This window comes from Marinobacterium jannaschii DSM 6295 (assembly GCF_000620085.1).
GTDB classification, from domain to species: Bacteria; Pseudomonadota; Gammaproteobacteria; order Pseudomonadales; family Balneatricaceae; genus Pontibacterium; species Pontibacterium jannaschii.
In genome coordinates this window covers 173015-230685 of sequence record NZ_KK211064.1, presented here as the reverse complement: position 1 = coordinate 230685, position 57671 = coordinate 173015, and the positions used below count along the sequence as shown (strand labels likewise).

The following is a 57671-nucleotide window of genomic DNA, read 5'->3' as shown; positions in this document are numbered from 1 at the left end:
AGTGCTGCCAGCTTCTGCATCACCGCCTTGCGCTCACCCGGTGCCTTATCGGCCCAGATACCGCTATCGAAGCTGCGGCGGGCTGCCGCCACGGCACGGTCGACATCCGCTTCGGTACAGGCCGCAGTAGCCGCCAGCAGCTCTCCGCTGGCCGGGTTGATGGTGTCATAGGTGCCTTTGTCGCTGGCATCGACAAATTCGCCGTCGATAAAGGCCTGGGCCTTCAGACTGATCTGCTGCTGTTTGTTCAGCCAGTATTCTTTGTTCTGTACAGTCATTGTTTGCTCCATTCAGGTTCGCACGCTCAGACGGCGTTGTTGGTCACAAGGCTCTTTGGCATGCGACGGGGGGCGGTCATGTTTTCGACACTCAGTACGTCATCCAGCTCGGCCGGGGACAGCAGGCCTTCGGACAGTACGATATCGCGCACACTCTGATTCTGATTGACCGCCTGCTTGGCGATACGACTGGCATTCTCATAGCCGATATAGGGATTCAGTGCGGTAATGATGCCGATGCTGTTGTTCACCATATCGAGGCAACGTTCACGGTTGGCGCTGATGCCGCGGATACATTTCTCACCCAGGGTGTTGATGGCGCGGATCTGCAGGCGCAGGGACTGCAGGACATTGAAGGCAATGACCGGCTCCATCACATTAAGCTGCAGCTGACCTGCTTCGGCGGCCATGGTGACGGTGATATCGTTGCCGATCACCTGGAACGCCACCTGGTTGACCATCTCCGGAATCACCGGATTGACCTTACCCGGCATGATCGAGCTACCTGGCTGCATCGGCGGCAGGTTGATCTCCTGGAACCCGGCACGCGGGCCGCTGGATAGCAGTCGCAGGTCATTACACATCTTAGACAGTTTGACGGCGTTGCGTTTCAGCACGCTGGAGAAGGTGACGAAGGCGCCCATATCGGAGGTGGCTTCGATCAGGTTATTGGCCCGCTTCATCTCCTTGCCGGAGATCTGGCACAGCTCTTCGATTACCAGGCTGGAGTACTCCGGATCACTGTTGATGCCGGTGCCGATCGCCGTGGCGCCCATATTGATCTCGCGGAAAAACTCCACCACATCCTTGGCTTCTTCGATATCTTCCTTAACCGTCGAGTACCAGGCATCGAACTCCTGGCCCAGGGTGATCGGCACCGCATCCTGCAGCTGGGTGCGGCCCATCTTCACCACGTCGGAGAACTCCACCGCTTTCTGCTTCAGCTCGTAGCAGAGGCCGGACAGCGCCGATACGTACTCCTGGTGACTGAGCAGTATCCCCAGCCGGATCGCCGTCGGATAGGCATCGTTGGTAGACTGGGACAGGTTGACGTGGTTATTGGGGTGCAGCTGCTGGTAGTCGCCCCGGGCATAGCCAAGGATCTCCAGGCCGCGGTTGGCGATCACCTCATTGGCGTTCATATTGGTCGAGGTACCGGCACCGCCCTGGATTACATCCACCACAAAGTGATCGTGCCACTGACCGGCGATAATCTCGTCACAGGCCTGACTGATCGCCGCAGTCCGGGTGTCATCCAGCAGGCCCAGCTTGTTGTTGGCGCGGGCGGCGGCTTTCTTCACCATCGCTAATGCGTTCACCAACTGCGGGAAGTGCTTCAGCTTGATACCGGTGATGGCGAAGTTCTCCTGCGCCCGCAGGGTCTGGACACCGTAGTAGGCGGACTGAGGTACATCGCGCTCGCCCAGCAGGTCTTTCTCACGTCGGGTGCTCGGTGCCACAACCGCCAGCTTCAGCTGCGCACGGCGCTGGCCCTGCCAGCTGAGCAAACGTGCCGCCAGCGCAGCCTGGGCACAGTTGCCAGCGAGCCACTGCTGCAGCGGTGCGGCCTCGACAAACAGGATGCTGGCATCGGAGAGTGCCTTCAGTGCATGAAGCGGTTGCTGCTGGCCCTGCAGACCATCCAGCTCATTCAGCAATACCGGCGCGGCAAGGCGTGCCTGCCGCTGTGGCAGACGCTGTTCCACTTCACCACTGAGCAGAATTGCCAGGGCTGAGTGGTCTTCACGGGCTGCCACCTGGCTGCCCTTCTTCAGCTCGCGCAGGGTACAGAGCTTCAGCAATGCGGCAAAAGCGTCGCTCTCCAGTGCCTCGCACGCTAAAACGGACTTGATCAGTTTCTTGTTATTGGCATTCATTTTTGTCTCCGATACCGCGGGGTATCGTCAGGCTGGTCATTATTAAAAATTCGAAGAAGCTGTTCGAAAAATTGCTAAGACCAGCCTAAAAAGGGCGCCTGCATTTGTAAAATATTAAAATTTTTAGATCTGAATCAGTTTTTTTGATACTAACAACCAAAGCGACCCGAGCTGAGCCAGAGCGGCAGGAGCAGAATTGTCAGGCTGGATAGCCTGTGTGGGGGCATGGGGACAGCCCGGAAAGCTGCCCCGTCAATCAGAAGGGGTTAACGCAGGGCTTCAAAAAAGCGGCTGTCGGTAAAGACGGTTTCAGACAGGGAGCTGCAATGCGCTTCCAGCTGCTTGATAAAGGCATCGGCTGCCGGTGTCAGGCGGTACTGGGCCAGTCGTGCCACCCCCATCCGCAGCGGTCGTAGCTTCTCCGTCAGCGGGATCGCCTTAAATTCAGTGCCATCCAGGGCCAGGTTATTGGCCAACGGGGTATTAAACAGCGAATAGCCGAAGCCGTTGGCGACCAGTCCGCGCACCATCCCCAGGGATTGCGCCTGATAGGCAAAGTCCGGCTCCAGATCGAGACTGAGGAACAGCGAGAAGAAATACTCCCGGCTCATCGGCCAGTCCAGCAGCACCATCGGGTGCTCGGCCAGGTCGCGTAACGACACTTCATCCTGATCCGCCAGCGGATGATCCTTAGCCACCACCGCATAGGGCGGAAACTCCAGCAGCGGTTCAAACTCGATATCGTTCGGCAGCTGCAGGTCGTAGGTCAGCGCCAGCTCATACCGGCCATCATGCAGGTCCTGAATAATGTCCTTCTGGTGCTTTTCGTCACACTGCACATTCACCGACGGGTAGACGTCAGTAAAGCGCTTCATCAGCAGCGGCATCAGGATCGGGGTAAAGGTAGGAAAGCCGACAATGCGCAGGGAACCCGCGACCTCATGTCCCAGGGTGCTGGCGTAATGCGCCAGGCCATCTGCCTCACCCAGAAGTTGCTTAGCCTTGCGGATAAACTGCTGCCCGGAGGGCGTCAGTGACAGGCCCTGGGCATGGTGACGCACAAACAGCTGCAGCCCGGTGACATCCTCCAGATGCAGGATCGCCGATGAGATTGAGGGTTGGGATACATGCAGGCTTTCTGCCGCCTTGGTCACGCTGCTCATCTCGCCAGCCACAACGAAATAGCGCAATTGCTTCAGTGTAAAACGCATAGAACCGGTACCTTTATTATCGTGGAGCCGCCGCTGGTTAGCAGTATGGCGCCAAAATGGCGCAGCATCCCCTTATGCATCAAAAATACAGAAACAAGATTAAAAGTAAATTTGAAAAACCTATTTAGAGCAGAGGGCATAGCAAGCCAGCGCGGCAGTTCTGCGCCGTGGGTTCAGCAGAGGCTCAGAGAAAATTGCCCTTAAACCAGCCCCAGATACCCAGTGAGAAACCGGGGAAGAGGTCAATCCCCATGGCGGACTTGATCAGGTAAAGCACCAGCAGCCCAAGGGCGGTGGAGAAGCTCAGGAACAACGCCAGGATACTGGCATGGGCCAGCGCGGCGGCGCGTTTCTCGGCACGGCTCAGTTCGCGGCGGTTGCGGCCCAGCAGGAAGACGTAGTAATAGCGCCAGCGCCAGATATTGAGGGTGCCACGCAGGTCGACTGGGTGCTTGCCCCACTTGCGGGCGCCGAAGGCAACCTTCAGTGCCGCCAGCTGCTCTTCGCTAAAACTGTCGCGCAACTCTTCCGGCAGGCGTTCTATCAGCCCCTTTTCAAACCAGTCCCGTTGCTGCGCCTCGTTTTGCTGCTGCATCCTTTCAAGCTGTTCCAGCTGATCCATCACCTGCTCCCTCTGCTGCCACTGTCCATAAGGCCCTGATAACTGAGCGGCTATTATGTCGCCAGAGACAGGCGACAGGAAAGGGCTTATTGCGCTAAGCCCTGTTGCGACCAGGCACGAATCTCGGCGATCTCGGCCGTATCGATCCCCAAGGATTCGAGGAAGTCCTGATGCGCTTCCGGCATATCGCGCTCGAACTCGATATGCCAGCGTTGCATCGCCGCTTCATCCAGTCCCGAGGCGCGCAGTATCTTGACCCATTGCGCCTTATCCATCACCCGCGATTGGCTCAACTGGGAGGCATTGCCCAGCAATTCGACCACCAACTGCTGTTGCTGGCGCAGCTGGCTGATCTCATGGTTCAGATGCTGCAGGCGCTGCTCCAGAATCGCCGTTGGCTGGTCATGGCTGCCATCCAGCAGGCTGGCGATCTCCTGCAACGACAGGCCGGCATCCTTGTAGAGTTCAATCTGCTGCATGCGCTGGCGATCTGCCTCGGTATAGAGACGGTAATTGCTGTTGCTGCGTGCCGAGGGCCGCAGCAGGCCGATACGATCGTAATAGATCAGGCTGCTGCGGGAGATGGCAAACTGCTTTACCAGCTGTCCGATGGTGTACATCGTGGTTTCCTTAACGGCGTTGATCAGTCGATGGGCTTCAGGTCCGGCGCCACAAAACACTGTCGCGCCCTGTCACTGTGCAGGCATTCCGGGCTGTAGTGACAGTGTACAACGGCCAGCGCATCAGCGAGCAGATCCGGGTTGGCCTCGATAAAGTCGTTCCAACTAGCACTCGGCTGAATCGCCATCCGCTGCGCCATAATCCGCAGCAGCGCTTCGGTCAGGGTCTGATGGAACTTGTCGGCCGCACCGAGGTGACAGGCATAGGCATTGATGCCGCGGCAGACCCGGCTAACCGCCCCTTCCAGACCGGAGAGGCGCAGACAGATCCAGCCCAGGCGCAGATGGCCACGATGATTGAACTGCTCCGGCGGCAGGCTAAGCGCTTCAAACTGTTGCAGGAAAGCACTGTCGCTCAGTGCAGATGCGTTCTGGATAGGCATAACGGCTCCTCAAATGGGTGAAAAGCCGCAGTCTGAAGTGTGAAGCTATAGTCAGGTCAACCGCCCAGCTCGCCCCACTTAAGGTTCAGGGCAAGGCGGCGTTATGCGTATCCCCGGCATCTGGCGGATCTGTTGCTGTAGCCACTCGCGGAACAACAGCACCTCTTTCTTCACGCTGCGTTCCTTGGGATAGACCATATACCAGCTGCCACGCTCCGGAACGCGGATATCGAACGGCTGCACCAGCCGTCCCTCCGCCAGGTCGCGTTCGACAAAGGCGCGCCGCGCAATCGCCAGCCCCTCGCCATCATAGACACTCTGCTGGGCCTGCAGGTAATTATCCACCACCGGTCCCCGCTTACATTCTTCAGGCGCTACCCCGGCCGCTTGCAGCCAGTCCGGCCAGTCATCCGCGGCCAGCTCGACGTCGATCAGGCTTTGCCGGGACAGGTCCTGAGGTGAGTCCAGACGCCCGGACTTCAGCAGTTGCGGGCTGCAGACCGGAAAGATATCCATATCGCAGAGGTAGTCATACTCCCAGTGCGACCAGACCGGCTGGCCCATAATGATGCCGACATCGGCGTCGTCCTTTTCAAAATCCACATCGACAAAGGAGATCGAGATGCGGGTGCGGACATGGGGGTACTGTTTCTGGAAATCGTTCAGCCGGGGAATCAGCCAGGTGGTGCCAAAGGTGACATAGGTCTGGATAGTCAGGGTACGGGAATCATGGGAGGCTTTGATCTGCTCAACCGCCCCGGCAATATTGTCGAAGCTGTCGCTGACCACCGGATAGAGGCTGAAGCCATCCTTGGTCAGGCTGATGCAACGGCCCTTGCGGTGGAACAGCAGCACACCCAGCTCCTCCTCCAGCAGCTTGATCTGGTGGCTGACCGCCGAGTGGGTGACGCAGAGTTCATCGGCGGCCTTGCGAAAGCTCTGGTTACGCGCCACCGATTCAAACACCCGCAGGGATTTGAGTGAAGGGAGTTTCTTAGTCATAACAGTTGAACGATGACCTCTGACCGAATCACGGGGGAAGCTGATCCCAGTATATGGTTTTTGCCCCGCTTCCGCCGTTCGTGGCTATAAACGAAAAAAGGCGCGGCTTTCGCCGCACCAAGACTCACTTACCTTCAGGGCAGGACATGAGATGAAAAATCCGTTGCTGCTTAAGCAGGCTCCGGACGCTCCTCACCGGGATCAGGCTGGCTATCAGGATCCGGCAACAACACCGCTTTCAGCAGCGCCAGCGCCATCAGCACCATAATCAGCGAGAACGGCAGGGCACCGATGATCATGGCGGTCTTGATCGCGCCCAGGCCACCGGCAATCAGCAGCGCCGCAATCACGATAGTCAGGGCGGAACCCCAGACGATGATATGGCTGCGGCCGGTATGGGCCACGTCGCCACCGGCATTGATGGTGTTGATCACCAGTACCGCCGAAGTCACCAGGTAGGTCAGCAGCAGCACCACGATCATCAGCGACATCAGCCGGGCCGCTTCAGGTGACAGCATGATATTGATCACTTCATACAGCTGCGACGAGATGTTGGCCCCGAGGATCTGGCCCTCGGCCTGGCCGCTCAGTTCCAGGTCCAGCGCCGTGCCACCGACGAAGGTGAACCAGACGAAGCACATCAGCGACGGCACCATCACCGCACCGAGGATAAACTCACGGATGCTGCGGCCTTTGGAAATACGGGCGAAGAACATGCCGACGAATGGCGCAAAGGCGATCCACCAGGCCCAGTAGAAGATGGTCCAGCCAGCCTGCCAGTCACCCAGCGGGCTGCCCTTCTCTTCGACGTTGAATACCATCGGCACGATGTTGATCACATAGTCGGTGACGCCTTTGGCCAACAGCTCGAACGACAGCAGGGTGGAACCGAATGCCAGGAAGAACAGCAGCAACAGGCAGGACAGCCCCATATTCAGGTTACTCAGCCACTTGATCCCCTTACCGACACCGCTGAGCGCGGACAGGGTCGACAGGGCCATTACCACCAGCAGGGCCAGCAGCATCGCAGCATCGGAGGGTGTGCCTTCATTCATCATCCAGTCGGCACCGGTGATGTTGTAGACCCCGGAGGCAAACTGGCTGATACCGAATCCGATGGTCACCGCCATACCGAGGATGGTCGCCAGCACTGCGGTGATATCGACGGCATGGCCCAGCACGCCGCTGAGGCGGTTGCCGAACAGCGGCGTCAGGCCGGAGCGGATGGTCAGCGGCAGGCCGCGGTTAAAGCCGAAATAGGCCAGCGACAGGCCCACCAGGGCATAGGTACACCAGGCATTCACGCCCCAGTGCAGGAAGGTGTAGCGATACACCGAATCCAGGGTTTCGGCCTGTTTCGGCTCCACCAGCCCCTGGATGATGTCCGGGTTGTTGGCAAAGTGGTAGATCGGCTCACCAGTGGCATAGGTAAGCATGCCGATACCGATACCGGCACCGAACATCATCGAGAACCAGGAGAAGCGGGAGAATTCCGGTTTGGTATCGGCCCCGCCGAGGCGGATATTGCCGACGCTGGGCACAAAGGCCAGCAGGATACAGACCACAAAGAACAGCGCCATGGCATAGATATACCAGGCACCGAAGCTACCCAGGGCGATCCCCTGGATCGAGGAGAGTACCGCCGCCGCTTCCTGCGGCCAGATAATTGCCCACAGCACCAGCAGGCTGATCAGCAACTTGGAGCCGATGGTCACCACCTGGTTAAAACCTTTATAGAAGCCACTATCGGCCCGATTGATGGTCAGGCTGTCGGTTAGTTTCTTAATACTCATCGGGATACCTTTCTTATTCCGGCAGGGCGCAGCCAGGCTGCCTGTGGACAACCCCAAACGCTGCCGTCGTTGTTATTTTTGTTGTCGCTAAGAAATCCGCTGTGAATAACCAGCTAAAAAAGCACTGTGGATACAATCAGTTACCCACAGCGCCCGGGGAGAAAGCCTTACTCGGCCGCCTTACCCAAAACCAGAGCATCCACAGCGATGCAACCGTCGGCATTGACGATCAGCGGATTGACGTCGAGACCCGCCAGCACATCGGCGAGGGCATCGGCCATCAAAGAGAAGCGCGACAGGGTGTCGGCCAGCAGGCCAACATCAGCGCCCGGCTGGCCGCGCACGCCATCGAGTAACGGCCGGATCTTCAGCTGGTCGATCATCCGACCCGCTTCGTCCTTGTCGAACGGCGCCAGCGAGAAGCAGCGATCCTTCAGCACTTCGATATAGATACCGCCGCTGCCGATCATCACCAGTGGGCCAAACTGTGGATCGTTGACGATCCCCAGCGCCAGCTCGGTACCGCCAGCCACCATCGGCTCCACCGTTACCAGGGGCCCGAGGCGCTGTTCCAGATCGAGGTAGGCCTGTTCCAGCTCTGCCGCATCGGCCAGGCCGAGGCACACGCCGCCGACATCGGATTTGTGGTGGATACCCGGCATGGCAGTTTTCAGCACCAGTGGATAGCCACAGCTCTGCGCTGCCGCCAGTGTTGCCTCCAGGCTGTCGGTTTCATGGGCGGCTGCGGCCGGGATACCGAAGTCGCTGAGCATCTGCAGGCCTTCGCTTTCGGATAGCGCTTCGCCGTTACCGAGGCGCTGGCGCCAGCGCTGCACCGGCGCGGAATCGCTATCCAGTGGCGTGACCTCCGCGACTGGAGCCTGGCGCTGGTCGCGCCAGTCGAGGATGTTGCGCACCGCCTTGACGGCATTATCGACACCGTTGATCAGCGGGATGCCGTGATCGAGCAGGTCTTCAGCGATGGCGCTGTTGATGGCGCTACCAAAGGTGTTGATCACCAGGAACGGCTTGTTGCAGTACTGGCGGGTCTCCTTGGCGACCTCGATCAGCTCCGGCATATAGATAAAGTCATCGCGGGCCTCGAACTCGAACAGGCCGAGCGCCACCTGCGGATCGTCCATCAGGATACGGATGCAATCGCGGAACACGTTGGCGTAGTCCGGCGTAAAGGAGCCGGCGGCATCCAGCGGGTTAACCGGGTCCAGCCCCAGCGGCAGCCGCGCCGCCAGTTTCGCCGTGGTGGTCTGATTGATCTCGGCAAAGCCCAGGCCATGCTTGTCGGCAACATCGACAAACAGCTCCCGCAGGCCGCCGGAATCGGAGACATAGCCCAGACTGCCGGTGTCGATGGTCAGGCCTTCCGACAGCAGCAGCGCGGTGCTGAGCAGGTCATCCAGATTCTCGGTACAGATCACGCCATACTTCTTGAACAGCGCCTCGTAGGCGGTGTTGTCACCGGCGATGGCGCCGGAGTGGGTCGCCGCCAGCTTGGCGCTGGCCTCGGTACGGCCAACCTTGGTCACCACCACCGGAATGCCCTTGCGGCGCGCCTTCTCCAGCACCTCGACAAAGCCATCCGGATCACGGATTGCTTCCATAAAGATCGCCAGCACCCGGGTGGAGGCCTGTTCCAGTGCAAAGTCCATATACTGGTCCAGGCTTGTGGATATCTCCTGTCCTGCAGAAACCACCAGGTTGAAGCGAAAACGCGGATCGTTGGCTGTGGGTAACACGAAGATCGAGCCGGAGTGGGCGATCAGCGAGATATGGCCGGGACGGCGGCTGCCAGGGGACTGGAAGCTGACCATGGTATTGGCTTCGAAGTTGTAATAGCCCATGCAGTTGCCACCCACCACCGGCAGCTGAGCTGCTTCGGCTTTCTGCTTCAGGCGCTCCAGCAGGCAGGGATCGTTATCCTGCTCCAGCTTGCAGATATCGTAGATAGTGACGCCACCGACACCGCAGGCGATCGCTTCGTCAAACAGCCTTTCCATATGCACGCCGGACACGCTGAGCACCGCCATATCGATCGGCGACGGAATATCGCTCAGCGAGGCAAAGCAGGGAATCCCCTCGATCTGGTCATATTTCGGGTTCACCAGGAAGATCTGACCCTTGTAGTCCCCCTCCAGCAACACCTTCAGCATATCGTTGCCGACGGTATCCGGACGGGGCGACACCCCGACCAGGGCGATGGAGGTCGGCTTCAGCAGCCGGTCGAGAGTGTGGGCGTTATCGGGAGTATGGATCGTTGTCATTTCGGTCATCGCTCAACAACCTTTGTAAACAGGTGAACGTTTCTCGGTAAAGGCCCGGGAGCCTTCGAGGTAATCATCGGAACGCAGCATCTTTTCCAACAGCGGCAGGCCACTGTCGCCTTTCCAGGCCTGACGGGTATGGCTAAAAGAGGCTTCGACACTGAGGGACTCGCAGGCGGTCATCACCTCCTTCATCGCCTGCAGCGCCAGCGGAGCACCTTCGGCGATCTGTTGCGCCAGCTCCCGGGCCCGGGGCAATAACTGGTCGGCGGCCACCACCTCTTTCACCAGCCCATAGTGCTGGGCTTCAGTGGCGCTGAGCGGACGGCCGGTCAGCATCAGGTCGGCGGCGACGTTGTAGGGCAGGCGCTTCGGCAGGCGCTGGATACCACCGCCGTCGGGCAGGAAACCCAGCTGGATCTCCGGCAGGCGGAATTCGGCATGCTCGGCGGCCAGAATCAGGTCGGCGGCCAGCAACATCTCGAAGCCACCGCCGATCGCCTTGCCATTGACCGCAGCGATCACCGGCTTCTTCAGGCCCCAGAACTCCGGCAGGCCACCCAGGCCACCCGGACCCAGTTCGTATTCACCGCTTTCGACCAGCGCTTCACCGGTCTCGGCATACTCCTTCAGGTCCCAGCCTGCGGAAAACAACCGCTCGCCGGCGCCATACACAATGCCGACCCGCAGCGCCGGGTCCTGTTGCAGGACACGGAACGCCTCATACAGTTCGCAACTGGTTTTATAATCGATTGCATTCACCGGAGGACGGTTCAGCATTATTTCAACAACAGCACCCTGCTGTTTTATCTCGACATGATTCGCCATAAGGACCTTGACTCCTTAAGGACTCTTCCGCGCAGTTTTAAAGCCGGAAGTAGCGCTTTGTTTTATTTATTGATACCGCTGAATCAGATAGGACAATCTGTGCGTTTTACAGTGTCAAAACTGCTATGGGCTGTAAATTGAAAAGAACAGATCCACTGGTCTGAAAAACTAACCAGTGGAATCACGACAACTTAAACCATTGAATTAAAAGTAATTTACTAAAACAGCCTCCTGCTACCCCATCCCTGAATGGCAAAAAAAAGGCTCTGTTAAAGCGAAATAAGCTTGATTAAATAGAACAGCTTTAGGAATGGACAGGCAAGGCAACTACGGATTTTTCTAAATTAAATCGGGCATATCTTTGCAATAAGTATTGCCTGACGTTTATAGAACAAGTGAATAGAAACATTCAGGGACGAAAAGTCAAAAGAACAAAAGACGGGCGTAAAACTTTTTATAGTTTTTGGGTTTCTGTAGAGAGTATTGAGACAGCCGGTCGATAGCCGCTGACGAACAGTCTGGCTGGGGAGCGATCGGCCGGTTACAGCACCCGGCGATGCAGAGGACGTGTTGTTGTGGCGATAAAAAGCCGTGCAGGGCACGGCTTTTCAGGCTGTATCACAGCTCAGAGTGTTCCTCCGAGTGATCAGCAGTTAAACGAAGTACCCGAGGTTCCCAGTCATCGTCATAAGGCTGGGTGGGTCTGATGGTATCCGCTACCGTGATGCTGCTGGCAAAGAGCATTGCAGCGACTGTCCCTAAGAGCATTTTGATAAAGAGTTTCATCATCTACTCCTCTGAAGTCAGTGAAAGGAGAGACCCTGTGCGCCACCGGGGCGGATGATCCCTCGCCAGATAAGTCCCTGAAACCCCGCCGCTGTAAAGCTCAGTCACAGAAAGCCAGAGAGGGAAAAGAACTTAAGCGTTCAAAAACCAGTATAGTTGGCGGGAGATCGGCTCAGGAAACTATCACAAAACGGTAACATTCAGCGCCTGGCCGCCTGCGCCGGGCACAACGAAAAAGGCCGGGCAAATGCCCGGCCGGGAAGTCAGTATCCCGCCACCAGAAGGGGTTGGCGGGGGATACTCTTTTTCAACTTAGAACTTGATACGCATACCGGTCAGAAAGCCCAGGTCGACGTTGTCTTCGTCGGTATCGGCGATCTCAGCAAAGACGCTGACGTTCTTCTGAGTCGGGAACTTGTAAGTGACGTTGGCGTACCACTCAGTGGCTTCATCACCGGTTTCCGGCTCAACAGTCTGCAGACCCAGGGCAACCTTAGTGGTCTTAGCCGCTTTAACCACTGCAACCACGTTGTAGTAATCGGCAACATCGTCCGTAGAGCTGTAGTCAGCCGCCAGGGTTACGGAACCCAGCTTGTAGGCAGCGCTGACACCGAAGGTATCAACAGAGTCAGCACCGACAGCCGCTTCTTTGGACTGGTAAGCCGCCGCCAGTTCCAGACCGGCAACGGAGGTCGCTGCGAACAGGTCGAAAGACTGACCGCTTTCGCTGGACTCGCCTTCCGCTTCGATATCGTGGGAAGCGATAAAGGTGAAGTTTTCCATCTCAACGTCGACACGGATCACGTCGTCGCCGTCGGTACCGCGCTCTTCAAAGCCGTCAGTGTCCAGTTTCAGCTCGTAAGCGGCTTCAACACCAAACTCGTCAGTGGCGTAGTTCTGCTTACCAATCGCAACGGCAGTGTTACCGAACTGCAGGCCCACATAAGCTTCTTCCAGATCGGAACCGTTCTGCTTGTTCTCAGCAGCATCCTTAAAGCCGAAATCCAGCTGACCGAAGGCAGTCATATCGTTGCCCAGGTCGTACGCAATGGAGTTTTTCAGTTCCAGATCATCGAACTCAACGTCCAGGTTCTGATCGTTACCGACGTCCTGACGCAGCTGGATCTGCCAGTCGCCTTTCAGCTTGTAAGTCAGACCTTTACCTTCATAGATAGTAACAGCGCTTGCAGAACCTGCAGTAGTCGCTGCGATAACAGCAGCAGCCAAGACCAGCTTTTTCATTTCCCTTTCCCCAAAGTTAGGATTTTTGATATCCGATTTTTTGCCAAAACAGTCCCGTCCCCTACCCGACTGGCAGAGGCGAAATTCAACATATTCAAGATCGATGAATAAACCGTCCGAATGCCGGCTTATTAAAAAATTATTATTGGCTTATCCAGGACTTAAAACGCTCACGGGTTTTAAAATCGGCCTGGTTATACCAGTACTTAAGCATTTGTTCTGTCATCACCCTATCCGGGCCTGTATTGGCAGACGGCAAAGATGACTGACGTTCAGGATTGAAACTTTCAGAAAAAGAGTTCGTCGCTAATTTAACGGCCGGCCGGTTAAAACTATATGCTGCCGGAGAGTCAGTTTTATTAAATTTTTCCAGCTCACGCTCATAATCCCGCCCCAGCTGAAAGCCTTGCTTTTTAATAACAGCTTTCTTATAACTGACCGCCTGCCCTGACGGGTCGCTAAGCTGCCAGTTGCCACTGCGGTTGAATGCCTTAAGGTCGCGGGAACGCTTAATGTCCGGAACATTCAGCTGCAGAGTCTGGCCCCCAGCCGCATCAAACAGCAGCACGAAGGTGTCACTCTTCTCGAGGTCGCCGTCACCTGTGGAAAGCTCGACACTGTAACGCGCCAGCAGCTGGTTGGTGCCGGTACTCAATACCAGTGCACTCTGGTTATCCCTGAAATCACTGCTATCGGTTTCATGGCCATTCTTCGCCAGCACCGATATACCGTCCTGTAACCGGAGAACGCTTTCGGCGAATGCAACATTGCTACAGATACAAGTCAGACCGATAAAAAAGACACTTAGCCGTTGCACAACCATCGTTAAAAACCACACTGATAAAAGTTAATTACCAACAAACAATATATACCCCGGATAAAACCCAGAATGCTGGCTGTATATCAGGCTGTATCGCTTATATTGACTGGCATAGCAGGAGTTGTCCTCTATTCTCAGAGGACAACTCCTGCGTGAACGGCGTGCATAATAGGCAGGATATATTTCAGAACAGTTTCTCTAATATTAATTCTTAATATTTCACTTAGTTTTTCTTTAATTCCTGGCTCAGATCTTAATAGCTTCGGCAATTAACCATACAAATAAGGAGTGATTTGTATAAATTAGTGACAGTTGTCACGCTTGGACTGGCCCGATGCAGCGATAAAAGCCACAATGAGATCACTTTAAATCTGTTGATGAGCAAAGCGATGTTGAATCAGGCCGAAATCATTATCCGTCGTGCCGGGGAACTGGCGACCTATCACTTCCACAACCGTGGCGAGCTGAGCATCGATCGCAAAGGCGCCCAGGATCTGGTCAGCGAGGCCGACCGGGCAGTAGAGCGCCAGCTGCGTGATGCGCTGAAGGCCGCCTTTCCTGAAGACGGTATTCTGGGTGAAGAGTATGGAGAGGAGTCCGATAGCGGAAACGGCGCACTCTGGGTGATCGACCCGATCGACGGCACCACGAACTTCCTGCGCGGCATTCCCGACTTCGCCATCACCCTGTGTCGGGTGGTCAATGGTGAACCTGAGATCGGCCTGATCTACCATCCACTGCGCAATGAGCTACTCAGTGCTGAACGGGGTAAAGGGGCCTATATCAATGGCCAGCGCCACCATATCAGTGATCAGCCGGTCAGCCCGGAACAAGCCCTGCTGGTGATCGGTTTCAGCCAGCGGGACGATGTGCCACAAAAGGCGATCAGGATGCTACAGCGCTGGGCTGAAGCCGGTTGCGTCAGTCGCCAGACCGGTGCTGCTGCCACCGCCCTGAGCATGGTGATCCAGGGCCAGGCGGAGGGTTACTATGAACCCTTCCTCTATAGCTGGGATGGCCTGGCCGGGCAGTTGATCGCGATTGAGGCGGGACTGCAAAGCTCCGCTCTGCTTTGTGGCGATATGCTCTATAACGGCGGCCCGACATGGGTGGCCCGGCCCGAGTTGTTTGACCTGGTAACCCCCTAATCCCGCTGAAAAGCGGGTTGCAACAGCTGCTGCAGCCACTGCTGGAAGGTGCGGATCTGGTACAGGTCCGCCTTCTCTTTCAGGCAGACAAAGTGATGCGCCATACCGACCTCCATCTCCAGTTCCGGAAACAGGGTCACCAGCCGTCCCGCCTGCAGATCGGGTGTCGCCAGCACCCGGCGTCCCAGCAGGACTCCGGCACCATCCATCGCCGCCTGCAGGGCATGGTCTGCCTGGTTAAAACGCAGGCCCTTCTGCGCTTCCGCTTCAGGCAAGCCTAACTTTTCTGCCACTGTATCCCAGCCCGGTACTTCCGGGGCGAAGAAGATGGAATCATCGTGAATCAGCGGCAGGCTGAACAGGTCACGTGCATCCTCCAGCGGCTTTTGCTGGGCCAGCCAGCCGGGGCTACACATCGGTACCAGGGTTTCGTCGGCCAGCTTCTCGCTATAGAGGCCACTATGGTCGAGATTGCCAAAGCGGATGGCGGCATCGACGCCATCATTGCGGAAATCAGCCAGGTCGATGCTGGCCATCACACTGACATTAATATCGCTATGCTGGCGGGTAAACTGCTGTAACCCCGGCGCCAGCCATTTCACCGTAAAGGCAGGGCCTGCAGCGACGATAAAGCGCTGCGGCTGACGGCTTTCCACCAGCTTACCGATACCCCTTGAGATCTGCTCGAAGCCGTTACTGAGATACGGCAGGCAGCGCTGGGCGTCTGCTGTCAGGATCACCTTGCGGTTCTCTCGCTCAAACAGCTGTACCCCAAGTTGTTGCTCCAACTGGCGGATCTGATAGCTGATCGCCGCCGGAGTGACAAACAGCTCCTGCGCAGCCTTTTTGAAACTGCGATGACGCGCAGCCGCTTCAAAGGCGCGAATCGCATTCAGCGGCGGAAGCTTATGTGGCATTACCAAAACCTCGCGTCAGTTAAATATTCCTTGTCTGAAACCGAAGTATAACTCGTTTGTCGGCGCCCGCCTGCGGATCAACAATAGCCCCCTATACAGCGCCAGCGGAAGGCAGCAGTAACTGAGGCTAAGACAATGACTGAACACAACAATTTTGAACTGAGTTACGAAGAGAAACTGCGACTGGTGGCCCGGGGCCGCCAGATCCGAGCGGACACCTTTTGCCGGGGGCTGAAGCGGTTACTGACGCTGCTGGCTGGTAAGTTGCCTGGGCGTTCGCAACGCGCAACAGCTGAAGAAAAGCCGGTGGGCAGTCTTAGCGGAACTGCTCCATCTGATTGCGGGTAAATTGCTGCAGGTACTGCATCAGCTCGGCAGAACAAGTCAGCGCGGTATCGCCATCCTGTGCCATCAGCGCCTGCATCTGGCGGATATAGAGCTCGGTACAGTAGGACTGGTCCTGATCGGTGGCGTAGTAGCACCAGAAGCGGCGCGACAGCCCCTGGGTGGTCTTGATGGAGGCGAGGATAAACTCGTTCTTCGAGGACAGCGCCAGGATATGGTGGATCTGGCGCAGCACCGCCATAAAGCCCTTACGGTCGCTATGCTGCAAGCCCTGCATCGCCTCGATCACCGGCGCGATCTGGGCTTTATCCGCCTCGGTGATGCGCTCCACCGCCTTCTCGATACAGAGCCGCTCAATCAGCACCCGTGGCTCCAGCAGCTTAAGCATGGTCATCGGATTCAGCTCGGGAATCACCACCCCGGCACGGGAGAGACGCACCAGATTCTCATTGGCCAGCTTCATCAGCGCCTCGCGCACCGGGGTGCGGCCGATATCGAGGAATTCGCTGATCTCGGTCTCGGTCATCACGGTGCCCGGCGCTATCTGGCACTCAACGATGGCTGCTTCCAGCTGCTCGGCGGCCTGTTCGGCTTTGGTTTTCTTTTCCAGGGAATTTCGCATCGCCGGATTATATCCGAATCCTGCGTAAATCGGAGTCCCACGAGGCGACAAAGTGGTGCCCACTGAAGACTGCATTAACCGGCACGTTTTGACGGGCCCTTAGCTGCCCAGCCCGTCAGTGCAGCGTCGACGCTGTTCAACGCAAAGCGCCATCGCCAAAGCATTGTCAGACTCTTCACCTCTCAAGCCCTCACTTACACCCTGGCTATCCGCTACTGCCTTATTCTGACTGACCTTCCAGGTGCCCTGTAGCGCCGTTATTTCAATCTCGACGCCGACGATGCCCCGCAGTTGACGGGCGATGAACTCTTCCGGCGCATCGGAGACTTTCCATGGCGCTCGTCGCCCCAGCTCATTGCGCTCGGTTAGCTCCGTCAGCTGGGCCAGAATCCACTCAGGATCCTGCTGCAACGTCACCTTGCCGCGGGCATGTACGACGATGTAATTCCAGGTCGGTACCACTTTATCGTGCTCCATTTTTGAGGGGTACCAGGATGGCGTCACATAGTGGTGAGGCCCCTGAAATATCACCAGGACATCAGTGCTCTGATCTAACTTTGTTCCAATGGGATTCGCCCGCGAAAGATGGCCCCGCAGCTTACCCTGCTCAGACAGCTCCGGGTGTACCACTAACGGCAGATGATCCGCCACCATCTCACCATCCTGCAGCGAAACCAAACTGGCGAAGGGATTCTGACGCATCATCTTGTGCATCACCTCGATACGTTCTTCACGAAAAACAGAGGGTTGAAACATAGCTTGCTCCTGTGGACAGCAGATCAGTGTTAGGGGAATTAGCCGATTGCGGCTGGCTTGGGGACTACCTGGCGCATGCACGCGCCATCGCCTATCCCGGAACTGAGTTTGCAATGCTATTGGCATCCCTTTAAGTTCCAATTTTGCACAAATTGAACATACCAATATGTCTCAGCAGTCACCCCTTCTGTTTGCTATCGACCGTACCAGCAAGACACCGATCTTTGAGCAGATCTGTGAATCCATTCGCAGGCAGGCGCATTCAGGCCGGTTAAAACCCGGTATAACAGTGCCCGCAACCCGCACTCTGGCCGGGGAACTTTCAGTGTCTCGCTCAACCGTGGTGACGGCATACGAACAGTTGGTCGCGGAAGGCTACCTGCAAGGTCGTCGGGGTGCGGGCTATACCCTTTGCGCCATAGGTAGCGTCGAGCTGCCAGCCTCGAAAATCACAGCTGTGCCGATGGAATCGGTGCCCCAACTAGAGTTAAAACCTCTGGCCCCCAGCGAGCCGGATATGCGTTTATTTCCCTATCGCCAGTGGGCAAAAGCGGTTGCCCGGGTCTGCAGAACAGAGCCCGAAGCAATGCTTCTTTGCGACGAGACCTTCGGCAACTTAGCACTGCGCCAGGCGATTGCGGAGCATGTCCGGGAATGGCGTGATATAGAGGCATCCGCGGAACAGATTATCGTCACAGCAGGAGCCAGCGATGCGCTGAACATCTGCCTTCGCACGCTGATCGCAACGGACCAGAGCGTTGGCATCGAAGATCCGGGCTATCAACCCATCACTCAGCTGCTGAAAAGCCAGGGGATAAGGCCGGTGTGGCTGGATGTCGATCAGGATGGCGCGCGTCTGCCCTGTTCTGAAAACCAGCCAACGGCGGTGGTAATTACGCCTTCTCACCAATATCCGCTGGGGGGTGTGATGTCGCCCCAGCGCCGTGCTGCCTATATAAACTGGGCCAACCACCAGCAGGGATGGATTATCGAGGATGATTACGACAGCGAGTTCCGCTATGGCGGCAGACCGATCCCCGCCCTGGCGGGTTTCGATGCCTTGCACCGCACGCTGTACATTGGCAGCTTTGCGAAGATCTTCTCAAACAGGCTGCGTCTGGGGTATCTGATCGTACCCAAGTCACTGATCGACCCTATGCGCCAGACTATGGACAACTTTGGCCTGAGAGCAGGCCTGATGCCGCAGCAGGCGCTTGCCGAGTTTATGCGCTCAGGTGACTTCTATCGTCACCTGAGGCGGGTACGCAAGCGCTATAACGAACGACGCCGTTTCCTGGTCGAGCAACTGAAGGCGGGATTCAGCCAGTTCGGTACCGTGCAGGACTATCCGGCCGGGATGCAGCTGGTGTTTCACCTTAACAACGATCTGGATGACCGCGAGGTGGCCCAACGGGCGCAGCAGCTCGGCATCGGGGTAGAAACATTGTCGGATTCAACGGCGCGAGCGCTGCACTACAACGGCTTAGTCCTGGGATTTAGTGGTTATTCGCCGGAGGAGATGCGCGAGTCGCTATCCAACTTGCAGCAGCTGCTTAGCCGCTAACTCTCGCCGGCCTCGACACCGCTAGACGCTGCAGCGCTTTACCAGATCCCAGTTCAGTTCTATCCCCAGCCCCAAGCCCTCTTCAGGCACCTCTGCCATCCCCTCGGCATTGATCCGGATAGGATTGCTAATCAGTTTCTGGCGCAGAATAGAGGGACTGGTGGAATACTCCAGCGGCTCAACCAGCGGCTGAGCCGCGAGGAATTGGCTGTTCAACGCCAGGGTAATTTCCGTGTTGTAGCCATGCGGCACGATACGCTTACCGGCCGGCTGCAACAGCGCCTGCAGTTTTATCATCTCACTGACACCGCCAAACAGGGTGATATCAGGCTGGGCGATATCGAAGGCATCCGCATCCAGATAGGGGATAAACTCCTTCACCGTGGTAAAGCCCAGGTCACCGACGCCGACCGGCACATAGGTTTCCGTTTTCAGGCGACGGTGATCGGCCAGGTTATCCAGCTCGAATGGCGCCTCGATCCACTTAAAGTCCAGCTCTTCCAGCAGGCGGATAAAGGGTTCCAGCTGTTCATAGCGGGTGAATTCCATCGCCACATCCAGCATCAGCTCGATATCGGGGCCGACGAAGGCGCGCAGCTGGCTCAGGTTCTCAATCGTGGCATCGATATCCTGCCACCAGGGTTCGACGCAGATCTTGAGGCGGCGGAAACCCTGCTCCAGGTACGGTCCGATCTGGGCTTTGAATGCCTTCGGCTCTGCCGCCATCGGATAGATAGTGGCATAGGCCGGCAGGCGCTGATGCTTCAGGCCACCGAAGTAGTGGTGTAATGGCTTCCCCTCACTGCGGGCAAACAGATCCCAGAGGGCGATATCCAGCGCACTGATGGCGTGGATAGCAACGCCGTGGCGGCCATGCCAGTTGGTTTTCTGGTACATCTTGTGCCATAGGCGGCGTGGGTCATCCAGCACTTCACCCTCCAGCAGTGCGGCCAGGCCACAGGAGAGGTGATTGTAGGGCGGCGACTCGATCAGCGCCCTGACCACCTGGGGCGGCGAGTCGGATTCGCCAATACCGTAGAGGCCGTTATCGCCATGCACCACCACCAGCAGGTTCTGGTAGCTGCCTTCAAAGCGGACAAAGTCAGCCTGCGGGTCCTGCAGGCAGAACACTTCAACTTTTTCGATACGAACAGACATATGGGGTTTAACCTCGGAAGAAGATAGCTGTAGCAGCAAGGCCCCGTCGCGTCCGGACGCTGGTATAGCTTCCGGAAGGCACAACCAGAGGTCGCTGCTACTAGGGCAAAGGATCAGAGCGCGAAGTGGCGCTGCTGGTAGATAAACGGCTCCAGCACATCCCAGTTCAACTCGACACCCAGTCCCGGCAGGCCGGTCGGATGGATATAGCCCTCGGCATCGGGACGGAACACCTGCCTGGCACCCACTTCATACTTCTCGTAGGGTGCAGCCTGTTCGAAATAGTCGCAGTTACCGTAGGCCAGCATCAGATGCAGGTTGGCGGCCTGAGTCAGGGTATAGCCCCAGGACTGCACTTCGGCCTTCATGCCCATCGCCTGGGTCGCTCCCATCACCTTGATGGCGCCGGTATAGCCGCCGATACTGGTGACATCGAAGCGGCTGCGGTCCCAGGCACGCATCTGCAGGGCGTGCCTGATCAGATGCAGGTTGGGTAACGAGTTACCGCCACAGATCACATCGATATCCAGGGCATCGGCCAGCGCCTTATAGCCATCCAGATCGGAATCCGACAGCGGCTCTTCGAAGAACTCCCACTGGTACTGGTCCAGCAGGCGCCCCATCTTCAGCGCCTGCTCCAGGTTGTAGTTGGAGTCCACATCCAGACTCCAGCCGATCTCCCGTCCGGCGAACTCCGCCTGCAGCGCCTGCACCAGGGCGTAGTCCTCTTCGAATACGCAACGCGGGTGGATCTTGATGGCGTTAAAGCCCTGATCCAGCATCTGGTGGCAGTAGCGGATATAGTCCTCGATGCTCTGCAGCAGCGGGCTGGAGGCATAAGCGCGGACTTTATCTTTCGCTGCGCCCAGCATCTGGTAGAGCGGCAATCCGGCCTGCTTGGCCTTGGCATCGTGCAGGGCGATATCGAACAGCGAGATCGGCAGATGACCGAGCGGCACATACTTGCGTCCCAGCTCCGCATTGATCCGCGGGATATCGTAGAGTCCCTTGCCGAGCAGGAAAGGTGCCATCAGGGCCGCGCTGTGAAAGGCGGTCTGGTCAAACTCATGCTCGGTATAAGTGGTCAGGCCGGCAATCCCCTGCTGACCGTTATCGAACGTCAGTCTGGCGACGATCATCGCTTCGCACATCGGACCGAGGAAAGAAGACCAGCTGACCTTCTCTCCATCCGGACCGATGGCGTACAGATCGACCGCCTTAACAACAGGCTGGCTCATCAGGCGTTATCCTCCTTAATGTAACGGACAGTGGTGATCATCATGCACACCAGGATCAGCATCACCGGCAGGCCGACGATGACCGAAGCGGTCTGCATGGTCTTCAGGCCGCCCAGGAACAGCAGGGTCACCGGCAGGATGGCGATGGCAAAACACCAGAACAGGCGGTTGGAACGCTCCGGTTCCTGACCTTCATCCAGACGCTTGGTGGTGGCACAGGCCATGACATAGGCCGCCGAATCAAAGGTGGTTGCCAGCAGCACGATTCCGGAGGCCGCCACGGCGACCAGTACCAGCGTCGCGCCCGGCAGGGTCTTGAAGATCTCGATGATCGCCGGTGCCACACCTTTAGTATTGACCAGTTCGGACACCGCCAGGGTCTCGGTGATCTGCAGATTGATGCTGTAGCCGCCCAGGACCATGTAGAACAGGGCGCAACCCAGGGAGCCGTAAGTCAGCATGCCGACGATCACTTCGCGGATGGTGCGGCCGCGGGAGATGCGGGTAACGAACATGCCCATAAACGGGGCGTAGGCAACCCACCAGGCCCAGTAGAAGACCGTCCAGGCCTGCGGGAAACCGCTCTTGTTCACCGAGTCGGTCCAGGTACTCATCTTGATGTAGTTTTCCACCGCGTAGCCGAGGGAATCCATACCCAGCGCCAGGATAAACTTGCTCGGGCCCACGACGAAGATATACACCACAATCGCCAGGGAGATCAGGGTGGAGAAGGTACTCAGGCGCTTGATGCCGGAGGAGAGGCCCAGGCCGCTGCTGACAGTGAAGATCACGGTACAGACCAGGATCACCGCCAGGTCCATCATGATGCCCGGCTCGGTACCCAGCACCTCGGCCAGGGCGGTACTGATCATCGGCGTGCCAAGACCGAGGGAAGTGGCCGCCGCACCCAGTACGCCAAACAGGAACATGTAGTTGATGATTGAGCCCAGCGGACCATCGACCGCCTTACCCAGGGCACCACGGCAGGACTCGCTGACATTGTAGATGTGCTTCCGGCGCACGTAGTAGATGTAGGAGATCGCGATGGTTGGTACGCAGTACAGCGCCCAGGCGGTCGGTCCCCAGTGGAAGATGCCATAGCCCTGGGCCACGGTATACATCTCCGGTGTCTTCGCCTCGATACCGAACGGAGTCCAGGCGTAGTGGTAACCCCACTCGGTGCCACCCCAGAGGATCAGGCCGGAGGCGATACCGGCCAGGAACACCATGGCGCCCCAGGCACCCTTGGAGAATTCCGGTGCAGCATGCTTATCGGCACTGAGTTTGATATTGCCGTGGCGGGAAGCCGCCAGGGAAACCAGGAACACCAGCGCGCCCAGACCGATGCCGAGGAAGGCAAAGTCGAAGCTGTTGGTCATCCACTTAAAGACCGCATTGATGGTGTTCTTGCCCGCCTCGGGAAAGAGCACCAGCGGAGCCACCGCCGCCAGCAGGATCAACAGGCTGGTGACCTGCATCTGGCGGTTTGTTTCGATTTTCAGGTCATCAGACATCTGAACCTTAACGGTCATAAGACATACCTATTTTTATAGTTGTTGCAGGTAGATAGCGGGAACGACGGCCGCCGTTCCCCAGGCCTCATCCAATCACTTCATCAGGTGCGCAATCTGATTCCCTTCCAGCGCCTGAAAGGTTTTCTCCTCGCGGATCGACAGATCCGCAGCAATCGCCGCCGCACGGCCATATTCAAAGCACTGTGCGGTCACACGGCTGCTCGCCAATGCCTCGTGCTCGCTGCTGAGGCAGCGGCCCGCGACAATCACGTTCTTGCCGACTTTCGGTACCAGGGTGTGGAACGGCACCTCGTAGTAGTCCTCCACCAGCCACTCGGTCTTCGGCTTGGCACCGTAGTGCAGCTCGATCGGCCAGGAGCTGCGCACCACGCTGTCGCTGAACTTGCGCTTGCCGACTACATCGTCATTCATCAGCTTGGCCATGCCGTCGATGGTGCGGGTCTGACGTACGCCGACCTCGGTGGCGTAGTCGATAAAGTAAGCGTCCTCACAGCCGGGTACGTTGGCCTTGAGGAAGTTGAAGAAAGCTTCCGCCTGGTAGATGGAGAACTGCTCCGCCTCGGTGTGATCCACCGGATCGGTCACGTCCAGGGCACGGCCATCAAAGCCGGTGATCTTGGTCGCGTTGACCAGCAGTTCGCCCGGATTGACGGTCGGGAACAGCCAGACCTTCTTGCGCAGCAGCTCGTCGCGCGCTTCCAGCATGCTCACCACCTTCGGCGGCGAGATAGTGTTCTGGCCCCAGTAGGCGAGGTATTTCGGCATATCCACGTTGCCGATCTTGAACATCATGGTCGGGTTCTGGATCACGCCGTTGTTGCCCTTGCTGGTTTTCAGGCCCAGCTTGTAGACCACGTCGGCATCGCCGCTGCAGTCGATCACCTTGCGGGCATAGACCGAGGTAAAGCCGGACTTGGTATGCAGCACCATCCCCTTCAGCTCATCGTCCTCGGCGATCACATCGATCATCTGGGTGTGGTAGAGCACCGTTACCCCGGCGCCGCGCAGCATGTTGGTGGCGACTTTCTTGTATTTGGCGCAGTCATGGGTCGCGACCCAGGTCTTGCCGTAGATCTGCGGCTCGGTCAGGCCGCCTTCGCGGTAAAGGGCATCGCGGAAACGCTCGGCGAAGCCGAATACGATCTGTTCCGGACGTCCCCGCTCCGGGTCTTCCACTGTCATATAGAGACCACAGATAGTGCCTGACAGGCCTGCCACCGCCGCGCCGCCGCAGAAACCCAGGCGCTCGATCAGCAGCACCGAATGGCCGCTCTCTGCCGCGGTTACTGCCGCCGCTATACCGGCCGGACCACCGCCCACAACAATCACGTCGAAGTTGCCGAAGCAGGACAAGCGCTGCTTGAAGTCTGCCGGTAGATTATTGGTATATGACATGTAGACCTCTAAGATTCCGTTTGCGTACTGCAAATATATTTATCATATATTTTATAAATGACAAGAAAATATTGAACAATAACTCACCACGATTTTTATTCAGGAGAGATGTACTGCGTGGAGTGTTGCGGCCTACGTCGCCAATCATGACGACTATTCACCGCTTTATGGGGATAAAACACGCAAAGCCACAGATACATGGATAATGAACCAGGAGCGAGAAAAAACTGCCGGTATAGAAACCAAGCCCCTGGTGGAGATGCCGGTCAGTAAAAAATGCGCCAAATCGTGACCAGCAGGCCCTGGCAGCGTGCCAAACCTCCGCTGCCGATCATTTGCATTACTAAAACACCTCAGACGACCGAAATTCCGCACGGAACTAACCCATTACAAGGAAATTCCGCATCCGCCATCATTAGACTGGATACAGCTTTCCGGCAGGCTCCGTGCACAACGATCCTGCTGTTCCTGTAAAGAACATTCGAGGTTGTTACTGGTTATGGTCAAAATCAACGGTAGTCTGACGCACTTCGCCAACCCTAAAGCAGATGCGGCACTGGCCTACTCCGACGCACAGAAGGATGTGATCTGTGTCGCTAAAGCAGAGGAAGCGGTTACCGATATCAAGAGCTGGCCAGCCTATCGCCAGACCCCGCTGCATGCCCTGAATGCCCTGGCAGCCGCATCCAGCCTGAAGAATATCTGGTACAAGGATGAGTCACAGCGTTTCGGCCTCAAGAGCTTCAAGGCCCTGGGCGGTGCCTTTGCCGTAGCACGTCAGTTGCAGAGTGTTCTGGAACAGAAACTGGGCTACCGTCCGACCACCCAGCAGCTGCTGAACGGCAGTCTGAAGGATGAAGTGGCCGAGCTGGTTGTCAGCTGCGCCACCGACGGCAACCACGGCCGCTCCGTGGCCTGGGGTGCGCAGATGTTCGGTTGCGGTTGCGTGATCTATATCCACCGCGATGTGTCCGAAGGCCGTAAGCAGGCGATGGAAGCTTTCGGTGCCGAAGTGATCCGTATCAGCGGTAACTACGATGATTCCGTCCGTCAGGCAGACAGCGATGCCAAAGCCAATGGCCGTATCATCGTCTCCGACACCAGCTACGAAGGCTATATGGAGATCCCTAAGGATGTGGCCCTGGGCTACACCGTGATGCTGGCGGAGATCGTCGAACAGCTGGATGGCGAGATCCCAAGCCACGTCTTCGTCCAGGGCGGCGTGGGCGGCCTGGCCTCTGCCGTTGCCGGCTATTTCTGGGACCTGTGGGGCGACAAGCGTCCGACCGTGGTCATCGTCGAGCCGGAACAGGCTAACTGCCTGCAGCGCAGCGCCGAAGAAGGCAAAACCGTGGTGGTCGAAGGCGATCTGGATACCCTGATGGCCGGCCTGGCCTGTGGTGAAGTGTCCGCCCTGGCGTGGGAAATTCTGGCCACCGGCGGTGACCACTTCCTGACTCTGAGCGAAGATGCGGTGCCTGAAACCATGCGTCTGCTGGCGCAGGGCTTTGAGTCTGATCCGGCGATCGAAGCCGGTGAGTCTGCGGTACCGGGACTGGCAGCGGCAGTGATCGCCCGCGACAGCGAAGACTTCTCTGCCAAGCTGGGCCTGACGGCTGACAGCCAGGTACTGGTGATCGGCACTGAAGGTGCCACCGATCCTGAACTCTACAAGCAGCTGGTCGGCTAACCACCCCCAACCTGCGGCTATAAAAAATCCCGCCACTGAACTCAGTGGCGGGATTTTTTTGTCTACCGTGCTGGCCCTATTCTTCGGCCAGCGGCACCGATAGCCCCACTTTAACCGCATCCATCACCACATTGGTCTGGAAGCCGCGGATATTGGTGTTATCAAAAAAGGCTTCACGGGTGAAACGATCATAATCCTCCATATCCTTGCCGGTGATGATCAGGATAAAGTCGGAACTGCCGGTGACGTAGTAGCACTGCTGTACCGCCGGATGCAGCTTCATCTCCTTCTTGAAGGCATCCATCAGGTCGGCACGCTCGCGTTCCAGTGTCACCTGTACCACGAAGGTCATCGGCCGTCCGGCACTGCGCGGATCTACTACTGAGATATCAGCCTGGATCACCTTATGTTCGCGCATCTTCTTCAGCCGACGCTGTACTGCGGCGGGCGACAGCCCGACCTGTTCGGCGATCTGGTCGGAGGTGGCGCGGTTGGATCGCTGCACGATCTCAAGGATATTGCGATCGAAGCTGTCCAGGTTAAGGGATGGGGTCGGGCTCATAGTGCTCTCCATCTGCAGCGACCTGCCCGCTGTGCAGATCACTGTCCTGTCTTAGTTCTGTGGTTGTTGTTCAGCGCGGTCGCCAGTGCAAAGTACTGCTTTTGGCAATGCCTTCATGCTGCAGCAGACCCGGTACTTAATTCCTCATTTTCCACAATTATTTGCGGCCTTTCATCACCATAACGTTCAAGTACACGTTTTCACCGCATTCAGCCCCTCTACTATAGTTGCATGCCCTGCCGAAACGGAGCCAGCGCAGCGGCCATAAAAACAACGACCGACAGCGGACTGTCAGCAAGCTGCGAGATTCTGAGCATGAAACTGGACACCATTGAGCATCAGTACCCGTTGGAAAAGCTGGCCCCGGCCGGCCGCATCGGCGTCGTCGCTCTGGCCACCGACTTCAATATCGAGTCTGACCTGCGCCGCATGTATCCGGCCAGCGTCGAGGCCTTTACCAGCCGGGTGCGCAACTATAATCCGCTCACCATCGAGAATCTGCGCACTATGGCACCGGGGATCACGGCTGCCACCGACACTATTCTGCCTGGCACTGAACTCGACGCTGTCATCTATGCCTGCACCTCCGGCACCGTGGCGATCGGCAACGACCGTATCACCGAGCTGGTACAGCAGGCCCGCCCGGGGACCCCGGTCACCAATCCGGTCACCGCCGCCCTCAAAGCCTTTGAGCATTTCGGCGCCAAGCGTATCTCTGTCCTGACCCCCTATACCGAAGCGGTGAACCAGGACGTTGCCTCACTGTTTAACGAGATGGGGTTTGAAGTTCTCAATATCTGCGGCTTCGGTTTCGAAGACGATACGGCGATGACCTATATCACTCCCCAGGATATCGCTGAGGCCGCCAGGAAGTGCTGCGATCCGCAGGCCGACCTACTGTTTATCTCCTGCACCGCGCTGCGCGCCTCACTGGTACTGGAGCAGATCGAAGCCGAGCTGGGCAAGCCGGTGGTCAGCAGCAACCAGGCACTGGCCTGGCACAGCCTGCAGCTGGCGGGCTACGCCGAGCCGGTAGAGGGTTTTGGCCTGCTGCTGCGCGCCCTGCCCGGCAACACTAACTAATCCCAGACATACCCGAATTAGAACCGGTAACCTTAACGGAGACCTCTGATGCCTGTTATCGACGCAAACCTGATCGCCAGCATGACCGAATGGCGCCGCCATATGCACCGCCATCCTGAGTGTGGCTTTGAAGTGGAGCAGACCTCCGACTTCATCGCCCGCCAGCTGGAGAGCTTCGGTATCGAGGTGGTTCGCAATGTGGGCCAGACCGGCCTGGTCGGCATCCTGCGCTGTGGCGACGGCGAGGCAGCGATCGGTCTGCGTGCGGATATGGATGCGCTGTTTATCCATGAGCAGAACAGCTTTGAGCACCGCTCCTGCCATGACGGCAAGATGCACGCCTGCGGCCACGACGGCCACTCGGCGATGCTGCTGGGCGCGGCCAGTCACCTGGCCGAGCACCGCGACTTTAACGGTACTGTCTACTTTATCTTCCAGCCGGACGAGGAGCGCGGCAAGGGCGCCCAGGCGATGATCGACGATGGCCTGTTCGAGCGTTTTCCGATGAAAGCGGTCTACGGCCTGCACAACCTGCCGGGCCTGCCCGCCGGCAGCTTTACCGTCCGTCCCGGCTCACTGATGGCCAGCGAAAGCAGCTTTGAGATCGTCATTAAGGGGATCGGTGGCCATGCCGCCATGCCGCATACCGGTGTCGATCCGATCGTGGTCGGCTCCCAGGTGATTCTGGGCCTGCAGACCATCGTGTCACGTAATCTCAGCGCCATCCACGAGACCGCCGTGGTCTCCGCCACCGAATTTGTCACCAACGGTACCGTCAACGTGATCCCTTCCGAGGTCACCATCAAGGGCGACTGCCGCTGCTTTACCGAAGACTCGCTGGCGAAGATCGAGCAGAACATGGAGCGCATCGTCGCCGGCATCTGCCAGGCCGCCGGTGCCAGCTACGAATTCAGCTTTATTAACACCTTCTATCCAACGGTAAACAGCGCTACCGAGACCGCCCATGCGATCCGCGCCGCCGAAGCCGCTCTGGGGGCTGAGAACATCAACCCGGCCTGCGACCCGTTCACCATCTCAGAAGACTTTTCCAGCATGTTGCGGGTGAAGCCGGGCTGTTACGCCCTGCTCGGCAACGGCACGGAATCGGTTGGCGGCTGTGCCCTGCACAACCCCCACTATGACTTTAACGACGCCATCCTGGAAAAGGGCGCCGCTTACTGGAGCCAGCTGGTCCGCGACCAGCTGAAAGCATAAAGAGTAGAAGCAAAAGACGACTGCGACCGACTCAACTGCAACTCACTTAACTATCAGCGATAGCAGAAAATAAATATAAGGAGCGATCATGAAGAAGTTACTGGCAATGGCACTGGCATTCGGTGTCTCTCTCGGCGCACAGGCCGAAACCTGGAAGTTCGCCTCGGAAGAGGACAAGAAAGATGTGCAGGATGCCTATGCCAAAGAGTTTGCCCGGGTGATCAAGGAGGAATCCGACGGCGATATCAAAGTGCGGATCTACTACTACGGTCAGCTGGGTACCGAGAACGATATCGTCGAACTCGCGGCCAAGGGCACCATCCAGTTTGTCTCTGTCGGCACCGGCCACCTGGGTTCCTACGTGCCTGAAGTCCAGGCGATCAGCCTGCCCTACGTGATGGGTACCGATGAGCAGGTGGTACACAAGGTACTGACCGGTAGTAAAACCATCTATCAGGACCTGGCGCCTAAGTTCGAGAAAGTTAACCTGAAACTGCTCTCCATGATGTCTGAAGGCGAGATGGCCTGGGGTGCCAACAAACCGATCCGCACCCCGGAAGACTTCAGCAACCAGAAGATCCGTACCTTCACCTCCACCATCCCGGTAGAGACCTACAAGGCATTCGGCGCAACGCCGACGCCGCTGTCCTGGGGTGAGGTTTACGGCTCACTGCAGCTGAAAACCATCGATGGCATGGTGAACCCGGTGTACTTCATCTACAACGCCAAGTGGCACGAAGTGCAGGATTACCTGATGTTCCCGGGCCAGCAGCCTTACGTCGGTACTTTCTCCACCAACAGCAAGTGGTACAACAACCTGTCGGCTGAGAAGCAGGCGATGATCCAGAAGGCGACCAAAGCCGCTGACAAAGCCGCTTACGAGTACCAGCTGAAGATCAACAGCGACAACATGGCCAAGATCCGCCAGGAACGCCCGGATCTGCAGGTAGTGGTACTGAACGAAGCCGAGCGCGCACGCTTCAAGGAACTGTCTAAAGGTCTGCACCAGACCTATTACGATGTAGTGGCCAACGCCTATGACGACGGTGAGAAGGAACAGGCACGTCAGGGTGCCAGGAAGATCCTGACCAGCCTGATCGCCGAAGTCGAAGAAGCCGCATCAGCTAACTGATGCACCAGCTGTAAATCTGCCCTCTGGCAGAGACCCTTGCGGTCTCTGCTGTTTTCCCCACTGCAGGTTTCGCCGGGAGGTTCGCCATGAAACGCACCTTAAGCAGCATCAACCAGATCACCGAGAAGATCGAAGCCTGGGTCCTGATGGCCGCGATTCTGATCATGATGCTCAACTCCAATGCCAACGCCTTCGGCCGCTACTTCTTTAACCAGAGCGTGTTTTTCGCCGAAGAGCTCAACCAGTTCCTGATCGTCAGCGTCACTTTTATCGGTATGGCCTATGCTGTGCGCAAGGGCCGCAATATCCGCATGACCGCCTTCTACGACATGCTCGGCCAGCGTGGCCGCAAGGCGCTGACCCTGCTGATTACCAGCACCACTGCAGCGCTGATGTTTTATCTCAGCTGGCAGGCGGTGCTCTATGTGCAGGAGCTACAACAACTTAACCGCCTCAGCCCGGCGCTGCAGTTCCCGGTCTATATCGTCTACAGCATTATCCCACTGGGTTTCTTTATGGCCGGCCTGCAATACCTGTCCGGTTTCCTGCTCAACATCCTGCACCGGGAGATCTATATCTCCGACGGCCTGATCGAACAGAAAGAGTGCTAACCGATGGATTCATTGTTCCAGCTTATCTCTGATGCCATCGCCGGCGAACTCGATATCTATGTCATCACCTTCGCGCTGGTCAGCGTGATGGTGGTGCTGTTACTGCTCAGCTTCCCGATGGTGGTGCCCCTGGCAATCGGCGCCCTGATCGGCCTGCTGCACTTCTCCGATGTGGAGCCCCAGGTGCTGATCCAGCAGGTGGTCACCGGCATCTCGCCCAACGCCCTGATCGCGGTGCCGATGTTTATCCTCGCCGCCGATATCATGACCCGGGGTAATACCGCCGCCCAGCTGCTGCGACTGATCGAGGCCTTTGTCGGCCATATGCGCGGCGGCCTGCCGATCACTACTTGTATCAGCTGTACCCTGTTTGGTTCGGTCTCCGGCTCGACCCAGGCAACCGTGGTGTCGGTGGGACAGATCATGCGGCCGAAGCTGCTGCAGGCGGGTTACAAGGACAGCTTCGTGATGGCGCTGATTATCAACGCCAGCGATATCGCCTTCCTGATTCCCCCCAGCATCGGCCTGATTCTCTACGGTACCCTGGCCAACGCCAGTGTCGGCGAGCTGTTTATCGCCGGTATCGGCCCCGGCATCGTGCTGGCGCTGCTGTTCTCCGGCTACAGCTACTTCTACAGCTACATGCACCGTGATGAGATTGAGCTGCAACCGAAAGCCAGCGGCAGCGAACGCTGGCAGGCGATCCGCAAGGCGATACTGCCGATGGGCTTCCCGGCACTGATTATCGGCGGTATCTACTCCGGCGCTATTACGCCGACCGAAGCGGCCTCCTTCTCGGTGCTCTATGCGATCCTGATCGAGTGTGTGATCTACCGTCAGCTGGGCCTGAAAGATATCCTCGATGCCTCCCTCAGCACCGGCCTGATTACCGGCGTAGTATTTATCCTGGTGGGTGTCGGCCAGGCGTTCTCCTGGTATATCTCATTCGAGCAGATCCCTCAGGAGCTGCTGGCGCCGCTGAACCTGGAAGATGCATCGCCGGAGTTCATCCTGTTCGTGATCGCCCTGTCGTTCTTCGTCGGCTGCATGTTTGTCGACTCCCTGGTGGTCCTGCTGATCCTGACGCCGATCTTTATGCCGATTATCGACAGCGCCGGGCTGGACCCGATCCTGGTCGGTGTGATGGTGACCCTGCAGATGGCGATCGGCTCGGCCACGCCGCCGTTTGGCTGCGATATCTTCACCGCTATCGCGATCTTCAATAAACCCTATCTGGAGGTGATCCGCGGGACATTGCCGTTCTTCCTGCTGCTGGCATTGATGTCTGCCCTGCTGATCTTCTTCCCGGGTATCGCACTGTTGCTGCGCGACCTGGCCTTTAACTAATCGCTAAGGCCCTTGCGAACAGATCCGGAACGTCCCCAGCGGGCGTTTCGGCTTTTTCGCAGAGAGCCACACAAGAATAAGAGAGATACCCGATGACTGAGCACCTGATAGCGCCACCCCGTGGCTTTGAACTGGCGGAGTTTGAACAGCGTACCGCGCGCCTGCAGCAACGGATGCATGAGCAGAAGATCGATGCCCTGTTCTTCTGTACCGAACAGGAGTTCCGTTACTTCAGCGGCTTTAAATCGCAGTTCTGGGAAAGCCCGACCCGGCCCTGGTTTTTGGTGGTACCGGCCGAAGGTAAACCGGTCGCCGTGGTACCGGGAATCGGTGTCGCGGGCTTTGCACAGACCTGGATCGACGATGTGCGCAGCTGGCCCGCACCACGCCCCGAGGATGACGGTATCAGCCTGCTGAGCCAGACCCTGAGTGAATTCAGTAAACGTCATGGCCGCATCGGCGCCATGCTCGGCCCGGAAACCCATCTGCGCATGCCGGCCAGCAACTTTGCCTGGCTGCAGCAGAACCTGAGCCAGCTGGAGATGGTCGATGTCTCGCTGATAATGCGCGACCTGCGCAGCATTAAATCCGCCGCCGAGATCGCCAAGGTGCGCTTCGCCTGTGAAGTGACCGCCGCCGGTTTCAACTACCTGCGCGATCACCTGGTGGCGGGCCTGACCGAACGCCAGGCCTGCAAGCTGATGCAGCTGGAGATGCTGCGTCTGGGTGCCGACAGCTGCCCCTACCTGATCTCCGCCTCCGGCCAGGGCGGCTACGACGATATCATCATGGGGCCAAGTGACCGGGAGCTAAGCGAAGGCGATGTACTGATTATCGATACCGGCGCCAACTTTGACGGTTACTTCAGCGACTATGACCGTAACTTTGCCTTTGGCGAGGTAGCGGCCGATTGCCACCAGGCCTATGACGCGGTGTTTGCATCAACCGAAGCGGGACTGCAGGTCGCCGCACCGGGACGTACCACCGGTGATGTCTGGCAGGCGATGTGGGATGTGATGGAGAAAGCCGGTGCCCTGGGTAACGATGTCGGCCGTATGGGCCACGGTCTGGGGATGCAGCTGACCGAATGGCCATCCAATGTGCAGGGCGGCGATGTGGTCCTGCAGCCGGGTATGATCCTGACCCTGGAACCGGGCATGACCTTCGCCCCGGGACGGATGATGGTGCACGAGGAGAATATCCTGATCACCGACAACGGTTGCGAGATGCTACACCAGCGCGCCTGGCCAACCATGCCGGTGATCCGTTAGAGGCGATCAGTTGGCCGGGCAGGTCCGGCACGGGTAGCGGAGAACCTTTGTCGTTTCCGGCTCAGCACTGACGCCACCACCAGCCCCCTGAATAATCGGGATCAGCGGGGCCCGGGCCAGCGCCTGGGCCTGCATAAACTGCAGCATCACCTCGCGTTGCTCGACCTGGCTGAAGGTGGCGATATGCCGCCCCTGATGGGTGCTCAGCTGTTTCGGTTCAGGCGCCGCGGCATAGAGCTGCATGGTCTGATCCATCGGCACCGTCTGATCATTGGGGCTGGTAAAAAACAGTTTCGGCAGCTTATTGCTGCGGATATTGTCGATCGGCTGATAACTGTTCGGTAACAGGTAAACCGCCGGCGAGACCACCATCCCCAGCACGCTCTTGTTGAGGTGGAAATTGGAGATCTCCTGATAGTTGGCAAAAGGCGCATCCAGAATCAGGCCCTTATAGGCTGCGCGCTGGGCAGGCCCCATAGACGCCAGTGCCAGAGAGGCCCCCAGGCTCTGCCCAAGGACGAATCGCGGCGTGGGGGCATGCTGCAGCATCCAGTCCGTCGCCGCCTCGATATCGCGGAACACATCCGGCAGCTTCGCCTCTCCAGCCGACCGGCCATAGCCTCGGTAGCCCAGCAACAGGACGTTATAGCCCGCCTCCGGCAACCAGGCGACACTCATAATATGGGTGCTGATATTCTGGCCATTGCCCTGCAGAAACAGTACCGAACCGCGACTCTCGCCTTTCGCCGGCAGGTACCAGCTATACAGCTTGATATCGTCGCTGGTGCGCATCACCACATTATCGTGCGCCAGGCCGAGATCTGCCGGGGTGCGGACAAACTCCTGCTGTGGATAGAACAGCAGTCCCGTGGTGGAAGTACAGCCCGTCACCCACGAGATCGCCAGTGCCGCTAACACTGTCGTTGCGGCCCGCCTGAGTATTCCCGCTCTGCTTCCCCACATAACACACTCCCATCCACATCCGGGCAGCATCCATTGCCGCAGCCCTATGTTCGTATTCTTTACAGTTTAGGCCAAAACTGTTGCACTAATGGACTGGCCCGTTCGCCGCCTACCATGCCACACGGTTCATTCCGGATTCAATCGTTCAACAACTATCGTGGATGATGCCGGAGAGCCTGAGCCCTATACTGACCCGAGATACAGCCGACTACGGATCCTGAGGATGCTGAAACCTGAAGACTATCATGCGATTTTCGCCCATTGTCAGGATGGGATCGCGATTCTGGCAGCAGGGGATCACCCCGGATATGCCAACCCCACCTTTCTCGGCTATCCGGAGAAAGACCGGCTTCGGCTGCTGCAGGATAGCTCCGCCGGCCTGCCCGGTTACCGCTGTCAGCCACTCACTCTGGAGGGCGCGCGGGCACTGGTGGTCAGACGCACCGCACCCGCCCGGGCCACCCAGCTCTCGCTCAGCGAGATGCTGCACAGCATCGACAGCGCCACTGATATCTACAGCGCGACGGCGGAAGCGGTACAGCGCCTGATCGGCTGGCGCTGGGTCTCGGTCACCCGCTTTGTCGACGATCAGGTCGAGGTACTGGCTCACTGTAATGAAAACGGCCTGACCGGAAACTTCTCCTTCTCCATCGCCGGCACGCCTTGCGAAGCTATGGCCAGTTCCCGCCGTTATACCCTGTTCACCGACGTGGTCGATGCTTTTCCGGCCAACACGGCACTGCGTGAAATAGGCGCCAAGACCTACGCCGGGTTGCTCTACCGGGGCCCTGACCTGCGCCCCCTTGGCCATATTATGGCGATACATGATCAACGAGAGGTGGATTATCGCCATACCGAAGATGTGATTACGCTGGCCTCCCTGGCCCTTTCTGCCCATATGCAGCTGGAACAAACCAGCGACCAGCTGCAGAACGCGCTGGAAGAGTCCCGCAAGGATTGCCTGACCGGTCTGGCTAACCGGAAGCAGTTTGACTATCACTGTCAGCAGCTGATCAGCCAGCAACGGCACCCGGGTAGCGACAGCTGTCTGGCGATCGTCGACCTGGACAGCTTTAAGCACTACAACGACCAGTACGGTCATCTTGAGGGCGATCGCTTACTGCGCCTGCTGGCAACCGAGCTAAACCAGCTCGGGCGGGCCGAGGATATGGCGTTTCGGATCGGTGGGGACGAATTTGCCCTGCTCTTTCCGGCCGCAGAAACGTCCCTGGTCAGCCGAATTAACAGCCAGTTTGATGCCGCCCTGCAACGTCTGACGATGCTCACCGGTCGCAATATCCAGGGCAGTATCGGCTATGCCCTGCTCAGCATGGCCGGACAGGACCCGGAACGATGGTATCAGCTGGCGGACCAGCAGATGTACCAGCGTAAGCGCTGCAGCAAAACGCTGTCAGCCACCTCCTGACAGCGGCTGGCGGCGCGACTCGGAACCCCGTAGCCAGCGCAGCAGCATCCGGCCACGGTTAACCAGCAACGCCAGCAGGATCAGGCCACAGCCGGTAAACTGCATGGCGTTCATCTGCTCGCCCAGCCACCAGGCCCCGAGCAGCGCCGCCCAGACCGGTTCCAGCGTCATAATGATTGCGGCATGGCTGGCAGGCGCCAGTCCCTGGGCATAGGTCTGGACAAAGAAACGCAGGCTGGTCGCGATCAGGATACTGGCCGCCAGCCAGCCCCAGATCGCCGGCGGCTGAGAAAACTGCCAGGTTTCGGTAAACAGCGACACCAGAAAACCGATAACGCCCACCAGCATCAGCTGGATCGCCGCCAGCGCTATGGCAGAGGTTTTCGCCGCCGCGCGGCTGTTAAGATTGAAATAGAGCGCAAACAGCGCCGCCGCGGCAAGGTAGGCATATTCACCCCAGCCAAAGGCAAACTGACTGTCCAGCGACAGGCAGGCCAGTCCGGCCGCCGCCACCGGCAGCGCCAGCCAGCAGGAAAGGTCGGGGCGGTCGCCAAACAGCAGCGCCACCAGCGGTACCAGAACCACGCCGATACTGGTAAGGAAGGCGCCGACACCCAGGTGCTGGCCATGATGCAGACCGAGAATCCAGAACACCATCGCCACACCGAATACCAGCCCGACCCCGACCGTGCGTTTTACACCCCCGGCATCGAGACGGCGCAGGGCACCAAAGCCGATCAGCAGCAATACCAGTCCGGCCAGCGAGAAACGAATGGCGATAAATAACAGCGGGGAAAACCCCTGCAGGGCTTCCTTGGAAAATATCCAGCCGGCCGCCGCCAGCAGGGTTACCACGACCAGCAGCAGGTCAGCCTTAAGTGCATCCGATTTCACAAAAATGGCCTGATTTGGGATAAAGAATGTCGTGCATTCTACGCCCGATCCGGCGGCGTCATAAGCCCTGTGCATAACTTAGTTGCCCACAGGGCTAAGTTGTATCAAGCCGTCCCCGACGCAATAGTTTGCGGCCGGACTGGATAAGTGACGGCCGCCTGCAGTTACCCACAGGCGGCTCAAACCGGCTGTGAATAAAACATTGCAGCTGCAACTTAAAGTCCGTAACAGCTTGTCCACAGCCTGCGGCAGCCAGGCCCCGCAGCAGCAGACGGCCCGAGATTCAGGCGATCTCCGGCTGACGTCCGGCCTTAAGCTTCACCACCCCACTGGCAACGAAAACCCCGGCCATAATCAGTATCACACCGGCGATCGATGCGGCACTGAGTGTTTCCGCCAGCAAGGGTATCGCCGCGATGGCTGCCAGCGCCGGGGTAAAGGAACCGATGGCAGCGGTCTTTTCCGCGCCCAGCCGGTTGATCGAAATACCATAGGTGATACCGCCCACCACACCAGCGCCGACGCCCTGGGCAAGGAAGAAGGGCCATAACTCCTGCCAGCTCACCGCCGAAAGCTGGCTCTGTACCAGTCCGCCGCCCAGCATCAGCAGCAACCCCAGCATCGATCCGGCACAGAGCAGCGCGGTAGCGGTCATCGCCGGCAACCCGGCGACACGCAGGCCCAGGGTATAGAAAGCCCATAGCAGGCTCGCCGCCAGAAACGCCAGATGGCCGCGCCAGTAGCCACTGTCCAGATCGGACAGGCTGCTGCCAAGCAGCGCGGCCACGCCGGCCATAATCACCAGCAGTCCGCAAAGGCGATAACGCGGCAGCGGCTCACCGAATACCAGCACCGCCATAGCAGTGACAAACAAGGGTGCCGTGCCCGGCACCAGTGCCCCGGCATGGGCCGCCGGAGCATACTGGCTGCCCAGCGACACCAGGTAAAAGAACGGCAGGCCGCCCAGCAGGATCATCAGCAGGTGCCGCAGCCTGACGGCCGCCAGTGCCTTGCGCTGCAGCCACAGCAGCGGCAACAGCAATAATGCCGGAGTGCCAAAACGCATCAGCGCCAGATCGCTCGGCGTCAGGCCCGAGTTGCCCTCGGCCCGTAATGACAACAGGAACGCCACCCAGATCAGCACCGTCAATGCCATCGCGCCATAGCCGGCCATATCCCCCGTCGGCTCACCCCGGTAGTGTTCTGCATCCTGTCTGCTCATCTGCCACCCGCCCGAATAATGTCTGTGTTAAAAGCGGCATTAGTATCGGTCAGGTTGGACGGGCATTTCCGGGCTATTTATCTACTCTTTTACTTTCTGATTAGCATAAGATATCTCAGGATCTACAATTATCGACATAATATTGCTCAAGGTTACTAAACATAAAATGAGCCAGGAAAAGTTCGACAGCACCGATCTGAAAATCCTTGATGCGCTGCAGCGTGACGGCCGCCTCAGCAATGTGGATATTGCCGAACAGATCAACCTCTCGCCCTCGCCCTGTCTGCGTCGTCTGAGGCGGCTGGAGGAAGAGGCGGTTATCGAGGGCTACAAAGCGCGCCTGAACCGTAACCGCCTCGGCCTCGCCATGACCGTATTTGTGCAGGTCAAGCTGCGTAGCCACAGTGCCGACAGCGTGGCGGGATTTGAGGCCGCAGTACAACAGATGGAAGCCGTGGTGAACGCCCACACCGTCTCCGGTTCTGCCGACTACCTGCTGGAGGTGGTGGTGGCCGACCTTGAGGGCTATGACCTCTGGGTACGTCAGATCCAGCAACTAAGTATGGTGCGCGAAATCGAAAGTAACTTCGCCCTGCGGGCAGTCAAGGCGGATGCGCCGCTGCCGTTATAACCGGGTATCACTGATAATGAGCACCAAGGCAGGTTAATCCGCGAACCGCGCATTGGCCCTGACACTGCCTGCCGGAAAATATAGCGGCATCAAAACGGCAGGGGCTAAAGCATTGCTTTAACCCCTGATCTCGAGCCATAGAATAACTGCGGGCAATTAAATCAGAATATAATGATTAAAATGATTGACCATCCCCGCGTATCTGTATAAGCTTTGACCAGCTCGAAAATCTCCGATCTCTTATGCTTATCATTTCGAAGTTCCTTCTGTAGTACCTCGTCCTGTTATCACATAATTTCTCGCAAGACTTCCGGCTTCACGCTCTAGAAAGAGCTAACTAATTGATTACACAGGATATGACTATGTCTACTTCTACAGGCACCGTTAAATGGTTCAACGATGATAAAGGTTTCGGTTTCATTGAGCAGGAATCCGGCCCGGACGTGTTCGCACACTTCAGCGCCATCCAGGGCGACGGTTTCCGCTCACTGGCTGAAGGCCAGCGCGTAGAATTTACTGTTGCTCAGGGCCAGCGCGGTCCTCAGGCAGAAAACATCAAACTGATCTGATTTGCCCGGCATCCGGCTTCGCTGCATTCATAGTTAGCGACCGTGCCAGCACAACAGATAGTTTGTTGATTCCGGGCAGTACGCTGCCCGGAATTACCGCACTGGACGTAAACCGCTTCACCCGGACATGAATTAAGTTTCAGTCCGCAAAAATCTGGCCCTTGCCAGACTTTGCCTCCCATAGAACAGTTTCACCCGATTATTTTCCCTGAACAGTAAGTCCTGCTTCCCCGGGGTCACTCCATCGGCAGTATGTTAATTTAAATACCCTGCGTATTTGAAGGCTAAAAACTATCTGCATAAAACTTAATTCTGTAAATACGGCAAAGAGAACAACTATATTTTTATAAAGAAGAAGAAACTATGTTAATTACAATCAGCGATAACCTCAGCGTACAGCGTTTTAATAACCCACATAACACCCAGTGGACCTGCTTTGGACATTTCGACCAGTCCGAAAACCACAAACGCCGTAGCTGGAAGAAGATGACCGGCCTGATGTCTACCGATGCGATGCACAGCTGGCTGGATAAAAACTATCCGGAAACCGATCACGCCAGCCATTTCCGTAATATCCCGCAGAAATAACAGGCCGCGTTCCCTTAACGCTACTACCTGACGCAGCAACCAGACTGAACAGTCCGCGCAAACTCCTCTCTTTGCGCCCGCGCGATCCACCGCGACGACTGGTTCAGCTCTGCTGCAACCGGCCAATCCGGCTTCACCGTTGAACCTTTCCCCCTTTTTCCAGCCCCCTGCAATACCGCTAGCCACTAATACGGGCTTGTTTCTATGTGTTTTTGCCGATGCAGGGACTAGGACAAAAGTATTACTATAGGTGCACCCAAATTCTGCCGACTGCTCAACTACCCCGGGCTTCCGGCTATTCAGTGACAGGCACCCACCTATGCACAGCAACATGCCAGCTTTTCTCAGCAGCCGCCTGCTACGTCCGATCCTTATTGCCGTAACAATCATTATCCTGCTGCAGATCAGTACCCTGCTGTTTATGACCCGGGGCAATATCAGCGAGCTGGTCAGCCAGGTGAGTACCACCCTGGACAGGGGCAGCATCCGTCTGGCCGAACGCCTGTCCCAGGCCGAAGCGCAGACCGGGGCGGCGATTCAGCGCCTATCCACTGACAGTGAGCGGGCCCTGAGCCAATCGCTGCAACAGCAGCTGAGTGCAGAACAACAGCAGGTCGAGACATTACTGGTGGGTGCGGTGCAAGACAGCGCCCGCAGCCTGGCTCAGCTGATGGCCCTGGCGGCACCCGTGGCGATCTGGGATGGCAACACACCGGAGCTCACCCGGCTGATACGCGACCTGCACCGCAATCCCCAGGTACTGTTTGCACGCTACTACGATGCCGAAGGCAAACCCCTGACCCGCTTTCTCGACCGCCGCAAGGAAAAGCTGAAACAGCTGCTGCGCAGCGGTAAAGGGCGCGGCTCGATGAATAAGATTCTCGACGCCGCCGGCCGCGATCCCGAAGTCTATGTGGTGGATATCGAGATCAATCCCCGCGGCGCGGTGATCGGACGCTTTGTGCTGGGTATGTCCAATCGTAATGCCCTGCAGGCAGCGGCGGAACTGCAGCAACGTTTTCAGGCCCTGATCAGCGAGAGTGGCCAGCAAGTGGGTCAGGTGATCAACAAGGAATCGGCCCAGACCCAGGCCCTGCTGCAGCAGGCAATCAGCGCTGCCAGCCAGCTGAATGAGGAAGTGGCCGCTCAGACCCACACCGAGATAGAGAGCCGTTCAGCCCAGCTGATCGCCGACCTGACCCTGCTGACCGTCGGCCTGGGCATCCTGATGCTGCTGTTGCTGGTCACCCTGATGACCCTGCGTATTACCCGTAAGCTGGCCCGGCTGACAGCCGCCCTGCAACAACTGGCCGAAGGCGAGGGCGACCTGACCCGTCAGATCGATATCGACAGTCGCGATGAGATCGGAGTGATGGCGGCAGGCATCAATGCCTTTGTCGCCAAGACCCGCCAGCTGGTACAGCAGTCCAACCGGGCCGCCGCCGAAACGGTCGACCAGATCGTGCTGATCCATCAGGCCTCAGCCGATAGCCGCCAGGCGGTAGAGCGGCAGAATAAAGAGGTGGCACAGGTCTCTCATGCGATGCTGGAGATGATTACCACGATCCAGCAGGTGGCTGAGCGCATTCAATATAACCTGCAGAATGTCGACCGTATCCGTCAGGCCGGAGATGAAGCCAGCCAGATATCGGCCGGGGTTAAACAGGATATTGCCCGGCTCAGCGAGGAGGTCAGCGGTGCGGCCGGGGTGGTCAACGGTGTTGCCCACCAGACCGACCAGATCAGCCAGATTCTGGAGGTGATCAACGGCATCGCTGAACAGACTAACCTGCTGGCGCTGAATGCCGCCATCGAAGCCGCCCGGGCCGGCGACAGTGGCCGGGGCTTTGCCGTGGTGGCGGCCGAGGTGCGGGATCTTGCCAGCAAGACCCAGGGCGCGACCGAGGATATCCAGCACCAGATCGAAGCCCTGCAGGGCAGCGTGCGCGGGGCCGTTACGGTGATCAGCGATGCCAGCCACAATGCCGAAGCCAGTATCAGTGCCATCAGCAACTCCGATGCCACAATCCAGAGTATCTCCGGTGCAGTGCAGACGCTGTATGATCTGACCAACGAGATTGCCGCTATGGCGGAACAGCAGAGCCAGGTTTCCGGCGAGATCAACCGCAATGTCGAGCAGATCAGCAGTGAAGCCGACCGCAGCGCCTGTGCCGTACAGCAAAACGCCGAAGTCGCCGCCCGCCTTGAACAGCTGGCCGCCTCCCTGCAGCAGACCCTGGGCCAGTTCCGGGTCTGAGCCGCGCAACGCAGGGTCCGCAGGCCCTGCGTCTTTTCCGCCCCGGCGCGGTCAGGCCTTCACAACCTCCTCCGCGGGGGCCGATGCCGGTTATAATCGGTACTCTCTCCTTTGTGCCGGATCTGAACTGATGTCCCAACTGCCCATCGAAGCGATTATCTCCCCACTGCAGCAGGCCCTGGCCTCGCGCCATGAAGTCGTGCTGGAAGCACCGCCCGGTGCCGGTAAGACCACCCGGGTGCCGCTGGCACTGCTCGACCAGCCCTGGCTGGCGGGACGCAAGATCCTGATGCTGGAGCCTCGTCGCCTCGCTGCCCGTGCGGCAGCCGAGCGGATGGCGCAGACCCTGGGCGAAAGGGTCGGCGAGACCGTTGGCTACCGGGTACGACTGGACAGCCGGATCGGCCCCGACACCCGCATCGAAGTGGTCACCGAAGGGATACTGACGCGGATGCTGCAATCAGATCCCAGCCTCGACGAAGTGGGACTGCTGATCTTCGATGAATTCCACGAACGCAGCCTGGATGCCGACCTCGGCCTGGCACTGGCACTGCAGGGGCGCGAGCTGTTCCGCGATGAAGAGCCGCTGAAACTGCTGGTGATGTCCGCCACCCTCGATGGTCAGGCGATCGCGGCGCTGCTGAATGAGGCGCCGGTGGTACGCAGCGAGGGACGCAGCTATCCGGTTTCGATCCAGTATGGCGCACCCTATGAAGCGGGCCAGTATCTCGACCGGCGTATGCTCAGTACCTGCCTGCAGGCACTGGCCGAGCAAAGCGGCAGCCTGCTGCTATTCCTGCCCGGTCAGGGCGAGATCCGCCGGCTACAGCAGGCACTGGAAGAACAGCTGGCCAGCCAGCCGGAGATCCTGATCACTCCGCTCTACGGTGACCTCAGCCTGGATGAACAGCGCCGGGCGATCGAACCGGCGCCACCGGGCAGCCGAAAGATTGTGCTGGCAACTGCCATCGCCGAGACCAGCCTGACCATCGAGGGGGTGCGGGTGGTGATCGACAGCGGCCTCAGCCGTCAGGCGGTATTTGATCCCAATACCGGCATGACCCGCTTACAAACCAGGCGCCTCTCCCGTGCCGCCAGTATCCAGCGTGCCGGCCGCGCCGGCCGGATGGAACCCGGCGTTTGCTACCGCCTCTGGTCCGAGGGTCAGCAGGAACAACTACGCGCCTTTACTCCGGCCGAGATGCTGCAGGCCGATCTGGCGCCTTTAGCGTTGCAGCTACAGCGTTGGGGCGTTGACGATCCGAGCGAGCTGGCCTGGCTTGATCCGCCACCGAGCGCCCCCTACCAGCAGGCGCTCGACCTGCTGCGCACGCTGGGGGCAATGAATGACGCGGATCAGCTTAGCGAACATGGCGAACGGATGGCACAGCTGCCGATGCATCCGCGATTAGCCCATATGTTACTGCTCGGCCGGCAGTATGGACTGGCCCGCGAAGCGGCCGATCTGGCCGCCCTGCTGAGCGAGCGCGATCCGATGAGCCAGCTGCACCAGGCCGATATCAACTTACGGCTGGAGTGGCTGCGCGGCGAACGCAGTGGCGGCTCCAGGGGCCTTCTACAACGTCTGCGCCAGCAGGGCAAAGGCTACCTGCAACAGCTGCAGCGACTGTCAGACAGCGGGAGCCAGCGCAGCGCTATCGCCCCGGCTGAACGCAGCGGTTTCCTGATCGCCAGCGCCTATCCCGATCGCATCGCCCGTAGCCGCCATGAAGACAGCCAGTCCGGCGGCGGTCGCTACCGCCTCAGCAATGGCCGCAGCGCCGAGATGGAGAACAGCGACAGCCTGTGTCGCCACCCCTGGCTGGCAGTGGCCCAGCTGGGCGGGCGTGAAGGCCATGCCAGCGACCGTATCTTTCTTGCCGCCCCCCTGTCCGCGGCACTGTTTGACGGTCCGCTGGCAGCGCTCTGCCATGAGCGCGAAGTGGTGGAGTGGAGCGGCGACCGCCTCACCACCGAGCTGCAGCGTAAAACCGGCGTCCTGACCCTGACGGCCCGGGCGCTGGCCGAGCCCTCCGCCGAGGCACGCCAGCAGGCGCTGCTGGAGCTGGTGCGTAAACGCGGCCTGGGACTGTTGAGCTGGCCCGAGGGGCTGGCAGAGTGGCGCCAGCGCGTCACATTCCTGCGTCAATGTGACCTGCAGCGCAACCACAGCAGTGACTGGCCCGACCTGTCCGATCAGGGCCTGCTCGACAACCTGGAGCGGTGGCTGCTGCCCTACCTGGATCAGGTCAGCCACCTGAACCACTTCAGAAAACTGGATATCAAAGGGATGCTGGCGGGGATGCTGCCCTGGCCGCTGCCACAACAGCTCGACCAGCTGGCACCGGAACGGCTAAAGGTACCTTCCGGTTCCAATGTAAGAATCGATTACAGCCAGAATCCGCCGGTACTGGCGGTTAAGCTGCAGGAGATGTTTGGCTGTACAGAAACGCCGAAAGTGAATCAGGTGGCACTGAAGATCCACCTGCTGTCACCGGCCAGACGGCCGCTACAGGTGACGCAGGACCTGGCCAGTTTCTGGGCCAACGCCTACAGCGAGGTAAGAAAGGATATGAAGGGGCGCTATCCCAAGCACCCCTGGCCGGAAGACCCGCTGGTCGCCATCGCCACCGCGCGCACTAAGCCGCGCGGTTAGTGCGGCGGCTGTTACCCCAGCTGGTCCACCATAATGGCATTAGAGTAAAACAGGCCGCCATCCGGCTTGCTGTGCCCCTTAAGAAAGAAATGGCCGCGACCATCCCGGGGGCTGAGATAGACATGAAACTGGCAGTCATCAATCTCTTCGTACTCCTGCGGCGTTTCCAGCCGCAGGCTCTCCATCTCGGCGGGGATATCCATCTCCCGCTCGGTGGCACGTTCTGACAATCGCTCCTCCGCCTTTTCCAGCAGGCGGTGGGTGCGTTTACTGACGTGGAAATGAATGATTCCGGCTGGCACGGAGCTTTCAGCTCCCTCTGCCTTATACCAGGACTCAATAGAAAAGGTGTTCATCGCGCGCTCCTCCCATTGTCCTTAGTGCACCTGGGCCAGTCTCCGCCGGCGCTGGTTGATCGGGAGACCGACGTGCGGCCCCCGGCATAGAAGTCGGTATACGACCTAAAAAAAGGGTCAGCATGAAAGCTGACCCTTAATACTATGAAGTATAGCTAGAGATTAGCTAAGTGCTGCCCTCGGGCGCGGGCGCCTCAGGCTGGCTCGAAATCCTCTTCGTAGCTGTCCTCGGCTTCCTGGCTGAAGCTAGCGCCAGCCGCTTCCAGCTGGAAGTGCGACATCTGCTCGCGCAAATCACTTGCCAGGCCGTTAAGCCCCTCTACTGCCATCAGGGTGTTGTCCACCATCTCTGCGTTTTTCTGGGTGTTACGGTCCATCGAATGGATCGCTTCAGTCAGCTGGCTGATACCCTGGGCCTGCTCATTACAGGCGACCGAAATCTCAGTCACCCGGCTGGCCACTTCGTTGATATTGCCGGTAATCTGATCCAGCTGCTCGCTGGAGCGTTTTACCTGGGCGCTGCCCGCTTCCACCGTAGCCACCGAGTTACCGATCAGCTCGTTGATCTTACGTGCCGACTCGGCCGATTTCTGCGCCAGGTTACGTACTTCGCTGGCCACAACGGCGAAGCCACGGCCGTTATCGCCGGCCCGCGCCGCTTCCACCGCCGCATTCAGTGCCAGCAGGTTGGTCTGGAAGGCGATAGAGTCGATCAGGCCGGTGATCTCACCGATCGCCTTGGCCGAACTCTGCATCTCTTTCATCGCCTCCTGGGCCTGTTTCATGATCTCGCTGCCTTCCTCGGCATTCTGGCGCGCCACATCCGCCAGCTGACTGGCATTGTCTGCGTTATCCGCGTTCTGCTTCACCGTCGCCGCCAGCTCCTCGGTACTGGCAGAGGTCTGCTCCAGCGCCGCCGCCTGCTGCTGGGTGCGATCGGACAGGGCATTGCCGCCCTGAGCCACTTTGCGCGCATTCTCGGCCACTTCGTCAGACGACTCGGTGATCCGTTGTACGGTTGTGCGGTTCTGCTCGACACTCTGATTCAGCGCCTGTTTCAGGTCGTCCAGGGCACCCTGGTAGTTTCCAACGATAGATTTGCTGAGATTACCTTCCGCCTGCGCCAGGGCAACGGTGCTGATCTCATCGAATGCCTCTTCCAGGTTGGTCAGCGACAGATTAACGTTCTGCTTCAGCTGATCGAACTCGCCCTGCAGCTCGGCATCGATGCGGCGGGTAAAGTCACCCCGGGCCATCGCCTCCATCACCACCCTGATCGCCGACATCGCTTCCTGAGTGCTATCGACCGTAGCCGAAACCGACTTAGCGACCTGCTTGAAATCACCCGGCACGGCCGGATCCATCTTGCGGCTGAAGTCGCCACGAGAAAGGGCTGCCATCACTGAACCCAGATCGTCCATTACCCCCGAGATCTGTTGTGCACTGCGGTTGACCGAGTCTTTCAGGCGTTCAGTATCTCCCCGCATTTCACGTTGAATACGGGCGGAAAAGTTACCCTCAGCAATCTGCTCCACCACGCCACCCACATCGGTAAATGTCTCACGTACCGAGCCGACAAAGCCTTTCAGTGAGCGCACCATATCACCCACTTCGTCGCGACTGTCGGTGTCCATGGAGATCACGAACTCACCGCTGCTATCAATCTGTTTCAATTCATTCTGCAGCTGCTGCATCGGCCCGGTAATACCCTGTACGATCACCTTGGAGATATACAGCGTGATACCGATCACCACAACCAGCAGAATAATCTCAATAATTTCGTCCCGCCGGGCCTCATTCAGGGCCGTCTCACTCATCGTCATCAGATCCCCGGCCAGGGTATCCTCGACCTGTTTTAGCTGGCCCAGCTTAGCGGTGATGGTATTGAACCAGTAGCCGGCCTCAATACCAAAGCCTCCGGCAAGACCACGCTCAACAGCGATATCGCGCATCCGTTGCACTTCTTTATAGCTGCTGTCGGTCGTGGCTTTTTTATAGGCGGCAAGCTGAGATTCTGAGGCGAAGCTTTCAAAAACATTCAGGTAACTATCCTGCGCCTCAACCAGTTTATTAAACTTAACAAAGCTGGCCGGGGTAAACTGGTCCTGCGCAAACGTCGCAGTCAGCACCGCGCGTTCGATACCCGCCCGCTCTTTACTCAGCATAAAGTTCATATAGGCTGAGACGGCTGAAGACAGTGCCGGACTTTCTGCCTTATCCCGCATCAGGCTGGTTGCATTCAACACCTTGCTGTTAAAGCCAGTATAAAATGCCAGGGCTTCCCCCAGAGAGATACTCAACTGATCAACCTGCTGGCGGATGCCGTGACGCTGCTCCATCCTGCTTTCGATTTCGGTCAGGGTATCGGAATATTTTGTGGGCAGGTCGGAGACCGGCAAACGCTGCTTCAGCGCTTCATACTTCTCGACGGCCTTATCGTAGACGACCCGCTGCTGTGGCAGCTCTGAAACAAACTCCGTGCCCTGGCTGCCGATAAAACCGGCGGTCATGCCGCGCTCTTTCTGCGATTCATGCACGATAGCAGCCAATGCTACGGCGTATTCCGCTTCATCGTGCAGCGTCGCAGTTGCTGATGCATCATGCATCCGCTCGCCAATCGCCATACCGGCAAAAATCAACAGCGCCAGAAAGGGGGCCGTCATCATTACCAGTAGTTTTTTGCGAATTGATAGGTGCTTTATAGCGTTCACAGTATCCCCTTCCCTGTTGCATCGGTAGGTACGGCAGCAACCGGCCGTAATCAAAATGAATAGTCTTAGAAAGATAGCCAACTGACTGATTAAGTGCCAAACAAATTTCTTATTGCACCGGGGTTTTTCTCCTTAACGGTCTTTAACCCGCCAATCAGCCCTTTAGTGCTATCGCATCGATGGGAAAAAACGAATAAATTAGAATCATCAGTCAAGAACAGGCACGAATAACCCTACTTTTCAGACTGCTTTACCTTAGATTTTTTCTGTTGGTTTAAGACCGAAAACAGCCAAACCAATACCGATTAAATAACGACAAGGTTGCAAGTAAAGGAAAACAACGGATAAAAGCCAGGCCCATTGCCTAAAATGATCCCAGCCCGATCCGTGGCAAGACATCGCTGTATTTACCAGCAATGCCACTGCGAAAATGGAGTAAGCAATGATGCAACAGCTCGTGAGTCTATTTAGGCGATCGACCCAGATCAGCCTTCTCTGCCTGCTACTGGCCGGTTGTGTCGCCAGCCCCCTGAAGCCGCCGTCTGGCAGCGCCCTGACACCTCAATCCGCTCAGGCCTACCTGGACGACAGCAGCGCCCTGCTGGAGCAAGAGGATGACCCGCTGACTCTTAGCGATCCGCAGGGCCTGGCGATGCGACTCCACTATGCCGCGCAGATGCTGGCTCAGCCAGATATAAAGGCAGCACTGTTGCCAGCAGCCCAGGCCGATGCGAAAGCGCCCGACGAAGCCAGGGGCATCTTATCGGCCAGTTTGCTGAATCCCGCCAAGTTGCTGAATCTGGGCCAGGAAGCTCAGGTTCCGGGTCAGAGCCTGCAGCGCTACGTGGAGGCCCTGCGTCGATTGATGGCCCAGCCGCCGCGCTATGAGAAAGCCACCTTCGGCCCCAAGCTGACGCTTTTAGCCAATAGCAACCGCCGTAGTAGCGAGCGGCTTTGGGATCTGGCCGCGCAGAACCTGGCCACTATCCCAACGCCGGAGGCCGCCGCGACACTGGTCAGTGTCGCGGCCACCCAGCTAGAACGCGCCGATTTCAGCGCCTACGCCCAGGCCCTGATACAACAGCAGCCAGCCATCATCGCGCTGCCAGACATACATCGCCAGCTGGCAAGCGCCCTGCTGGACCATTGGCAGCAGTCGTTCCAGGCGCTGTCGGAGCAGCCCGAACAGGCCCGCTGGGGCAACGCCCTGCACCAGCAGTTCCTGGGTATAGCGCAGCTGTCCAATTTCTGGCCCGAACTCAGCAGCGATGCCTCGCAGCATTCAGCACTGCTACAGCTGGTCAATCGTCGCCTGGCCGAGCTGCAGGGTGATAGTCATGGTCAGCGCGAGCCATTGCGTGCCCTGCGCCAGCAGATCTCACAACTGCCCCTGAGTGACGCCCGCCAGCACAGCCTTGGCCGTTTTTTTCCGGTTGCCTACTTCCGGAGCGAAGCCGGGCAACACATTCAGGCCAGCGACCATGATGCGATGGGGCGGCTGATTATCGCCCTGCGCCTGATGGAACTGGCCGCGCCCGATACCTCGGCAGAGGCGAAAAGCCAGCTGCTCGCCACCCTGCAACTTGGCAACTACCGCCCTTTCCAGCCTGCGGCACTGGGTATCGCAGTACCGGCGGCGCGCCAGCAGATCAGCCCGCTGCTCAGGACCTATCTGAACCTTGAGCCTGGTAACAGCGGGGCTCAACAGGCCTGGATCCGTAATGTCAGCCTGCTGATGCAGGGGCGACCGCAGGATATCTGTCCGCGTGACAGCAGCCACAGCGAAGCCCCCCGTCCATCACGCACTCTGGCCTGTGCCCAGGTTCTGGGTCAGCAGTGGCATTCAGGCTGGAGCGCGCGACTCTATGATCATCTGGTGATCCATCGGGATAGTTTTACAGCGGAGTTTTACAACCCGCTGATGGCCAGCCTGTCACCGGCCATCAACGCGGGCAACGCCGCGGCCTGGCTGGAGCTGCAGCATCGCCTGATCGAACAGGGCAGCAAGCCCCGGGCAGCAGTTATCCTGCCCTGGAGCAGTCTGGCCCTGCACGCGAGGACAGAATGGCCGGAGCAGCAACCACGTAAGCTGGCGCAGGCCGCACTGACGCTCGGACTGAGCCCGGACAGCCCGGGGATGACCCCGTTGCTGCTACAGACGCCATTGCCCTGGCTGCTGGAGCGCGCCGTATTACAGCAAGCACCACAACTACCCACCAGCCTGATCGACCGCCTGGTACAGCAACACAGCCAGGTGCTGGATGCGACCCAGCGCGCCCGCTTCCTGCCACCGCTGTTGCAGCAGGTGCGCGCAGCGCCTGATGCCGAAGCACTGCCCGCCGCACGGCTGGCACGGTTGCTGGCTCAGGACGATACGACCGTTCAGGCCAAGGTGGATCAGGCGATCCGCTCGCGCTGGCTACAGTGATTCAGGGAGGATAACCCGTGACTTCTATCCGTATTCGACTGCTGACCGCCTCCCTGGCGCTGGGCACCCAGCTGCCCCTGCATGCCGAGGAAGCGCGCTTCTGGCCTACAGCGGAGAAACATCCGGCCCCCAAGGCTACAGCCACTGATATCCCGGCATTGCCGGGTATCCAGAGCCTGCGGGTCCAGCCGCTGTTTCCAGCGCTTCCAGAAACCGCAACAGGCACCCTGCAAGTGGCTCCGGCCAAGCCTGCCAGTGTGGCCAAGCTGGTGCCGGTTATCTCACCGGGCACCGAGATCCCGGTCTACCAGGCAGCGGAGATCAGGCCCTTCAGCGCCATCTACCTGATCGACCAGACCGGCAATATATTCTCCACCGCGCCTGGCGGCGGCCTGGACTGGCAGCAGTTCAGCTTCACCCTGCGTAGCGGTAAGGGCAGTTTCTCCGGAGCGCAATTCAACAGCCAGCCGATGAGTTCACTGCACGCCAACGAACAAGGCATCCGTGTCGCCATCGAACTACCGCAGCTGCAGGCCACCACCGAAGCGGTGCTGACGCCGGACTTCAGCTATCCCGGTGCGGCCACCCTGAACTTCAGCGCACCCAAGGCCAGTAATGGCCACGCCGGGCAGGCCGGGGCATCCGGCAATCGCGGCATTGCCGGCAGCGATGGCGAACGCAGTGGTTATGATGGCGACGACGGCCGTAATGGCAGCGATGGCACACAGGGCCAGCCCGGGGCCAATGGCTTGCCGGGCCAGGACCTGGGCACGGTCGTGGTGAATATCGATCAGGTCGATTCCCAGTTTAGTGCCAACGGACTCTGGCGCCTGCGCTGGCAATACCGCAGCGATTCCAGGCCCCGGCAGGCACTGCTTCCCCCTAATAGCGAACTGATGATTATTGCCCGCGGCGGTGATGGCGGCGATGGCGGTAATGGGGGAAGCGGTGGCGCAGGCGGCAGCGGCGGTAAAGGCGGCGACGGCGCCAAGGGACGCACCGGCTCACACGGCAAGGATGGCCGTAACGGCTATCGAGGCTCACCAGGCCGTAATGCCACCGCTAGCTCCAACGGCACTAATGGCAGCCGTGGCGGCCCCGGTAGCGACGGCACCGATGGTGGTCGCGGCGGCAGCGGCGGTGATGGCGGCAAGGGCGGCAGCGGTGGCAAGGGTGGCAAGGGCGGTCGTGGCGGTAACGCCGGCGACGGCGGTGATGGCGCACGCCTGCTGATCCAGGTCAGCGGCAGCCCGCAACTGCTGGCGCAGGTAAAGCGTGCCGTTAAGGTGGATATCGCCGGCGGCCAGGCGGGACAGCCCGGCAGCGGCGGCCCCGGCGGCAAGGCCGGTTCTGCTGGCCGTGGTGGCAGTGCGGGTGCAGGTGGTCGTGGCGGTGCCGGTGGTGACGGCGGTGCGGGCGGTCCGGGTGGCCGCGGTGGTGCGGCCTATAACGGCTATCGCTACTACAACGGTGTCGCCGTGCCCTACACCAACTTCGGCGGTATAGATGGCTGGCCCGGCGCCAGTGGATCGGATGGCCGTCGAGGCAGCAGTGGTAGCGACGGCGATCGCGGCCGTAGCGGCAAATCCGGCATCGGCGGCCAGCCAGGCGCAACGGGCAACAGCGCCCGCGCCGGGTCCAGTGGCAGCCTGCTCTTTACCAGTGCCAGCAGCATTGCCAAGGAACAACGCTACACCCAGCAACTGGATAAGAAACTGCAGCAGGCCCGGAGCAATGAGGACAGCAGCAAGGCCGCACGTCTGGCTGAGGAGAAAGCACGCCACCTGTCACCGGAAACCTCCGCCACCGGCAGCTGGCAAAAGGTCGATGCTGCCCTGCAGGAGGGTGTAGAGGCACTCAGCGAGGGAGACGATCTGGACTCGCTGGAGCGGCTGTTGAACCAGCAGATTGAGGCATCACAGCAATGAAGTCCCAACTTTTGCGCCGACTCGGCGTCTGTGCAGGCCTACTGTGTCTGCTGCTACAGGCGGGCTCCCAGACCTATGCCAAAGAGCGCCCGACACTGCCAACCGGACCGATCAAGCTCAAGCTGGAGGAGCCAGCCGAAATGCTGCGTGCCACCTACGGTAAGCGTGGGGTCTGGGTGACCCGCACTGCCAACAGCCGTTTTCAGGCACGGGGGGCAATCTGGCCCCTGATGGGTGAGCCGGTGACGGTGTTTGAGTTTCGTAGCCCCCATATCCGCGAGCTGACCTTCGAGGCCGATGCCGGTTATGCCAACCGGGTCACCATTCATAGCCTCGGCGATCACCATGATGATGACTATATCAGCAGCGGCTTCGGTGAAGGGGTGATCGATATCTATGTCAGCCAGAAGGTGCTCGACCGGATCGAATTCAGCGGTTTTAACTTCTCTATCGGCACCCACAGCCTGTCACCGTTACCGGATGAGTTTTATTCAGAGCGTAACCGTGAGGACAGCTACGCCATCTCCGCCGGCAACAATGCCTATTTCCATTCGCCTAACCCGGGTATTCTGGCTCGGCCTGGTCAGTGGGGCTGGGATGTACCCGGCAGTCCGGACTGGGGCAATTTCCTGTCGCCCTTTGAACACCCCCTGCGTGAGGGCCAGTATGAACTGCCGGAGGACCGGCGTATGGATCGGCGCACTGCCCGGGAAGCCTTCAGGCGCATGCTCTGGCGTCACCATGTGCTGAAACAGGACCTGATCGTCAATAACTGGTTCGATATCCAGCACCTGCGGATCAACGCCAGTCGCCTGCTCGCCTTTATCTATAAGAAAGATCCGGCGCTGTACGCCAGGATCAACCAGCGTGAAAAACTGGCCAAACGTGATAGCCAGATGGTCAGCCTGATGTCCGGCCTGACCCGTGCCGGGGCCGAAAGCCGCGATAGCATGGGTACAATCGTCACCACCAGCGACGTGGTGCGCCGCATTAAGCTGATCGACAAGGCATTTGCCGCCTTTGACGCTGAGGTCGGCAGCGATATCAAACAGCAGTGGCGCCTGCAGCGCCAGCAATACGTCGATGCCAGTTACCGTCGTCGCCTCGCGCGCCTGCAATCCCAGCTGCAGAGTCAGGACCGCCGCAGCGGCTTCAGCGATGAGATAAAACAGACGGTGGCCAGTTTGAAAGAAGATGCTGCCCGTGGCGCCAGTCCGGCGCTGAAACAGCGCATCGCGGACGTTGAGCGACTGGTTAACGCCAGTCCGATTATCATCAGCAGCCATAAAAACGGCCAGCGCGTCAAAAGCCGGGTCATTACCCTGAAGGGCCGCGCCAGGATGGCCGCCAACCAGACGGTCGCGGTACGTTTTAACGGTGCCGAGCAGGAGGCCAGCGTTAATGGCGATGGCGCTTTCAGTACCAAGGTGGTGATGAAGGCCGGACAGAATGAGCTGGAGGTCTGCTATGACGCCTTCTGTACGCCCCTGCAGCTGAATGCGGAGATCGCCCGCCTCAGCCTGATGGCGACCCTGACCTGGAAAGGCGGTGGCGACCTGGATCTGCACGTTGAGACCCCTGACGGTGATCACTGTTTCTACAGCGACAAGCGCGCTGACAGCTGCCTGCTGGATATCGACGACACTAAGGGCCGCAACCCGGAGAATATCTCGATTCCGACTGCTGCGCCGACCGGACAGTACCGCTTCTGGGTGGTCAACTACAATGGCAACCGGGGCGCGCGCGGTGAGCTGAAGCTTTACCGCGACGGTGTGCTGGAGCAATCCCGGGAGTTCCGGGTCGACAGCAGCAGCCGCAAAACGCTGGTCAGCCTGAAGGTCGACCACTAAGTCAGCCGCTGGGCCTGAAAACAAAAAATCCGCCCGAGGGCGGATTTTTGTTTTTCTGAGTGTGCGTCTTAACTGGCCGTTGCTGCCAGCGGCTGGCGCGCCGCACGGCTGCTGAGCAGGCGCAGGCCAAACCAGAGCACTGCGATACTGATACCCAGGCCGACGTACCAGGGTACGCCGAAACCGGCCGGCACCAGACCCAGCAGGATGCTGACGGTACCGACAAACAGCGCATAAGGCATCTGGGTACGGACGTGATCCATATGGTTACAGTCACTGGCGATAGAGGCCAGTACCGTGGTGTCCGAGATCGGCGAGCAGTGATCGCCCCAGACCGCTCCGGCCATCACCGAAGAGACTGCGGCATAGAAGATCGCCATGCCCTGAGTGGTACCGGCCATGCCGTTGGCTTCGAGGATATTCCAGCACAGCGGAATCACCAGCGGCATCAGGATACCCATCACGCCCCAGCTGGTGCCGGTGGCAAAAGCGGTCACCGCCGCCACCAGGAAGATCACCGTCGGCAACATCGCCGGCGCCACGGTAGAGCCCAGCAGCGAGGTCAGGTAGTCACTGGTATGCAGGGCATCGTTGACGTTGGACATCGACCAGGCCAGTACCAGTACGATGACACCCGGCGTCAGGGTACGGACGCCGTCAAACCAGGCATCGATGGTCTCTTCAAGGGTCAGGCCCTTACTGCCCAGTGACAGGAAGCCCGCCACCATCACCGATGCCAACGAGGCCCAGAGCATCGCCAGGAAGGAATCTCCGGCGGAGAAGACATCGGCAAAGCCGGAGCCTGCCGGGGCGCTTTCCAGGCCGGTGTAGTAGATGCCGGCGATAGTGCCGCCCAGCAGCACCAGAATCGGCAAAATCGCGCGATAGGCACGGGCTTCGGCCTTACCGGAATGCGCCACTTCGTCTTCGATCTGCGCCAGGCTCTTATCGCCACTGTCGGCCTGATCGGCACGCTGCTGCGCCGCCAGTTCGGCGCGGTACATCGGACCGAAATCACGGCCGCTGAAGGCGACAAACATCACAAACAGCCAGGCCAGAATCGGGTAGTAGCTGTAAGCCAGCGAGTCGAGGAAGATCGAGTAGGCGGCCTGATCGATCGCATCGATCTTGCTGACAGCGGCATCGATCAGGCCGGTCTCCACACCCACCCAGGTGCTGATCACTGAGACGGTCGCCACCGGCGCCGCCGTGGAATCGACAATATATGCCAGTTTCTCACGCGAAATCTTCAGCTTGTCGGTGATCGGACGCATGGTGTTACCGACGATCAGGGTGTTGGCGTAGTCATCAAAGAAGATCGCCGAACCCAGCATCGCCGTGCCCACCTGACCGCCGCGACGGGTCTTGATCAGGTTAAGGATCAGGTTAACGATGCCAGCGGTGCCGCCGTTCTTGCTGATAATGCCGACCAGGCCGCCGATCATCAGCGAGAAGATGATGATCGCCACGTGGCCCCAGTCGTTGATGGAGTTGACGGTGAACTTGGATACCGTATCCAGCAGGCCCTTCCAGATACCGCTGAAGGAGACACCGTAGGTCAGCGCCGCACCGACCCAGATACCGGCGAACAGTGCCGGAATCACCTGTTTCAGCGCCAGTGCCAGCACGATGGCAACAAATGCCGGAGCCAGCGACAGGATCGCCGGCACCGAGATGGTTTCAGCCTCTGCCAGTACCGCTCCCTCGGCACTCAGCAGCTGCGCCTGCACCGGATGGTGCCCGACACTGATCTCTGTCACCGATGCTTTGCCATCCTCAAAATTCAGCGGATAGCGCTGACCGTCCACCAGCAGCTGGTAGTCGCCTTCGGCATTGTCCAGCGCCACGCTGGCTTCGAAAGCGATATCCTGCAGCACCAGCGCAGGCAGTTCGATTTTGGCATTGTCAGCCGCCTGAACCAGGCCGCTGCAGAGCCACATCAGGGCAAAGACAGAGAGCAGTTTTTTATAGTAATGCATATCAATAGCTATCACCGGAGCAAGATAATGCCCGGTACCGTTTCATTTCATGGGAGGTGACTGCGGGATAACGCAGCCAGACAGAAAAAATCCAGCCGCACCGGTAAGGCGCGGCTGGATCTGGAAAGCGCGTATTCTAGCGTTGGAACTGGTAAACAGCACCCAGATTAAGGATGCGGGTCAGCTCATCCAGCGCGGTGCGGGACTCGATCAGCAGTTGCGGATCGGCCAGCTCGGCTTCGGTCAGGCGATCGCGGTAGTGCTTGTCGACCCAGCCATTGAGGGTGGCAAACAGCTGATCGCTCATCAGCGCATGCTGGTTCATCGCCGCATGCTCGGCTTCGTTCAGTACCACACGCAGGCGCAGGCAGGCAGGACCGCCACCGTTGCACATGCTCTGCTTGAGGTCGAACACCTTCACTGCGTCGATACCGCTGTCGCTGGCCAGCAGCTCTTCCACATAAGCCCAGACACGCGGGTTACCCCGGCACTCTTCCGGGATTACCAGCAGGGTCTTACCGTTCGGCAGTGCCAGCAGCTGGCTGTTAAACAGGTAGGTTTTCACCGCATCCTGCACGCTGACCTTATCGCTCGGCACTTCAGTGACACGGAAACCTTCACCGAAACGCTTGTGCAGCTCTTTCTTCACCTCGTCCTGATTAAGGAAGGCTTCCTGGTGGCAGAACAGCAGGTTGCGGTTACCGACCGCGATCACATCATTATGGAACACGCCCTGATCGATCACATCCGGATTCTGCTGCGCAATCACCACCTTACCCATATTCAGGCCATGCAGGCGGGCCACCGCCTCGGCAGCTTCAAAGGTGTGACGTGCCGGGTATTTCTGCGGTGCCGGTTTGCTGCTGTCGAAGGCGTAACGGCCATGCACGAAGAACTCCACGCCCTGCTCACCGTATTCGGTGCAGAAACGGGTGTGGTTAGCGGCGCCTTCATCACCGAAATGCTCGGCACCCGGCAACGCCTGATGGTGAGCGAAGTGCTTGTCGTCGCTGAAGGTCGCCTGCAGGATGCGGCCAGTGGTTTCATGCTCGATAGAGCGATGGAACTTGTTGGTCAGGTTGGCCGGGGTGAAGTGTACCCGACCGTCCAGGGTATCGGCGCTGGGCGATACGGTGGCGGCATTGGCGGTCCACATGCTGGAGGCCGAGCAGCAGGCGGCCAGGATCGCCGGTGCCTGCTGGCGCGCCTGGAACAGCACATCGGCATCGCTGCCGCTGAGGCCCAGACGGCGCAGGGTATGAACATCGGGACGCTCCTGCGGTGCCAGTACGCCCTGTACCAGCCCCATATCATGCAGCGCCTTCATCTTCACCAGGCCCTGTTTCGCGGCTTCACGCGGGTTGGACGGCGCATCCTGGTTATTCTGCGAGGCCACGTTACCGAAAGAGAGACCGGCATAGTTGTGGGTCGGGCCGACCAGGCCGTCAAAATTGGCTTCAAATGCTTTCATTGGCTAATCCTCACCCCTGCCACTGATTAAATCACCAGAGCATCTGCAGGTTTTAATGCTGAAAGTTTAGGACGGCCAGAGAGATCTGACCGTCCGAAATACGAAAGTGGCTGCGCGTTTTGCGAAACGCGCAGCGCGCTGCTGGCAGGCCCGAAGCGCCTGCTGCGCAGGCTTAGTCCAGGTCGAGGCCCGGAGACAGTGTTGCCGGTAGGCTCAGACCTTCGGCTTCCAGGCCCGCGACCGGGTAGGCGCAGTAGTCCGCCGCGTAGAAAGCGCTGGCACGGTGGTTACCGGAACCGCCGATACCACCGAACGGCGCCGCACTGCTGGCACCGGTCAGCTGCTTGTTGCG

46 protein-coding genes (2 of these 46 running past the window's edge) are annotated in these 57671 nt (G+C 58.7%); 18 read left to right on the top strand and 28 right to left on the bottom strand.

Going from position 1 to position 57671, the window contains the following annotated elements; translation table 11 throughout:
• The 12 genes from Q354_RS0116945 to Q354_RS0116885 all read right to left on the bottom strand — a co-directional run.
• Nucleotides 1-278: the start of an aldehyde dehydrogenase gene (locus Q354_RS0116945; protein ID WP_027858632.1), read on the bottom strand. Its footprint begins 1207 nt before the window's first position; the window shows 278 of its 1485 coding nt (coding positions 1-278); it begins with the start codon at nucleotides 276-278; the stop codon falls past the left edge of the window.
• 26 nt (nucleotides 279-304) lie between these two features.
• A complete protein-coding gene (aspA, locus tag Q354_RS0116940) occupies nucleotides 305-2155 on the bottom strand; it encodes an aspartate ammonia-lyase (protein ID WP_084332646.1) in 1851 nt (616 codons plus the stop codon).
• Nucleotides 2156-2421: 266 nt separating this feature from the next.
• A complete protein-coding gene (locus Q354_RS0116935) occupies nucleotides 2422-3366 on the bottom strand; it encodes a LysR family transcriptional regulator (RefSeq protein WP_027858630.1) in 945 nt (314 codons plus the stop codon).
• Nucleotides 3367-3550: 184 nt separating this feature from the next.
• Nucleotides 3551-3988: a 3-phosphoshikimate 1-carboxyvinyltransferase gene (locus Q354_RS0116930; RefSeq protein ID WP_245601072.1), complete on the bottom strand. Its 438-nt coding sequence runs from the start codon at nucleotides 3986-3988 to the stop codon at nucleotides 3551-3553.
• An 86-nt stretch (nucleotides 3989-4074) separates the two neighbouring features.
• Complete coding sequence (locus Q354_RS0116925; RefSeq protein ID WP_027858628.1) at nucleotides 4075-4608, bottom strand: MerR family transcriptional regulator; 534 nt, start codon at nucleotides 4606-4608, stop codon at nucleotides 4075-4077.
• A gap of 23 nt (nucleotides 4609-4631) precedes the next feature.
• The gene (locus Q354_RS0116920) at nucleotides 4632-5051 is read right to left on the bottom strand and encodes a hypothetical protein (RefSeq protein ID WP_051560226.1); all 420 of its coding nucleotides are present in this window, start codon (nucleotides 5049-5051) and stop codon (nucleotides 4632-4634) included.
• Nucleotides 5052-5129: 78 nt separating this feature from the next.
• Nucleotides 5130-6053, bottom strand: coding sequence for a transcriptional regulator GcvA (gcvA, locus tag Q354_RS0116915; RefSeq protein WP_027858626.1), 924 nt, complete (start codon nucleotides 6051-6053; stop codon nucleotides 5130-5132).
• A gap of 170 nt (nucleotides 6054-6223) precedes the next feature.
• Nucleotides 6224-7846 carry a BCCT family transporter gene (locus Q354_RS26260; protein ID WP_036230326.1) on the bottom strand — a complete coding sequence of 541 codons (1623 nt, stop codon included), beginning with the start codon at nucleotides 7844-7846 and terminating at the stop codon, nucleotides 6224-6226.
• A 167-nt stretch (nucleotides 7847-8013) separates the two neighbouring features.
• Nucleotides 8014-10134: an acetate--CoA ligase family protein gene (locus Q354_RS0116905; RefSeq protein ID WP_027858625.1), complete on the bottom strand. Its 2121-nt coding sequence runs from the start codon at nucleotides 10132-10134 to the stop codon at nucleotides 8014-8016.
• A 3-nt stretch (nucleotides 10135-10137) separates the two neighbouring features.
• Nucleotides 10138-10953 (bottom strand): enoyl-CoA hydratase-related protein, encoded by an 816-nt coding sequence (locus Q354_RS0116900; protein ID WP_027858624.1) that lies wholly within the window; start codon nucleotides 10951-10953, stop codon nucleotides 10138-10140.
• Nucleotides 10954-12051: 1098 nt separating this feature from the next.
• The gene (locus Q354_RS0116890) at nucleotides 12052-12981 is read right to left on the bottom strand and encodes a porin (protein WP_027858623.1); all 930 of its coding nucleotides are present in this window, start codon (nucleotides 12979-12981) and stop codon (nucleotides 12052-12054) included.
• A gap of 142 nt (nucleotides 12982-13123) precedes the next feature.
• Nucleotides 13124-13804, bottom strand: a complete 681-nt coding sequence (locus Q354_RS0116885) for a DUF2057 domain-containing protein (RefSeq protein WP_084332645.1) — start codon at nucleotides 13802-13804, stop codon at nucleotides 13124-13126.
• A gap of 386 nt (nucleotides 13805-14190) precedes the next feature.
• On the opposite strand from Q354_RS0116885, the gene Q354_RS26255 reads away from it, so the two are divergent.
• Nucleotides 14191-14949, top strand: coding sequence for an inositol monophosphatase family protein (locus Q354_RS26255; RefSeq protein WP_169828904.1), 759 nt, complete (start codon nucleotides 14191-14193; stop codon nucleotides 14947-14949).
• Here Q354_RS26255 and gcvA (Q354_RS0116875) read toward each other — a convergent pair.
• The 3 genes from gcvA (Q354_RS0116875) to Q354_RS26250 all read right to left on the bottom strand — a co-directional run bounded on the left by gcvA (Q354_RS0116875) (nucleotide 14946) and on the right by Q354_RS26250 (nucleotide 17589).
• On the bottom strand, nucleotides 14946-15866 hold the full coding sequence (gene gcvA / locus Q354_RS0116875) for a transcriptional regulator GcvA (protein ID WP_027858621.1): 921 nt from the start codon (nucleotides 15864-15866) through the stop codon (nucleotides 14946-14948). The genes Q354_RS26255 and gcvA (Q354_RS0116875) overlap by 4 nt on opposite strands.
• Before the next feature lie 316 nt (nucleotides 15867-16182).
• Nucleotides 16183-16833, bottom strand: coding sequence for a GntR family transcriptional regulator (locus Q354_RS0116870; RefSeq protein WP_027858620.1), 651 nt, complete (start codon nucleotides 16831-16833; stop codon nucleotides 16183-16185).
• A gap of 99 nt (nucleotides 16834-16932) precedes the next feature.
• Nucleotides 16933-17589, bottom strand: a complete 657-nt coding sequence (locus Q354_RS26250; RefSeq protein WP_036230322.1) for an FMN-binding negative transcriptional regulator — start codon at nucleotides 17587-17589, stop codon at nucleotides 16933-16935.
• Nucleotides 17590-17755: 166 nt separating this feature from the next.
• On the opposite strand from Q354_RS26250, the gene pdxR reads away from it, so the two are divergent.
• Nucleotides 17756-19153, top strand: coding sequence for a MocR-like pyridoxine biosynthesis transcription factor PdxR (gene pdxR, locus Q354_RS0116860; RefSeq protein ID WP_027858619.1), 1398 nt, complete (start codon nucleotides 17756-17758; stop codon nucleotides 19151-19153).
• 21 nt (nucleotides 19154-19174) lie between these two features.
• Here the strand turns inward: pdxR and Q354_RS0116855 are convergent, their stop codons facing one another.
• From Q354_RS0116855 to Q354_RS0116840, 4 genes are all read right to left on the bottom strand, one after another.
• On the bottom strand, nucleotides 19175-20311 hold the full coding sequence (locus Q354_RS0116855; RefSeq protein WP_027858618.1) for a mandelate racemase/muconate lactonizing enzyme family protein: 1137 nt from the start codon (nucleotides 20309-20311) through the stop codon (nucleotides 19175-19177).
• 113 nt (nucleotides 20312-20424) lie between these two features.
• Complete coding sequence (locus tag Q354_RS0116850) at nucleotides 20425-21549, bottom strand: mandelate racemase/muconate lactonizing enzyme family protein (RefSeq protein WP_027858617.1); 1125 nt, start codon at nucleotides 21547-21549, stop codon at nucleotides 20425-20427.
• Entirely contained in the window at nucleotides 21549-23081 is a 1533-nt protein-coding gene (locus Q354_RS26245; RefSeq protein ID WP_084332643.1) for a BCCT family transporter, read from the bottom strand. Before Q354_RS26245 ends, Q354_RS0116850 begins: the two co-directional genes overlap by 1 nt.
• Nucleotides 23082-23156: 75 nt before the next feature.
• Nucleotides 23157-24479: an FAD-dependent oxidoreductase gene (locus Q354_RS0116840; RefSeq protein ID WP_027858616.1), complete on the bottom strand. Its 1323-nt coding sequence runs from the start codon at nucleotides 24477-24479 to the stop codon at nucleotides 23157-23159.
• Between the two features lie 499 nt (nucleotides 24480-24978).
• On the opposite strand from Q354_RS0116840, the gene Q354_RS0116830 reads away from it, so the two are divergent.
• Entirely contained in the window at nucleotides 24979-26169 is a 1191-nt protein-coding gene (locus tag Q354_RS0116830) for a diaminopropionate ammonia-lyase (protein WP_027858615.1), read from the top strand.
• A gap of 76 nt (nucleotides 26170-26245) precedes the next feature.
• Here Q354_RS0116830 and Q354_RS0116825 read toward each other — a convergent pair whose 3' ends face one another.
• A complete protein-coding gene (locus tag Q354_RS0116825; protein ID WP_036230447.1) occupies nucleotides 26246-26731 on the bottom strand; it encodes an Lrp/AsnC family transcriptional regulator in 486 nt (161 codons plus the stop codon).
• Nucleotides 26732-27046: 315 nt separating this feature from the next.
• On the opposite strand from Q354_RS0116825, the gene Q354_RS0116820 reads away from it, so the two are divergent.
• From Q354_RS0116820 to Q354_RS0116795, 6 genes are all read left to right on the top strand, one after another.
• Nucleotides 27047-27814 carry a maleate cis-trans isomerase family protein gene (locus Q354_RS0116820; protein ID WP_027858613.1) on the top strand — a complete coding sequence of 256 codons (768 nt, stop codon included), beginning with the start codon at nucleotides 27047-27049 and terminating at the stop codon, nucleotides 27812-27814.
• Nucleotides 27815-27862: 48 nt separating this feature from the next.
• Nucleotides 27863-29029 (top strand): M20 aminoacylase family protein, encoded by a 1167-nt coding sequence (locus tag Q354_RS0116815; RefSeq protein WP_027858612.1) that lies wholly within the window; start codon nucleotides 27863-27865, stop codon nucleotides 29027-29029.
• Between the two features lie 88 nt (nucleotides 29030-29117).
• A complete protein-coding gene (locus Q354_RS0116810) occupies nucleotides 29118-30161 on the top strand; it encodes a TRAP transporter substrate-binding protein (RefSeq protein WP_027858611.1) in 1044 nt (347 codons plus the stop codon).
• Between the two features lie 86 nt (nucleotides 30162-30247).
• A complete protein-coding gene (locus Q354_RS0116805) occupies nucleotides 30248-30772 on the top strand; it encodes a TRAP transporter small permease (RefSeq protein ID WP_027858610.1) in 525 nt (174 codons plus the stop codon).
• A gap of 63 nt (nucleotides 30773-30835) precedes the next feature.
• Nucleotides 30836-32119: a TRAP transporter large permease gene (locus tag Q354_RS0116800; RefSeq protein WP_211252286.1), complete on the top strand. Its 1284-nt coding sequence runs from the start codon at nucleotides 30836-30838 to the stop codon at nucleotides 32117-32119.
• Between the two features lie 92 nt (nucleotides 32120-32211).
• Nucleotides 32212-33390 (top strand): M24 family metallopeptidase, encoded by a 1179-nt coding sequence (locus Q354_RS0116795; RefSeq protein WP_027858608.1) that lies wholly within the window; start codon nucleotides 32212-32214, stop codon nucleotides 33388-33390.
• 6 nt (nucleotides 33391-33396) lie between these two features.
• Here the strand turns inward: Q354_RS0116795 and Q354_RS26240 are convergent, their stop codons facing one another.
• Nucleotides 33397-34353, bottom strand: coding sequence for an alpha/beta hydrolase (locus Q354_RS26240; RefSeq protein ID WP_169828903.1), 957 nt, complete (start codon nucleotides 34351-34353; stop codon nucleotides 33397-33399).
• 223 nt (nucleotides 34354-34576) lie between these two features.
• Here Q354_RS26240 and Q354_RS0116785 point away from each other — a divergent pair, with 223 nt between their 5' ends.
• Nucleotides 34577-35779, top strand: coding sequence for a GGDEF domain-containing protein (locus Q354_RS0116785; RefSeq protein WP_027858607.1), 1203 nt, complete (start codon nucleotides 34577-34579; stop codon nucleotides 35777-35779).
• Here the strand turns inward: Q354_RS0116785 and Q354_RS26235 are convergent.
• The gene (locus Q354_RS26235) at nucleotides 35765-36673 is read right to left on the bottom strand and encodes a DMT family transporter (protein WP_245601071.1); all 909 of its coding nucleotides are present in this window, start codon (nucleotides 36671-36673) and stop codon (nucleotides 35765-35767) included. The two genes, Q354_RS0116785 and Q354_RS26235, sit on opposite strands and share 15 nt — an antisense overlap.
• Before the next feature lie 283 nt (nucleotides 36674-36956).
• Entirely contained in the window at nucleotides 36957-37895 is a 939-nt protein-coding gene (locus Q354_RS26230) for a DMT family transporter (protein ID WP_051560222.1), read from the bottom strand.
• 166 nt (nucleotides 37896-38061) lie between these two features.
• Between Q354_RS26230 and Q354_RS0116770 the strand changes: the two genes are divergently transcribed.
• The 5 genes from Q354_RS0116770 (at nucleotide 38062) to hrpB (ending at nucleotide 44596) form a co-directional block, all read left to right on the top strand.
• Complete coding sequence (locus Q354_RS0116770; RefSeq protein ID WP_027858606.1) at nucleotides 38062-38526, top strand: Lrp/AsnC family transcriptional regulator; 465 nt, start codon at nucleotides 38062-38064, stop codon at nucleotides 38524-38526.
• 362 nt (nucleotides 38527-38888) lie between these two features.
• Nucleotides 38889-39095, top strand: a complete 207-nt coding sequence (locus tag Q354_RS0116765; RefSeq protein WP_027858605.1) for a cold-shock protein — start codon at nucleotides 38889-38891, stop codon at nucleotides 39093-39095.
• A 363-nt stretch (nucleotides 39096-39458) separates the two neighbouring features.
• Nucleotides 39459-39683 (top strand): hypothetical protein, encoded by a 225-nt coding sequence (locus Q354_RS0116760; protein ID WP_027858604.1) that lies wholly within the window; start codon nucleotides 39459-39461, stop codon nucleotides 39681-39683.
• Between the two features lie 319 nt (nucleotides 39684-40002).
• Nucleotides 40003-41940 carry a methyl-accepting chemotaxis protein gene (locus tag Q354_RS0116755; RefSeq protein ID WP_027858603.1) on the top strand — a complete coding sequence of 646 codons (1938 nt, stop codon included), beginning with the start codon at nucleotides 40003-40005 and terminating at the stop codon, nucleotides 41938-41940.
• Between the two features lie 130 nt (nucleotides 41941-42070).
• Nucleotides 42071-44596 carry an ATP-dependent helicase HrpB gene (gene hrpB / locus Q354_RS0116750; protein WP_027858602.1) on the top strand — a complete coding sequence of 842 codons (2526 nt, stop codon included), beginning with the start codon at nucleotides 42071-42073 and terminating at the stop codon, nucleotides 44594-44596.
• An 11-nt stretch (nucleotides 44597-44607) separates the two neighbouring features.
• On the opposite strand, the gene Q354_RS0116745 is transcribed toward hrpB, so the two are convergent.
• Both Q354_RS0116745 and Q354_RS0116740 read right to left on the bottom strand, forming a co-directional pair.
• Nucleotides 44608-44952 carry a hypothetical protein gene (locus Q354_RS0116745; protein WP_027858601.1) on the bottom strand — a complete coding sequence of 115 codons (345 nt, stop codon included), beginning with the start codon at nucleotides 44950-44952 and terminating at the stop codon, nucleotides 44608-44610.
• 194 nt (nucleotides 44953-45146) lie between these two features.
• Nucleotides 45147-47663 (bottom strand): methyl-accepting chemotaxis protein, encoded by a 2517-nt coding sequence (locus Q354_RS0116740; protein WP_156948401.1) that lies wholly within the window; start codon nucleotides 47661-47663, stop codon nucleotides 45147-45149.
• A gap of 442 nt (nucleotides 47664-48105) precedes the next feature.
• On the opposite strand from Q354_RS0116740, the gene Q354_RS0116735 reads away from it, so the two are divergent.
• From Q354_RS0116735 to Q354_RS0116725, 3 genes are read left to right on the top strand one after another with little or no spacing between them, the layout of a single operon-like run.
• The gene (locus tag Q354_RS0116735; protein ID WP_027858599.1) at nucleotides 48106-50091 is read left to right on the top strand and encodes a hypothetical protein; all 1986 of its coding nucleotides are present in this window, start codon (nucleotides 48106-48108) and stop codon (nucleotides 50089-50091) included.
• A 17-nt stretch (nucleotides 50092-50108) separates the two neighbouring features.
• A complete protein-coding gene (locus Q354_RS28345; RefSeq protein ID WP_027858598.1) occupies nucleotides 50109-52019 on the top strand; it encodes a collagen-like triple helix repeat-containing protein in 1911 nt (636 codons plus the stop codon).
• Nucleotides 52016-53869, top strand: coding sequence for a hypothetical protein (locus Q354_RS0116725; protein ID WP_027858597.1), 1854 nt, complete (start codon nucleotides 52016-52018; stop codon nucleotides 53867-53869). The genes Q354_RS28345 and Q354_RS0116725 overlap by 4 nt, the downstream gene beginning before the upstream one ends.
• A 68-nt stretch (nucleotides 53870-53937) precedes the next feature.
• On the opposite strand, the gene Q354_RS0116720 is transcribed toward Q354_RS0116725, so the two are convergent.
• The 3 genes from Q354_RS0116720 to astD form a co-directional block, all read right to left on the bottom strand.
• Complete coding sequence (locus Q354_RS0116720) at nucleotides 53938-55848, bottom strand: Na+/H+ antiporter NhaC family protein (protein ID WP_036230317.1); 1911 nt, start codon at nucleotides 55846-55848, stop codon at nucleotides 53938-53940.
• Nucleotides 55849-55984: 136 nt separating this feature from the next.
• A complete protein-coding gene (gene astB, locus Q354_RS0116715) occupies nucleotides 55985-57319 on the bottom strand; it encodes an N-succinylarginine dihydrolase (RefSeq protein ID WP_027858595.1) in 1335 nt (444 codons plus the stop codon).
• A gap of 172 nt (nucleotides 57320-57491) precedes the next feature.
• Nucleotides 57492-57671 carry the final stretch of a succinylglutamate-semialdehyde dehydrogenase gene (gene astD, locus Q354_RS0116710; RefSeq protein ID WP_027858594.1) on the bottom strand. 1290 nt of this gene lie beyond the right edge of the window, so only the last 180 of its 1470 coding nucleotides appear in the window; its start codon lies beyond the right edge, outside the window; the stop codon is at nucleotides 57492-57494.

Coding starts and splice junctions, on each gene's coding strand:
- aspA (WP_084332646.1), bottom strand. CDS start 2,155: ATGAATGCCAATAACAAGAAACTGATCAAGTCCGTTTTAGCGTGCGAG.
- Q354_RS0116935 (WP_027858630.1), bottom strand. CDS start 3,366: ATGCGTTTTACACTGAAGCAATTGCGCTATTTCGTTGTGGCTGGCGAG.
- Q354_RS0116930 (WP_245601072.1), bottom strand. CDS start 3,988: ATGGATCAGCTGGAACAGCTTGAAAGGATGCAGCAGCAAAACGAGGCG.
- Q354_RS0116925 (WP_027858628.1), bottom strand. CDS start 4,608: ATGTACACCATCGGACAGCTGGTAAAGCAGTTTGCCATCTCCCGCAGC.
- Q354_RS0116920 (WP_051560226.1), bottom strand. CDS start 5,051: ATGCCTATCCAGAACGCATCTGCACTGAGCGACAGTGCTTTCCTGCAA.
- gcvA (WP_027858626.1), bottom strand. CDS start 6,053: ATGACTAAGAAACTCCCTTCACTCAAATCCCTGCGGGTGTTTGAATCG.
- Q354_RS26260 (WP_036230326.1), bottom strand. CDS start 7,846: ATGAGTATTAAGAAACTAACCGACAGCCTGACCATCAATCGGGCCGAT.
- Q354_RS0116905 (WP_027858625.1), bottom strand. CDS start 10,134: ATGACCGAAATGACAACGATCCATACTCCCGATAACGCCCACACTCTC.
- Q354_RS0116900 (WP_027858624.1), bottom strand. CDS start 10,953: ATGGCGAATCATGTCGAGATAAAACAGCAGGGTGCTGTTGTTGAAATA.
- Q354_RS0116890 (WP_027858623.1), bottom strand. CDS start 12,981: ATGAAAAAGCTGGTCTTGGCTGCTGCTGTTATCGCAGCGACTACTGCA.
- Q354_RS0116885 (WP_084332645.1), bottom strand. CDS start 13,804: ATGGTTGTGCAACGGCTAAGTGTCTTTTTTATCGGTCTGACTTGTATC.
- Q354_RS26255 (WP_169828904.1), top strand. CDS start 14,191: ATGTTGAATCAGGCCGAAATCATTATCCGTCGTGCCGGGGAACTGGCG.
- gcvA (WP_027858621.1), bottom strand. CDS start 15,866: ATGCCACATAAGCTTCCGCCGCTGAATGCGATTCGCGCCTTTGAAGCG.
- Q354_RS0116870 (WP_027858620.1), bottom strand. CDS start 16,833: ATGCGAAATTCCCTGGAAAAGAAAACCAAAGCCGAACAGGCCGCCGAG.
- Q354_RS26250 (WP_036230322.1), bottom strand. CDS start 17,589: ATGTTTCAACCCTCTGTTTTTCGTGAAGAACGTATCGAGGTGATGCAC.
- pdxR (WP_027858619.1), top strand. CDS start 17,756: ATGTCTCAGCAGTCACCCCTTCTGTTTGCTATCGACCGTACCAGCAAG.
- Q354_RS0116855 (WP_027858618.1), bottom strand. CDS start 20,311: ATGTCTGTTCGTATCGAAAAAGTTGAAGTGTTCTGCCTGCAGGACCCG.
- Q354_RS0116850 (WP_027858617.1), bottom strand. CDS start 21,549: ATGAGCCAGCCTGTTGTTAAGGCGGTCGATCTGTACGCCATCGGTCCG.
- Q354_RS26245 (WP_084332643.1), bottom strand. CDS start 23,081: ATGACCGTTAAGGTTCAGATGTCTGATGACCTGAAAATCGAAACAAAC.
- Q354_RS0116840 (WP_027858616.1), bottom strand. CDS start 24,479: ATGTCATATACCAATAATCTACCGGCAGACTTCAAGCAGCGCTTGTCC.
- Q354_RS0116830 (WP_027858615.1), top strand. CDS start 24,979: ATGGTCAAAATCAACGGTAGTCTGACGCACTTCGCCAACCCTAAAGCA.
- Q354_RS0116825 (WP_036230447.1), bottom strand. CDS start 26,731: ATGAGCCCGACCCCATCCCTTAACCTGGACAGCTTCGATCGCAATATC.
- Q354_RS0116820 (WP_027858613.1), top strand. CDS start 27,047: ATGAAACTGGACACCATTGAGCATCAGTACCCGTTGGAAAAGCTGGCC.
- Q354_RS0116815 (WP_027858612.1), top strand. CDS start 27,863: ATGCCTGTTATCGACGCAAACCTGATCGCCAGCATGACCGAATGGCGC.
- Q354_RS0116810 (WP_027858611.1), top strand. CDS start 29,118: ATGAAGAAGTTACTGGCAATGGCACTGGCATTCGGTGTCTCTCTCGGC.
- Q354_RS0116805 (WP_027858610.1), top strand. CDS start 30,248: ATGAAACGCACCTTAAGCAGCATCAACCAGATCACCGAGAAGATCGAA.
- Q354_RS0116795 (WP_027858608.1), top strand. CDS start 32,212: ATGACTGAGCACCTGATAGCGCCACCCCGTGGCTTTGAACTGGCGGAG.
- Q354_RS26240 (WP_169828903.1), bottom strand. CDS start 34,353: ATGTGGGGAAGCAGAGCGGGAATACTCAGGCGGGCCGCAACGACAGTG.
- Q354_RS0116785 (WP_027858607.1), top strand. CDS start 34,577: ATGCTGAAACCTGAAGACTATCATGCGATTTTCGCCCATTGTCAGGAT.
- Q354_RS26230 (WP_051560222.1), bottom strand. CDS start 37,895: ATGAGCAGACAGGATGCAGAACACTACCGGGGTGAGCCGACGGGGGAT.
- Q354_RS0116770 (WP_027858606.1), top strand. CDS start 38,062: ATGAGCCAGGAAAAGTTCGACAGCACCGATCTGAAAATCCTTGATGCG.
- Q354_RS0116765 (WP_027858605.1), top strand. CDS start 38,889: ATGTCTACTTCTACAGGCACCGTTAAATGGTTCAACGATGATAAAGGT.
- Q354_RS0116760 (WP_027858604.1), top strand. CDS start 39,459: ATGTTAATTACAATCAGCGATAACCTCAGCGTACAGCGTTTTAATAAC.
- Q354_RS0116755 (WP_027858603.1), top strand. CDS start 40,003: ATGCACAGCAACATGCCAGCTTTTCTCAGCAGCCGCCTGCTACGTCCG.
- hrpB (WP_027858602.1), top strand. CDS start 42,071: ATGTCCCAACTGCCCATCGAAGCGATTATCTCCCCACTGCAGCAGGCC.
- Q354_RS0116745 (WP_027858601.1), bottom strand. CDS start 44,952: ATGAACACCTTTTCTATTGAGTCCTGGTATAAGGCAGAGGGAGCTGAA.
- Q354_RS0116735 (WP_027858599.1), top strand. CDS start 48,106: ATGATGCAACAGCTCGTGAGTCTATTTAGGCGATCGACCCAGATCAGC.
- Q354_RS0116725 (WP_027858597.1), top strand. CDS start 52,016: ATGAAGTCCCAACTTTTGCGCCGACTCGGCGTCTGTGCAGGCCTACTG.
- Q354_RS0116720 (WP_036230317.1), bottom strand. CDS start 55,848: ATGCATTACTATAAAAAACTGCTCTCTGTCTTTGCCCTGATGTGGCTC.
- astB (WP_027858595.1), bottom strand. CDS start 57,319: ATGAAAGCATTTGAAGCCAATTTTGACGGCCTGGTCGGCCCGACCCAC.